Origin of the sequence: Bacillus sp. B1-b2, from assembly GCF_009183415.1 — a bacterium.
In the GTDB taxonomy this organism is placed as follows: Bacteria; Bacillota; Bacilli; order Bacillales; family Cytobacillaceae; genus Niallia.
The window spans coordinates 1-54,305 of the sequence record NZ_WEHU01000028.1 but is presented as its reverse complement, the minus strand read 5'-3'; the positions used below and the strand labels follow the sequence as shown (position 1 = coordinate 54,305).

The window sequence follows — 54,305 nt, the reverse complement described above, 5'->3', positions numbered from 1 at the left end:
AGATCCCTGAAAGATGATCAGGTTGATAGGTCAGAGGTGGAAGCGCGGTGACGTGTGGAGCTGACTGATACTAATAGATCGAGGACTTAACTAAAATGATTACTCGGTTCTTTCTTCTTCTAAACATAATCTAGTTTTGAGGGAACAAACTCTCAAAAAATTAAATAGTCTGGTGGCGATAGCGAGAAGGTCACACCCGTTCCCATACCGAACACGGAAGTTAAGCTTCTCAGCGCCAATGGTAGTTGGAGGTTCTCCTCCTGTGAGAGTAGGACGTCGCCAGGCAAAGTTAATTTTATATTTATCGTCGCGGGGTGGAGCAGTCTGGTAGCTCGTCGGGCTCATAACCCGAAGGTCGCAGGTTCAAATCCTGTCCCCGCAATCAATAGTAAGAAGAAAATCCTTAGGAAAAAACCTAAGGATTTTTTTATTGTCAGTTTTTCTTTATAGAAATATAGAAAAACATCTGAGTATGCTTTAGACTATCCCATTAATTGAGTATAATAATAAATAGAATAGAACAATAAAAGTAGGAGTATTTTATGAAGAACTTTGAATGCTTAGTAGATAGTGCAGACAAAACAATGGAGTTTGCTGAAAAACTTGCTAGTTACTTAAAGCCAGGTGATGTCATTACACTAGAAGGGGATTTAGGAGCTGGCAAAACAACTTTTACAAAAGGACTAGCAAAAGGATTAGGGATAACTAGAACAGTTAATAGCCCCACTTTTACTATTATAAAGGAATATCAGGGTAACCTACCGCTATATCATATGGATGTATATCGGTTAAAAGATGCATATGAAGATCTCGGATTTGATGAATATTTTGAAGGAGAAGGTATTACGGTAGTTGAATGGGCTCATTTAATTGGAGAACAATTACCTAATGAATATCTACAAATTAATTTGTATTATAATCAGGATTCAGGAAGAAAAATTACGTTTCTTCCTAAAGGCGATAGAGCAATGCAAATATGTAAGGAGTTATTTGAATGAAGATTTTAGCAATAGATACATCAAACTTTGTACTAGGGATTGCTATTCTAGATGACGGAAAAGTAGTGGGAGAGTATATTACAAATTTAAAGAAGAACCATTCCATTCGAGCAATGCCAGCTGTAGAGCAGTTAATGAATGAGTGCAATATTACTCCTAAGGAACTCTCTAAGATTATTGTTGCTAAGGGACCAGGTTCTTATACAGGTGTTCGTATTGGTGTTACCATTGCAAAAACACTTGCATGGACACTTAAGATACCTTTAGTTGGTGTATCAAGTCTTGAGGTGCTTGCAGCATCCGTTGGTCGTTATTTTAATGGTTATGTTTCTCCATTATTTGATGCAAGAAGAGGGCAGATATATACAGGATTATATCAATTTTCTCCTTCTCATCATGAGATAGTGAAAGAAGATCAGTTGATTATGAATAATGATTGGGTTCAACAGCTTGAATATTTAAACCAGCCTATTCTATTCGTAGGTAATGATTTGCCAATTCATGAAGAATTGCTGAAAGATGCATTAGGGGAATTAGCTGTTTTCGCAGATGCAGTGGATTTCAATCCAAGACCATCGGTATTAGCTAAATTGGGAGTGGATAGAGAAGGAGAAGATATTCATCACTTTACTCCTAATTATATTCGCATGGTAGAAGCAGAGGCGAATTGGCTTGAAGCGAATAAAAATGCAAAGAAGGAAGAAAAGTGATAATGGAAGCATTTCAGTTACGATTGATGACCATTGAAGATATTGAAGATGTATACAAAATTGAAACAGTATCCTTTTCAACACCATGGAGTAAAGAAGCTTTCTATAATGAGCTGACTCAGAACCGTTTTGCTAAGTACATAGTCATTCAGTACAACGAAGAGCTAGTAGGCTATTGTGGAGTTTGGATTGTAGTAGATGAAGCACATATCACCAATATAGCAATTCTACCTGAATATAGAGGATTGAAATTGGGAGAGACTTTATTAAGAAAAATCATGGAGGAAGCAAAGACATTAGGTGCTAAATCCATGACTCTAGAAGTTCGTATGTCTAATATAGTAGCACAAAATCTATATCGAAAATTAGGCTTTCAAAATGGAGCCATTAGAAAGAAATATTATACCGATAATCAAGAAGATGCTTTAGTAATGTGGGTGAAAATATGATAAATAATGACGTAATAATCTTAGGAATAGAGACAAGCTGTGATGAAACAGCGGTTTCTATTGTAAAGAATGGTAAAGAAATATTATCTAATATTGTTGCTTCTCAAATTGAAAGTCATAAAAGATTTGGTGGAGTAGTTCCTGAAATAGCTTCAAGGCACCATGTAGAACAAATTACGCTTGTTATAGAGGAAGCATTGAATCAAGCAGAAGTCACCTATGAGGACATAGATGGGATAGCTGTAACAGAAGGACCTGGACTTGTAGGTGCATTACTCATAGGTGTTGAAGCGGCAAAGTCTCTTAGTTTTGCTACTGGTATTCCTCTTGTAGGAGTGCATCATATTGCTGGTCATATCTATGCAAACCAACTTGTGGATAACTTAGAATTTCCTCTTCTTTCATTAGTTGTATCAGGTGGGCATACGGAGTTAGTGTACATGAAAGAGCATGGTCATTTCGAAGTAATAGGAGAAACAAGGGATGATGCGGCTGGAGAAGCCTATGACAAGGTGGCAAGAACGCTTAAGCTTCCTTATCCTGGAGGTCCACATATTGATCGTCTAGCACAGACAGGAGATTCAAAGGCAGTGAAGTTGCCGAGAGCTTGGATTGATGGAACCTATGATTTTAGTTTTAGTGGATTAAAATCCGCAGTTATTAACACTGTGCATAACGCAGAGCAGCGAGGAGAAATTATTAAACCAGAAGACTTGGCTGCAAGTTTTCAAGCAAGTGTAGTGGATGTCTTAGTAACAAAAACGCTAGAGGCTGCTAGAGAGTACAAAGTTAAGCATGTAGTACTAGCAGGTGGAGTTGCAGCGAATAAAGGGTTAAGAGCAGCATTAGAAGAACAATTTAAAGATAATCCTATCAAATTGACTATTCCACCATTAGCTCTTTGTACAGATAATGCTGCAATGATTGCTAGTGCTGGTACGATTTTTTTTGAAAAAGGACAAAGAGCACCTTTAAAAATGAACGGTAATCCAGGATTAGATATCACTATCCACAATCATAGGAACTAAGTCTAAATTCCTAAAACGAAAATTTCCTTATCTTGTGTATAAATATGTTGAACTATACACAGGTTGTGGATAATGTTGATAGTTTTTTGTATTTCTGTGGATATTGTGTATAAATATGTGGAAAGCTTATATAATAGCTATTAACATGTGGATAATAATGTGGAAAAAAAGTACTGGGAAAAATCAACCCAGTACTTTTTACTTATCGGATAATTCGGTCCATTCATCCATAAGTATATCTATTTGTTCTTTGCCATTTTCTAGTTCTTTATTAAGTTGAATAACTTTCTCGTGATTTTGGAAGATTTCCGGATCACATAAAGCTGTTTCTATCTCTTCCACTTGCTCTTCTAACTGTTCAATTGTTTTTTCAATCTCTTCAATTCTTCTTATACGTTGTCTTTCAAGTTTTTTCGCTTCTTTATCCATTTGATAGGATGTTTTTTCTCCTGTATCTATTGGATTTTGGGAAGAAATAAAAGCTGTTGCCTCTAAAGCTTGTAGCTCTTCTTGTTCTAATTTTTTCTCCACATAGTAATCATAGTCACCTAAATACTCTGTTGAACCATTACCATCTAATTCAATAACTTTTGTTGCGATTCGATTTATGAAATAGCGGTCATGGGAAACAAATAGAATGGTACCTGGATAATCAATAAGTGCATTTTCTAGTACTTCTTTTGAATCTAAATCTAAGTGGTTTGTTGGCTCATCTAATATAAGAACATATAAGAACATTAGGCTTTTCCATCATTAATTTGGAGAGTGCTAAGCGAGCCTTTTCTCCTCCACTAAGAGAGTTAACTATTTTTAAAACATCGTCTCCAGAAAATAAGAAGTTGCCTAAGACAGTTCGAATATCTTTTTCTGGTGTTAGTGCGAAGTCATCCCATAGTTCGTTAATGACCTTTTTATTTGAATTTAATTCGGCTTGTTCCTGATCATAGTAGCCAATCATAACATTAGAGCCAAATTGTATAGAACCAGCGTGCTGCGGTAGTTTATCTATTATGGTCTTTAATAGTGTAGACTTACCAACTCCATTAGGACCAACTAGGGCAATTGCATCTCCTCTGTTCATGGAAAAAGTGATATTTTTGGAAACAGTTTGGTCTTTATACCCTATAGAGAGATCGCGAACCTTCATGACGTCATTACCTGTTTGCTTTATGATATCAAAGCCAAAGGAAGCCGATTTCTCATTACCATCTGGTCGATCTAACCTATCTAGTTTTTCCAACGTTTTACGTCTACTTTGAGCTCTTTTCGTTGTAGAAGCTCTTGCTAGGTTCTTCTCAATAAATGTTTCCAGTTTGGCAATTTCGTCTTGTTGCTTTTCATATTGCTTCATATCTCTTTCATAATTTGCTGCTTTTTCATCAAGATAAGCACTATAATTACCAGTAAATCTTAGAATATGGTTCCTTGAAATTTCATAAACCTGAGTAACGACTTTATCGAGAAAATAACGGTCATGGGATACAATAAGAACAGCACCTTTATAGCCCTGTAAATATTGTTCTAGCCAGGAAAGTGTCTCAATGTCTAGATGGTTAGTAGGCTCGTCCAAGATTAGAATATCAGGAGTTGTGAGTAAGAGCTTTGCTAAAGCTAGTCTAGTTTTTTGTCCACCGCTTAATGTGGATATCTTGGTACTATAGTCGAAATCGTGAAAGTTTAATCCGTGAAGAACAGAACGTATATCAGCTTCAAACTGATAGCCACCATTTTCTTTAAAGTTATATTGTAGCTGATCATATTCTTTTAAAATTTTATCAAATCGATCAGGGTTTTCTATCACGGCTGGTTTCGACATCTGACTTTCTAATTCTCTTAGTGTTGCTTCCTGGTCTTGTAGGTCTTTAAATACAGTTAACATTTCATCCCAGATAGAAAGACTTGATTCTAATCCAGTATTTTGAGCTAAATAACCAATCTCAACATTTTTCGGTTTAATAATTTCACCAGAATCAAAGGATAGATGACCAGCAATCATTTTTAATAGTGTAGATTTACCTGCACCGTTTCTACCAACTAAGGCGATGCGATCTCGTGTTTGTACTTCTAATTTTATATTTGATAAGATAAGTTCAGCTCCGAAGTACTTGGAAAGCTGGTTTACTTGTAATAGTATCATGATATAATTCACCTCTAGGTTTTCTAACCTAAGTGTAACTCATATAAGCAATATCCTGCAATAAAGGAGCCGAAGAGCTACTTTCTATATGTAAATTAAACTCCATGTGGATAAGTGGAAAAACAGAGGAAAATAATGATAATAAATACACAATATCGAAAAAATAGTGTATCATTTTGCATAGAGGTGTTATTATGGGGGATTTTACACACTTTAATAAGGAAGGCCGAGCGAAAATGGTTGATATAAGCGAAAAAAGTGAAACCGCTCGCATTGCAATTGCTACTTCAAGTATTAAAGTAAGTAAAGAGATATATGAGAAAATCACAAACCAAACAATGAAAAAAGGGGATGTATTAGCAGTCTCACAAGTAGCAGGCATTATGGCTGCGAAAAAAACAGCAGATATTATCCCAATGTGTCATCCTATTATGTTAAAGGGTGTTGACATATCCTTTACGTGGGAGTTATTAAAGGAGAGTTATCACTTATTTATTTCTGCAACCGTGAAAACAGTAGGAAGTACTGGAGTGGAAATGGAGGCATTAACAGCTGCTTCCGTGACGGCATTAACGGTTTATGATATGTGCAAAAGCATGGATAAAGGAATGGTAATCGGTCCTACTTTTTTAGAAGAGAAATCTGGTGGGAAAAGTGGCGATTACAAAAGAATAGATCAGTAGGGGAACAAATCCTAATTACAAAGGTAGGTAGGGGATAAGTATGCATAACGAGGTAATGAAAATACCGCAGGCAACAGCAAAGCGGTTACCATTATATTATCGATTTTTAAAAAATCTGCATTCATCAGGCAAACAAAGAGTCTCATCAGCAGAGCTAAGTGAAGCGGTTAAAGTAGATTCAGCAACCATTAGAAGAGATTTCTCATACTTTGGTGCTTTAGGAAAGAAAGGGTATGGCTATAATGTCAATTATTTACTGTCCTTTTTCCGTAAAACATTAGATCAAGATGAATTAACTAAAGTAGCTCTTATTGGGGTAGGGAATCTAGGGGTAGCTTTCCTAAAATACAATTTCTTAAAGAATAATAATACAAAGATTGAAGTTGGCTTTGATATTGTAGAGGATAAGATTGGAACAATGGTAAATGATGTTCCTATATTCCACATGGATGAGCTAGAGAAAGTGATTAAAGAAAATGGAATTGAAGTGGCAATATTAACGGTTCCAGCTAATACTGCACAACCAATTACCGATCGTTTAGTAGAGAGTAATATTAAGGGAATACTGAACTTCACTCCAGCACGTTTAACGGTTCCACAAGGAGTGAGAGTACATCATATTGATTTAGCAGTAGAATTGCAATCTCTTGTTTATTTCCTAAAGCATTATGCAGAAACAGAAGAAACAGAAGAAACAGAAGAAGATTAAGAAAAAAATGCGTGTATAAGAGTGTAGCGCTTGGCTAAGTTCTTATACACGCATTTTTTCTTTTATTTTGTTTTTTTACTTTCTGCTTGTTTCTTTTTTAAGAAAAAGTGAAAAGCAATTAATTTAACCCCAGACCCAATATCAAAGGTAGCAAGGATAACGAGTAAGTATGTATAGAAGCCCCATTCTTGATTGCGACTTAGATCTTCTATAGCAAAGTAAGTAAAAAGCGCTCCGAAAAGAATGTAAAGCGTTCCGGAGAATAAAGCGGATCTTCTCATTTAAAAAGGCCTCCAATAAATTGTGTTACTCCCGAGTATTCTTCTTGCCACTTTATTATCTTGTCATAATTCAACTGAATAATGACGACTAGTGTATTCATGGATACATGAGCAAAAATAGGCACGAGAATTCTCTTGGTTCTTACATATAGGAATGAAAAGGTAAAGCCCATACTTGCATATAGCAATATGTGTGCAAAGTCAAAATGTGCTACAGCAAAGATAAGAGAACTAATTAATGCAGATAAAAAGTACCCGAATCTTTCATAAAGTGAGCCGAATATAACTTTCCGAAAGACTAGTTCTTCTAATATTGGTCCAACAATGCTAACCACTATAATAACAAAAGGAGCGGCATCAATAATGGTCATTATTTGTTCTGTGTTTTCAGAGCCTGCTTCTATCCCAATAAGTTGTTCAATCATGCCTGCGATGCTTTGAGCAAATAAGGATAGAAATACCCCTCCAATAGCCCAACCAATGGCACTAGGAATACTAGATACATCTTTTCGCATAGGATTTTGCATTTCTTTTCGTAATATGAAAAGACAGATGATTAATGTTACGATAAAGCTAAATATCAACCAAGACACACCTGCGTTAAATTGTACTTCTCTTTCTGTAGCATCATAGCCGATTATGCTAGCTATAAAGAGAAACAGCGGAGTTCCCACATAGGTGGAAAGTTGCATGGCAATATAAGAAATTAAGATAATCCAATATTCTTTTTTCAAAGTATAATAGCTCCTTTAAATATGATGATGAGATGAAGATGGAACAAATTGTGATGGTAGTTTGTTCTTATTATATTTGTAGATAATGACAATCATACTTTCTATTCTACTAATAAGTATAGGAATGTTTCAAATAGTACCACTTATGAAAGAGTAATTTCTCCAAACATGTTGATTTCTCCTTATAAGAAGTCTAAATGCTTAGGAGTTTAGTTAACAACATATGTAATTTTTTTAAAAATCTAATTTACTCTTAGAAATAATAGGAATAATTGAGAGAGCTAGGTATATACTGTTTAAGGGTTGTGAGCGTGTCTCTATTTTTTTTTGGAATTCGAAGGCTTGTCTCTTGCAAAATGGAAAAAGATTCATTAATATAATAATTGTGTTAGCACTCGTAGATGATGAGTGCTAATAAGAAACTATTTTGTATATATATTTGAGGAGGGTGTTTCACTTGTTAAAGCCATTAGGAGATCGTATTATTATTGAGCTTGTTGAAACAGAAGAAAAAACTGCAAGTGGTATCGTATTACCAGACTCAGCTAAAGAAAAGCCTCAAGAAGGTAAAGTATTAGCTGTAGGAACTGGTCGCGTACTAGATAATGGTGAGCGTGTTGCTCTTGAAGTATCTGTAGATGACCTTATCATCTTCTCAAAATACTCTGGCACTGAAGTTAAATATGAAGGCAAAGAGTACTTAATTCTTCGCGAAAGCGACATCTTAGCTATCGTTGGCTAATTACATTTTAACATAATACTTAATGAATAAAAAAATACATGAACTTAAATTACTAGAGGAGGTTTTTCAAAATGGCTAAAGATATTAAATTTAGTGAAGAAGCTCGCCGTGCAATGCTACGTGGGGTAGATGCACTAGCAGACGCTGTTAAAGTAACACTTGGACCTAAAGGACGTAACGTGGTTCTTGAGAAAAAATTCGGTTCACCATTAATTACAAATGACGGTGTAACAATTGCTAAAGAAATCGAATTAGAAGATGCTTTCGAAAACATGGGTGCAAAACTAGTTGCTGAAGTAGCTAGCAAAACAAACGATGTTGCTGGAGACGGTACAACAACTGCAACTGTTTTAGCTCAAGCTATGATTCGTGAAGGTCTTAAAAACGTAACTGCAGGTGCAAACCCAATGGGTATCCGTAAAGGGATGGACAAAGCTATTGCAACTGCTATTCAAGAATTAAAAGCAATCTCCAAACCAATCGAAGGTAAAGCTTCTATTGCACAAGTTGCTGCAATCTCAAGTGCTGACGAAGAAGTTGGACAATTAATTGCAGAAGCTATGGAACGTGTTGGTAACGACGGTGTTATCACAATCGAAGAATCTAAAGGCTTCACAACTGAATTAGACGTAGTAGAAGGTATGCAATTCGATCGCGGATATGTATCTCCTTACATGGTTACTGATTCAGATAAAATGGAAGCAGTTCTTGATAATCCATACATCTTAATTACAGATAAAAAGATTTCTAACATTCAAGAAATCCTACCTGTATTAGAGCAAGTTGTACAACAAGGTAAACCATTATTAATTGTTGCAGAAGACGTAGAAGGCGAAGCTAATGCTACATTAGTATTAAACAAACTTCGCGGTACTTTCACTGCAGTAGCTGTTAAAGCTCCTGGATTCGGTGATCGTCGTAAAGCAATGCTAGAAGATATCGCTGTTTTAACTGGTGGTCAAGTAATCACAGAAGATCTTGGCTTAGAGCTTAAAACAACAACTATCGATTCTCTAGGACGCGCAGCAAAAGTAGTAATCACAAAAGAAACTACTACTATTGTTGAAGGTGCTGGTGCTACTGAAGACATCCAAGCTCGCGTAAATCAAATCCGTGTTCAATTAGAAGAAACTACTTCTGAATTCGATCGCGAAAAATTACAAGAACGCCTTGCAAAACTTTCTGGTGGTGTAGCAGTAGTTAAAGTTGGTGCTGCAACAGAAACAGAATTAAAAGAACGCAAATTACGTATCGAAGACGCTTTAAACTCTACTCGTGCTGCTGTAGAAGAAGGTATCGTAGCAGGTGGTGGTACAGCACTTCTAAACGTATACAATAAAATTGCTGCTATCCAAGCAGAAGGCGACGAAGCAACTGGTGTGAACATCGTTCTACGTGCTATCGAAGAACCAGTTCGTCAAATCGCATTCAACGCAGGTCTAGAAGGATCTGTAATCGTTGAGAAATTGAAAAATGAACCAGTAGGAACAGGCTTCAACGCTGCTAACGGCGAATGGGTAAACATGATCGAAGCTGGTATCGTTGACCCAACTAAAGTTACACGTTCTGCATTACAAAACGCAGGATCTGTAGCTGCTATGTTCTTAACTACAGAAGCAGTAGTTGCTGATAAACCAGAACCAGCTGGTGCAGGTGCTGGAATGCCTGATATGGGCGGTATGGGTGGAATGGGCGGCATGATGTAATAAGTGCCTCCAACCCTTGATATGACTGGGTTTGTAAGTAAGATGAGAGTGGAATGCTAACATTTTGCTAACATTGAGGATATTAATCGAGGCTTCTCATAAGTTCACTGAACTTTTGAGAGGCTTCTTTTTTCATTTCTTGGGTAACGTGAAGGTACACATTTTTCGTGATTTGATCATCAGTATGACCAAGCCTGTCCATGATTTGTTCGAGTGAGACACCAGCTTCGGCTAGTAGCGACGTATGTGTGTGTCTTAAACTGTGCGGAGTCAAATCTTCATTTAGGCCAGCTATTTTAAGTAGCCTTTTCATTCGGTCTCGCACATTTTTAATCACGATGGGATAACCAAATTGTCGTTCCATTTTGGCAAATATGAAATCTTTGTTGTAGTAATTTGCTCCAAGTCGCTTAATCACTTGGCTTTGAACGTTTTTATGTTTCGTCAATGTATCTATCACCTCTTCATCCACAATGATTCTTCTTCGTGACTTCCTTGTCTTGGGTGTCACAAGCTGATACTCTAAGGCATTATTCTTCGGATTATAATACGTCTTGGTAATGCTAATCGTATGATTAATGAAATCTATATCTTTCCACTTGAGAGCAACCAGTTCGCCAACCCGAATTCCGGTGTAGGCTAAAATTAAATACGACAAATAGTCATGCTCCAGACCGTAATTCTTGGCTGTTTTTAAAAACAGGGCAAGTTCTTCTTTTTCAAGGTACTTTGGAACTTCCTCTTCCTCCAACTGTTCAATCGTTTTCTTATCCTTTTTAACATAAGCAAACTCAGTAGGATCCTTCTTAATCAGCTCCAACTCAAGTGCCTTTCGAAAAATCATTCTTCCTGTTCGATTAATCCCTTCCCTTGTACTATCCGAATATCCTTGATCTTTTAAATCATTTAACGCATCTTGATACATTTTTCTGGTAATGTCCTTTAATTTTAGCTGAGAGAAATAGGGCAAAAGCTTGCCGATCTCATGTTCTCGCACTCGAATGGTTCCGGGTTTTACATCTTTTGATTCGCTGTAAACAGGAAGCCACTCTCTTGCAAATATGCTAAAAGTTTTATCTGTTTCCTCTAAATATGTCCCTTGGTTAAGTTCGTGAATTAGAGTGGCAGCAGCTTCTTCGGCTTCCTGTTTAGTAATAAAGCCGCTTTTTACCTTTTGTTTTCTCTTCCCAGTGATTGGGTCCAAACCTATATCAATGGTGAAAGCCCACTTTGAACCACAAGCACATTTTTTCTTATCGCAAGTACAGTTTCGCCGGTAGAAATGTCCTTTCATCGAATAACCTCTCTTTCCATTTCTTACTGTTACAAGTGTCCATTATGTCCTATTAGAAAGTAAATAATTCGTTATGTAATAAACAGGTTGAAACGAAATTTTATCATTTTCTATAAATTCCCGGTATAATTATTGTGAGATTATTCCAGTATGACCAGTTAAAGAATAAGAAAATAGGTTAGAGGTTAATTTGTTGTTTTAATTAGAATAATTATATAAATTTTGGGTAGTTCTGAATAGAAGGGGAGATGGTTTATGGTAATGGAAAAAAACGATGTTGTTAAATATGTAAAAGAAAACGAAACTGCTACACTAGAAAGGGTTAGTCAAATACTAGATAAGGAAACCAACTTACAAAGTTTTAATGGAATTATTGGTGGAAAGAATGCAACATACGAAGTCGATCCATTAGAATATGATACACCTGAAAGCTATATAGAAGCATGGATGCTAAGTCATCAACAAAGGTACAACGACGAAAAACACTTCTCCTATTCAAAGTCTTCACACAGAGTATATAATTTGTTGCAAGATAGCTTTGTTAAGAATTTTATTGAAAATTACTTAGCAAGAACATATTTTAAGAAACATGAAAAATAAATGAGATGATTTTTAATAGTATTTGGGGACTCCAGTTGCCCCATTGTGTTCAACAATAATTGGCCTGATTTTTACTCTATATGTACCAGAATTAAAACTAATCCGACAAAACAAGAAAATTGTCGGATGAATTTGGGAATGTGAAAAGTCTATGTAGCTTGAAAGCAAGTATATGCTTTCAAGGTTTTCTTTTTCTAATGCTTCGCACCAAATTACTAAATTTGTTAGAGGCATTCTTTCTTCTATGGCTTGTTATATGGAGATACACTTTTTTTGTTATTTCATCATCTTCATGGCCTAAGCGATCCATAATTTCATCTAATTCCACTCCTGCCTGAGCAAGAAGCGATGTGTGGGTATGGCGTAATGAATGTGGAGTAAGTTTTGAATTTAATCCACTATGTTTTAGTAATCGTTTCATTCTATTTACGACAAATTTAGTTAATATTGGGTAACCGGGAAGGTGATTTAAATTTGTAAAAATAAATCCCCTGAGAGACCGTACCATGTTTCTAAGAACAATTCTTTTGAGAATGGTGGAGCATCCGATGCAGTAAAAACAACTTCAACCTCATATTCATAAAACTTCTTTACGATATAAATATATTCGTAGACATTTCTAGCAAGACGGTCTCTTTCATACACAACCACTCGTGAAATCATTCCATTTTCAATAATTTTTAACATACGTCCAAGGGCAGGTCTGTTTTCCATTGAAAGTTTTGTTGCAGAAACATCATAATCAGTAAATTCTAATGTGTTTTCTTTTGGAGTATCACGTAGGTATTCTGCGTTTGTTTCGCTTTGTAGCTTGAGGTCTTGTCCGCCAGAACTAGTACGCTTGTACTCTGCCGTTTTTTTCTTTACTAAGCTTCTCTTGATATTTCTTTGCATATGGTACTTCCTTTCAGTTATTCTTGAACTCATCCAGAGAATCCTTTAGGAACAAACTGATTAGTGGAGGATCGACTGGCAACGAATCAATTACCAGTTTTTCAAGCAATCGATATAGGATGACAGCCGACTCCTTCGGTAATTCCTCTGAATAAGTAATACTCGTAATCTTAGGTTTATGCATAGTTATCCCTCCTGTTCAATTGTCTCCATTATGAACAGGAAGAAATCTTTTTATTCTTTCTTATCAGTAGAGTTGGATTCACTCATGACAAATGGTAACTCTAGCTGTAAAGCAATTGCCTTATTTGAAGAAGTTGAATTCAAACTCCGTGGAATAATAACTGGCCGTGTGGTACTTCCCGGTAAATTAAGATCCTGAAATATTTTGTGCATCACGAATCCTCCTTTGAAGTTTAAGGAAACCAGATATAATTTCCTTTGAAACTCCTTTTTTTTCACATTCATCATAAATTTTGAAAATATCTAATTTAAAAGATGTATTTTCCTTAGTTTCTTGTTTTTTTGTCATAGGTTTCTTCCTTTTTATTATTTTGACTAAAAAGCCGCAGGACTGGTTATCTCAAGAGTAGATAACAGCATGAAACCTGCGGCGTTCGCTTGTTATAGTTCCTGTATTTAGTTGAATAGAATTAACCGGTTATTCGGAAATCATTGTATCTTATGATTTGAACCATTTTAATAGTAAATCGTAATTTTATAAGAATTTTTTGTTGGTAAAGAAAAAGGAGAAGCTACTCAATTGGTAATCTCCCTTTTTGATATTGATAATAAAGATATCGATAACAATTTTTGAAATAGTTTATAATAAATAATTTATTCAATTGTAGGTATATAAAAAACTTTAGTTTGTACGTTTTCAAGAGCCAATACAATTTTAATTATCGGTAACTTTTGGTAAAATATATATAATAGGTGTCGGATTTTGGAGAAGATTAGCACATTTTAGATAAAGAAATGATATTTTTGAGGAACCCAAAAAGGGCTAATAGGATAATTAAATTGCTACACAAATATGGGGGCATCAGCAAGATGTAAGATGTTAAAGAAATTAGGTGGTTTACTTTTAAAATGATTGTTAGTGTAGTAGGAAATCTTAGAATTATTTATAAACCACATAATTTGAAGAAATTAGGAGGTGAATTGTATCAATACTATAAGAGTTGAAATGTTTCCAGCGAAAAATGGAGATAGTTTCTTAATTAGTTTCTTAGGTCAATCCACAAGAAATATTTTAATTGACTTAGCATATCCACATACATATAGAAATTATGTTAAACCTAAACTTCAAGAATTACACTCGAACGGAGAATCGATTGACCTAGTTATTTTTACACATATTGATCAAGATCATATTCAAGGTGGAATTACTTTTTTTAGGGAGAATGGGGATAGTAAATCTCCTAAGATTATTAGTGTTAAAGAAGTTTGGCATAATAGTTACCGCCATCTTTCAATTGGAAATGAGAACATCACTTTAGAAGAAAATGATGTTGAAAAAATAAAAAAACGTGTAGTATATGTTGACGACAGCGAAGAAAAAAGTTCAATAAAAATAAGTGGAAAACAAGGGACACGATTAGGAGCATTGCTAGAGATGAACCAATACCCTTGGAACACATCTTTTAATAGTAAAGCCATTTCCTTTTCCAATATATCTAAAAATATTGCAGAAGATGTAAAAATTTATGTTTTATCACCTACAGAAGTACAATTAGAGTCATTAAAAAGGGTATGGTACAAGGAACTACGTCGAATGTTTCCTACTCTACCATTAACAGTCGATACGGTATTTGATGATGCTGTAGAGTTTATTTCCCAGAATCGTGAGTCAACGGGAGTTGCTAATAAGACAGAAAAGGTTTCTTCGACAACTAATATTGTTAAATTAGTAGAAAAGCCATTTCAAGAGGATCAAGATGAAATTAATGCAAGTTCAATCACTATAATCATAGAGTATTATGGTAAAAAAATACTTTTTTTAGGCGACGCCCCTCCAACTCTAGTAGAAGAACAGCTAAGGAAAGTATATGGAGAAAATCAATTTCCAATATACTTCGATTTAATAAAGGTTTCACATCACGGTAGTGAAAATAATACAAACAATTCATTAATGAAACTTATTGATTCTAATAGATATCTAATCTCTACAAATGGAAAGATCCATGGTCATCCTAATGAAGCTACTATTGCTAGGATTGTAGTTAGGGATTCCAAAGATTTAAAAAGAGAATTATACATGTCTTATCCAACAGAGACATCCAAACTTTTTGATAAGAAGGAATGGAAAGAGAAATATAATTATGAGATACACACAGCTACAATGGGAGAAATTACTGTAATTGAATTTTAAAGTAGTAGTTAAAGTGGGGAAATATTGAAATGAGACCAGAGTTTAAACAAGCTGTAGCACAATTAGAATGTGGATCAGATAGTATCGGGACAGCTTTCTTAGTAGCAGAACAAAGGGCTATAACTGCTCGTCATACAATAGATGACTATTGGGAAAGTGGTGAAAAAATCAGTCTTATTTTCTTTTTTCAAGGTAATCGTAAAACAGTAGAAGCCAAAGTTATTTACCCTGAGAAACCATATGTTGGATTAGATATAGCCATCCTTGAGATTTTGGAGCCAGTGGCAGAGATAAATCCATTAATAATCTCTACATCTGAAGTCATACCAGAAACTAACTGGTCGGCGTATGGGTATTCGACTACAAAACGTGATACGGGAGAACTCTTTTCTGGAATAGTCAAGCAAACTAATATACCGAATGTGGAGGATGGAAAATATGACCTAGACCTTTCTTGTGTCCATCCACAAATTATTGACATTAACTATAAGACAAAAGGTGCTTCTGGTTCCCCAATTTTAATAAATGATAAAGTAGTTGGAGTGATTAGTGACAAGATTTATGGCGGTTCTATGGGTGGGGTAAGTCTCTATAGTTGTTTAGAAATATTAAAAAAGGAATTAGGGTCTATTGTAGAAGAAAATGACACTAACAATAGAATGATCTTGGATCAAACTGGAAAAGGCTATCCTGTATATGGGCCAGTTAGTTCTTCAGGCTTTGCACAAACGGCTACTTTAACAACACTAGAAATTAAATTAAGGCAAGCTAGAGAAACAATAATCCAACTTGTAAAAGATTTTCCAAAAGATTCACACTCCGTTTTATATCAGAGGTTAGATGAAGTAGTTATGGGGCTTACCAATCTAGGTCCTAGTGACCTTGATAATTACTTAAAGCAATACAGATTCCCCTTCCAAATTGATTCTGGTGATTATGCAGGACTGGAACAACTTATTGAGATACTTACTTTAATAAAGTGTAAGTTCCCAGATATGGAGTTTGTGTATAATGATCAAACTGCAAACCTCAGTGTAGATATCGATCAAGATTATTATAATTTTTTGGTTTATGCAGTAAGAAGACATACGAAAATGCCTGAGATTTTGTTAGAAATAGTTCGTACTAGGTTGAAAACCCCAACTGGAAAAAAGGCAGTTCAAAGAGGAGAGGTCATTTTACCTTACCCAATAATAATGGATAACTGTAGTGGGCATAAAAAAGTAAACCTTTGTAAAAATTGTCAATCGGAATTTTCTTTTGAAAACATAATAAAAAGTTATTGCGCCTCGGACGATGAAGGATACTTTTCTGGGATAGAAAAAAACAATCTAGGTTTGTTACAAGAGATAAAAGTTCTCTGTGCAAGTTGCCTGCGTGATTTACATAATGAAGTAGACAATTTGGATGGCTTACTACAACGAATAGAGGAAATGATAGTATGATTAGTGATTTATATTCATTATTTGAGAACTATGGAAAGCTCCAAAAATTTACTCAACTTGAATTTGCTTATATAGATAGAGTATATGCATCTCCAGAACAAATTTTTGGAATTGCAAGTTTTGAAACAGAGGAACAATTATTAGATAACTGGGAAAAATCGGCTGATGAATTGGCAGTAAAAATTCAAGGGCGATTAAATGGGGATTTAAGAGATTTAAAGTGGGATATTTACTTGATTTTATTTGTTCAGCAATATGATATTTTAACTATTAATCGTAAAGTTATTGAAAATGATCGCCAGTACTTCAAGAAAATAATTCTAACTATGAAAGACCATCCCTTCTCTCAAAAACTACCTTTAACGTTAGAAATCCAGTTAGAAGATGAACTTATTGTTTTTAACGACTTCCACTTCTTACAGGAATTAAAAAATCATCTGGAAACAGATGTAATTGAAAGAATTGGAAGTGGTTTTTTTGAGGGGGACTATACTGCGGAAGATACATTAAAAAAAATAGTATCGCCTTATGTAGATAGAGGTGAAAAAAATGAAAATTAAATCTCTAACCTTAGAAGCATTCAGGGGCTTTCTTGATAAAGTAACATTTAATTTTCAAGACGCAGATGTTTTATTGCTATACGGACCTAATGGACATGGTAAGACTTCAATATTTGATTCAATTGAATGGGTATTAACTGGAGAAATTCATAGGTTTAGTGTACCTACAGATGAAAGAAAACGTACTCGCTTTATTCGAAATCTTAATGCAGATGTTGACCAGACGACGTATGTAACTCTTGTGTTACAAATATCATCAAGTAGAATAGCTGAAGTAACAAGAGTTTGTACAGTTAAACAAGCTGATACCACGGACTATGGGAAATCTACGCTAAAGATTTCAATAAAAAACCCTAGTGGATTTCAGAAAGAAATAAATGGTGATGAAGCCGAAATGGTCCTGCAGAATTGGTTAGTAAAGGAAGCGTGGAGGGATAATATTGAAGATACTTCTCGAATTATTGCTTTAACACATATATTGGGCCAAGAAAAGCTAAATGAGTTCGTTAGAGGAATGAAAGATGGAGACAGGTATAATTCTCTTTCAGTTTTGTTTGGAACAGAGCATTTCTTAAAATATAAAGACTCGTTTAAAAAAATATCAGATTTATTAAAAATTCAAATTCAACAAAGAGAAGGGCAATTACAGGAAGTTCAGCATTCAATTAATAGTATCGAAGAAAGTATTAGTAAACTCAATAAGAAGATATTACTTAATGATAATATTTCTTTAAAAGAAGTCTTATCCCCATATTTGGGATACTTTAATAATATAAAACAAGCATATGAGCAAGAACAATGGCAAGAAGTAAAGAAAATTTGTGTTCAAAACCAAGAAATGTTGAAGAAGGAACGCTACAAATTAGAGAATACAACATATCAATTCAAAGAAGCTAAAGGACTACTTGATGGATGGAGAGAAGGAAAGAAATTTTTAAATGAACTCCCTGCTAAAAGGAAAACATTGAATCAACTTATAATGTATAAAGAGAAATTAGACAATGTTGAAAATCTTCTTGAACATCTGCCTAGGTTTATTGAAAGTTCTGAAAATAGAGTGAGAATGACAAAAGAGGTTCAAGAATCAAAGTTAGCGGCTGAGGAATATATACGCGCAGCAACTGAATTGGAGGATTTCGTAAAGGAAATAAGACAAATTTTACAAAATATTTTAGAGCAAAAGGAGTTCTCGCAACTTCCTAAAATATCTCCATTATCTAATACAGAAGAAAAAATCAGAAATGAAATCTTAAGTTATATATATAATTTGAAGAGTACTAACCAAATTTTAAATAACTTAGAGATAAGTATAGAAATGAATTCAAGGAATCTTAAAGTATTGGATGTATCTATTAAAGACCTTCAAGGGATTGATACTAAATACCAAATCTTCCTAAATGCATTAAATGAATATATTTCTGTGCAGACGGATATAGATTATTGTCCAGCTTGTGGAACCAAAGGTATATCCGAATTAGTTCTGAAAAATCGAATTGCAAAAGAACAAGAGAAGATGAACGAAACTCTTCCGGAGTTAGAGAAACAATTTTTAGAGACTAAAAATCAATTAGATTCACAGGATAAAGAGCTACAGCGATTAAGGGAACAACAAAATAAAGAAGAAAAAGAAATAAAAAAATTGTTAGTTTCTCTTGAAAAAAAGGCTATGGATAACAGAGAGCTTTCAAATAAAAAGAAGAGTTATGAACAGCAACTTTATAATGAGATGCAAATAATGGAGAAATTTTTAACGAACTTTCAATTAGATGCAAAAAAACTAAATATAGATACTGATCAGTTTAACTTAAAAGAGAGGTTAATTAGTTTAAAAGAACAGTTACAATCTCATCTATCTTCACTATCTGTAGAAGATCGTGAAAATTTACTAAATAAAGTGAAAATTTTTGATAGAAAAGAGCAACAAACTGAGGAAGATATAAATAGGTTCATTAATAAATTGTCATTATTAGAGTCAAATTCAACAAAGATTGACAAGTTTGGTGAAGAGGAAGTTCTCATCTTTTTAGAAGATGTCTCTAAGAAACATGCTATAGCACTCTCTAGCCTAGAGCAAAAGGAAGAAATATCATTAAAAGTTCTAAATGCATTAGAACATGCTAACGATGAATTACAATTAGTTGAGTTTCAAGCAAATTTGGAAAAACAACGAGAGTACTTTGAAACAATCACGAAGGAAAAGAACGATATAAATAGTGATTATAAGGCAGTCCAAAGTGTTATTGATAATGTAAAAAATGCTTTAGATGGGCTTAATAATAAGATGATGGATCAATTGTTTGATACGGTTGGGGGAATTTTCTCTCATATAAACTCCCATCCAATGTATAGTAAAGTGAAATTTTCAAAAGAACATAGGAACAGGGCATATAGGCTGCTTATATATGTATTAACCGGACAAGTGGACGCTGAGGTACCTGCTAATGCGTCATATATCTTTAGTTCTGCTCAAATAAATACTATAGCATTATCATTTTTTATTTCTATGTCTTTACATCAAAACTGGTCACCATTACAGCTAATGGGAATGGATGACCCCATTCAAAGTATGGACGAAATAAATACATTAGCATTTATTGATTTAGTCCGGCTATTTATAGAAAAGCATAATAAGCAAATCATTATTTCTACACATGATCATACTTTCTACAAGATGATGTTGCGTAAATTTCGCTTTCAAAATGTAGCAGTTATTGAGTATGAGGGATACAGTCAAAATGGCCCATCTATAAGAAGGTATGCAAATGATGGTACGGAGTTAATTCAGTATTATCAGAAAAAGAATATTGAAGAATTAACACAAGAACTAATTAAAGTAGATCATGTTTTATAGTCGAGAAAATCCAAGTAATTCAGTTCTGAAGTGATATTAACGGTTTTTATCCCAACCACCAGTATCTTCAGAAAACTGCTGGATTTTCTTCTTTTGCTTACAAAATAAGACACCTTTTAAAAATAAGGTGTCTTATCTTTGACTTACAGATTGAACTAACAAGTTTAAGTTATGTAATTTAGGATAGATACATACTTTTACTCAGATATCTTGATAAGTACTTTCTCCCGCATCCTTTTTATTTCATTGCCAAACCTGCGGACTAAAGTAAGTTATACTCGTTTAGCTCTTGATTTATACCTAAAACAGACTACTGGTTTAACAGGAGGAAAGTATCTTATAGTTTTGATTAAGTCGTGGTCTGGACGTTGAGTTAAAGAGATTTATGGTTTTATAGACAATGTACAGTAGTAATGTGGAATGGTATTTTGCATCGTTTCGAGTTGTTTCAATAAGATCGGATTAAGGTATGCATAATTTACAGAATTGCTATTTTGGTAATTTATGATTTGAATCAATAATTTAGTTAAAAAAGGGGCCAAGTATAATGAATTATCTAGCTTATAACTATTATATAGATCTACTTGAGAATTTTAAAAGTGCAACAGAGAATAGTGAACCTTACACATTTGTTATGTTTCTAGATAACATATGTAGAGAACCTGTATTATTCTCAGCCTTATCAAATCTTATAATAAATGACTTAGAGGATGAAAACAATTTAAAGGAATATTCAACTGAACTATCTGAAAACTTCAAACACTTCATAGAGCCTTATTTTGAAGCATTTAATGAAGTAGGTAAACCATTAAAAGTTGAACACCTTAAAGAAGCACAAGGTAATGATTTATTACTACATGCAGAAAAAATGGATGGGATTTTTAGTGATTCTGATATGCGGAACATCCAAAATGAAATAAAAGATTTAATAAACAAGAAAATAGATAGTAGTATTGCTAGTAAAAAGCTAAATAAAAAGAAAGAGTTACATATGTTAAGATTTTCCCAACCCGTTAATAATGAACAATATTTAATTAACTGGAATGATATTATTCAAGAGATAAAAGGGGATTTAAGGAATTACCAACAGGTTATTTGGAAAGGTCAAAAGGAGCATTTTAGAGGGAAATTATTTGGAATAATAAAGGAACTACTAAAAACAGGTGGATTTAAAGAATCGAGAAAATTAATAACTAAGTACCGTGATGAAATAGAAAATGTAGTTGAAAGCCATAATTTATCTAAAGATACTATTAATATAGTAAACTTTTTAAAAATATCTCTTAATACTCAATGGACACTCTCCTTAGTACTTAATAGATATAAGGAAAAAGTTCATAATTTTGATAAACCGAGATTAAGAAAAATAATTTTGGAAAAAAAGTTACTAGAAGAACCACTTCAATACGATTTAGCAGAATTTTTATTTAATCAAGGCTTTAATCCGATAATTGAGCAACGAATTGGGGTTTCTGGAGAAGGCGCTGAACGTCTAGATCTATTTATAGAGCATAATGGTAAGCATATTGTTGAAGTTAAACTATTTAATGGAGATAGACAACAGTTAATTAAAGGGTTAAAACAAATACATTCTTATACTACCAAGCATAGTGATAATGTAGGTTATTTAGTAATTTTTAATTATGATGAAAGTAAAAAAGTGGATCTTCCGCCTATTAGTAATATCCATGGGAGAACACTTTACACTACTATTGTTGATTTTACTAAAATTAGTGCAAGTGGGGAGTCTAGGTCAATAGTGGAAGTGGGCCACGAGGAAATTAGTACATTATTTGCTGAGAAGGTAGAATAGTTATTTTATTGTCACTTCCATATTGTCAGATTAATATCTTCCTTTTGACTTAATTTTTGGCTAATGCAAAACTAACCATTTAAATCAGTGCGGTGAACCTAACTTAGTAAAAAGGTTAACCCTCTACAATCTGGTGCTTTTATATATTGGGAATCCGTCTGTTTATGTATAGAATTAGATGTCGGATCTTTATTATGACAGATGAATTTTTGCTCTTCAATGCAACCTTAATAATTAGTTTGAGATGAACAGTCTGTGGCAAACAAAGTTTTATTCAAGTATAAGATATTCTGTATAAGGCTATTGTGGTTAATTTTAAAAAAGGTATTAATTTTCTATTGGACTCCACTTTAAAATGTGAAGGGTATCGATAGTAGGAGGTAAATGATGAATATTGGGAGAAACGAGAAATGCCCTTGTGGTTCTGGAAAGAAATTTAAAAATTGCTGCATAGATGATCCTAAGTTTACTGCAACAAAAGTAAATAACGGTATCCCAAGAAAATATATGAGTGAGTTTGCTCTTCACACTTTTTCCTCAAAAGTAACTATATGTTACCCTAAGCTGTTAGAAACTGTTGATGTATCAAATGCTTCTTATCATATATATATGATAAATAAAATTAAGAGACTAAGTTTTATAGAAAATAGCTTAAAAGTAACCGATACTTATGTAGAAGTTCAAGTAAAACACGGAGTAACTCTAACTGATAAAGTTGAAACTATAAAAATACCTCTACATGAGAATATGGTGGATTATGAATTAGAAAGTGACAAAATTTTATTTATGAAAGATGGCTGTGGAGGAGGAGTTAAATTTGATATTCTTTGGATATATACAGCTTTTTCTACTGAAAATCTGGAATGCGAGATATTATATGTTGGACAAGCTTACGGGAAAATAGGGAATAGAGATGCTTTAAAAAGATTAAAATCTCATGAAACACTTCAGAAAGTAATGGCTGATATTTTATATGAGGATATAAATTACGAAATTGCGATTACTCTTTGGGAGTTTACACCGCGTTTGCTGACATCGATGGATGGAAGGAAAGGTTTTCAGGTGACAGATAAAGAAGATAAAGAACATTTCTTGAAGGTGTTATCAGCACCGCCATTATATTTAGATAGTCAAATAATTAATGTTACAGAGGGAGCATTAATTAATTATTTTAAACCTAAGTATAATGAAAAGTTTAAAAACAATTTCCCAGATATCGGCCATAAAGGATACAAGTTTTACTATGACTATGATTACAATGCTATTACAGTTGAATTAGATCCATCTTGTGTGAATATAGAAATTTATTCTGACTGTACAGGCTATAGTCAATTTTCACCTATAGAGTATTTATTAAATTCCGAAGAAGAAAGAAAGTCTATGTTTGTTTTATAGCTAAAATCTAGAATAATTATATACTTCGTTCAGTAATGATTAGAGTTAACCTTTGAAAAGCGTTCTTAATTAAGAGATTGTTCATTAGAAGAAAATGTAGTCTTCTGGGAGCTTTTGTTTATGAATTGTAAAGTAGGTAGCCACGTAGAAATTAAAAATTAAATTAGTATTAGCAGTTTAAACGCTATTAAAAAAAGTGCAAAAATAGCTATTATCGTACTCTTTTTTCAATCTAATTTGTATCAACTGCTAATGCTAAACTTTATCAAGTGAGGACTATCGTAAATAGGGGATTTGTTTCTCTTACTTTGCTCACAAAATAAGACACCTTTTGAAAAAAGGTGTCTTATTTTTGACATACAAATTCTACTAACAATATTTATTTATCCAATTTAGGTTGGACAAATACTTTTACTCAGAAATTTTTATAAGTACTTCCTCCCGCATTCTTTTTATTTCATTGCCAAATCTACGTACCAAGGATGAATATGCTTTTTTAGCATCATGATCCTTACCTGTTCGATCAATGTAATTTAGGATAAGCTCTTCATAGTTTTCACTGTTCTTGGATTTAGTTAGGCAATCATACTCCTGCTTGTATCGAAGCAATACCTTGTGTATGAATTTAATTCGTTGCTGTTCCTTGAGAGGATTAATTAGTTCATATATATCATTAGAATGGTGAATCTCCCGAAGTAGCAGTTCATATTCTACGGCTTCATCTTCATTTAAGTATATATATGGGATGTTATAATATTTTTTCTCAGCAACAATATCCTCATATCTTTCGGCAGTGATACCTGTTATTTTCTTCATAAGATATTGAACGTCTTCAAACTGCCTCTTTAATTTGTCATTTATACGTTTTGCTAACGCAATCTCATGAAAAACGGTAAAATAGCGTTAAAGATATTACAACACCGAATATTAAAAACCTTAATTTACTGCGCCTTTTGCACCTCTTGTTAACTATATTACACACTCTCAGCTTACGGGCGAAATGATGTAATATTGCATTTCAAATGTTAAAATGATTATTAATTAACAAATATAGGTAAACACCACTACATCAATAAATATCTGCCATCACCATCCAAGCCACGTGGAGTGCGTCTCGCAGTTGATTCTAAAATAAGATGAGGGGGCTGAAAAAGACGGGACAAAGTGCCTGTAGACTGTACCCTATAGAGGGAGCAAAGTTGAAAGGAGAGAACTCTTATGAATAAAGGAATCCAGAATGAACAGGAAATAGAAGAAGTTACTGAAGATAAGAATGGAATTATGACTTGGATGAAAGCACATAAAAAGCAGCTTGCTCTCATTGGAATAAGCATCCCTACACTTATTGCTATCGTGCTTGGATTGAAGAATAAAGATGCTATAAAAGAATTATTTGATAATTTGAAAGATGAGATAGAAAAAGCAAATCTTTATAGTAGTAAATGGTTTGAGAATGCAACAGATGCAGAACTTGATACAGCACGAGAAAAAGTAAGACTAGACTATTGCTCATCAGGTGATGATTTTAAAGCGGCTTGTAGCCTACAGAACTTACTTGGAAGATTCGATAAAGAGATGAGTAAAAGAGCATGGGGCAATGAAACTCCACATGCACCAAGTATTCATCGTGAACACGGATGGTATTTACCTAACGATGACTAAAAAGAGCAGGACCACCTAAATAATTGTAAGAAGTCCTGCTTTGCTTTATCCTTCAATATCTGCATCAACACCAGATTTGAATTCCAAATTTAAGTAGTCTTCGAAAATGGTGATTTTTTGTATCATTCTTGAGGAGAGGATTTCATCAAATTCAGTATGCAGCGCCGGCTGCTGATTGATGAAATCGTGCATCTCCGTGTTACGTATGATTTGAAATTTGCCAACTGACATCAGTTGGTAGAACTCCGGCCACTACGAAGAAGGGTGAATGCCGCAAGAAGAGTAGTATATGGTGTCGATATGTTCCCGAGAACCATAAAATCATTAAATGTTCCCGCTTACTGATGGTGCAGAAATTGCCATGGATATGTTTCCGAGAACAGGCAGATTGAAAACATCAATGTCGTCCTCTCAACCCATATTGAGCAGTCAACAACATCCAAAACGTTGATTTACCGCATTTTTCTCACTCAATGTTAACAATATTACACTCTAGCAACCTACGGGCGGCATGAAGTGATCTTTTCTCTTACAGACTTGATATATAAGGGTTTTTGAGAAAGATGACAGTAAATGCTAAATTTTTGCTTATAGTGGGGATTTTAAAGGAAGCTTTTTACGAGATTAAACTTATGGGAAGCTTCTTTTATGGATTTCAAGTGGTCCAGACAGATGGCTTGGAAAGTTGTTAATAGTTGGGGTAAGCCGAAAGGTCAACTCCATTTTGTCAAGATGAATTACATTATTATAGTGGCATCTTCTATGCTAAATTGTTCCGTCGCTAGTTTTATTATTGTTTTTACAACTCTATCCAATTTAAAGGGTTTATAGTAATATTTTAATGGGTAATAAATACTATAATAAAATATTGGCAAACTACTTGAAAAAGTAGGACGCAAAACTAGAGGGGCTAAAACTATTTCAGAAATGCCAGCCAGTTGCTTCAAACTTAAAGCGACCTTTTTCTCAAGTCGTTTATTTTTTTATAACGCATATTAATGAAAAGAGGGTATATGTATGGTTGTCGCAGCTATAAAGAATAAATTTAATAATGGAGAAGTTTCTATCTATCAATCTGGGGATGTATTTAATATTCCTAATAAATCTATTGTCGGAACAAAAAGCTTTTATATTACTAATCTAGGGAGAGTTTTTGCACATGACACAGGAGGAATATTTGGTGAGGAACAAAGTAAGAGTTATACAGGAAATATAGATCTTTCGTTTAATGATTATGGTATTACTTTATCGAATGAAGTGGGTGGAGAATTTTCTTTTAATGTATTATTAACTGACCAAGAATTTATTAATGTTTATGAAAAACTTTCTCATAATAATCTAGTATGTAAGAATAATATGAATGCTAATAGTATTTGTAAATATAGAGTAGGAAAGGCAATAAATGGAGAACATATTACTTTCACCGACTATATTAAAATAGAAAATAATAAACTGAAATTTTCAAAAGACAATTATATAAATGAGATTCCATTCTACCGTATAAAAAGCGTTAAGGATAAGGACAAATTTATTGAAATAAGTGGTTCTTTTTCGGTAAGGAACTCGACTATATATGAATTAAGGGTATATACTTTTGACGAAAAAGTTAAAAAAGAGATACTAAATAAGATGCAAAATTACAATCAGAATATTTTTAATATAGTTGGAGATGTTTCTGAAATCTTTACTACTAGTGTAACAGCTAATATTCATGATAAATTTATTGCAGATAAGAGTATTGCAATTTGTTTTGACTCTAATAATATTTATTTTATAGATGAATTTGAAAAGAAGTGCTTAGTTACACTTAAATTGTCTAAGACAAATGCATATTACAGTAATATTGAAAATAAAATTGTGTTTGAATCTGAAAATAATTTATATCAGATAAATATTTATAATGGTAGTAGCCTAAAAGAATATTTAATAAGAAACATAATTAAAACCAATAAAAAATTGATATGTAGATTTGGGAGATTAAGTGGTGTTTTAAATGGAGAATCTTTTAAAGGTGAAGAAGTAGGCATCTTATCAGACGGTTCGAAAATAATATTTATTTCAAGAAGTAACTTAAAAGTTCTGAACACGATAGATATGGAGAAATTAGAAGTTCAAATAGATAATAATAATGTTTTCATTATATTTAAGAATCAGATAGCTTTATTAAAAGTATTTGTACAAAGTCACATACATGAATTCTTCACGAAGCAATCCGATAGTTCGTATATATTTGGGTACACTTCAAAGGATGAACCATTCTTCATTAAGCAGGATGAGGACAAAATATTATTATCGCAGAGTCCTTCTACGATACATTTCAAATATTACAATGAAGAAATTACTGATATATCTATAACAAAGTATGGAGATAAGGAATCAATCTTTTCAGAGTTACAAATTTCAACAATTGATAATAAGAAGAATTTAATTATTAATGTCCCAAATACAATCATAAAAGATTTAATTTATAAAACCTACTATTATTCGAAAAATAAGTCATTGGAACAGGTACCAGCAGAGCAGTTGTATTTGAGTTATAGTCGTCAAGTTAATGATTATATACTGTTTCATTATTTTGGTCAGATTTTTGCAATGTATCATGGTTTTAAAGAAATACAGAAAAACGAAAAGAATATTGATTTAAAAAATGAGAAAATAATAAATTATTTATATTATTCTATACAAGCACTAAAAAAACATTTTGATACGGTTTCAATATACCTCCCTTCTACGTTGGCAAATGAAGATGCAAACATTTTAAGAGATCAGTCTGCACAAATACCTTATAAGAATTTACAACGTAACTTAATGAGCTTAACTAGCCAAATTAACCGTTCATTAAATGAAATTGAAAATTCAATAGCATCAGTATCTTTTGTTCTTATTTCGAGGGAAGATTATACAAAAGTAATAGAGCAAAGAACAAAAGATGGCTATTCATTAGCAGTTGGTATGGGAGTATTAGGAGTTATGGCTACAACTCTAACTGGTGGTCTTGCTGCACCTTTCTTCCTCAGTGGAATTTTGACTGGTATTAATACTAGGTTTTCAGATTCTTATGCAAAAGAACAAGAGAAGATTAGGGAAAACAATGAAAAAAATAGAATTAGTTTTAGTGTTGATAAGATGACTGATTCTCTGGAACATCTTACTCAAACACTATTACCATACTATATTAATGAGACAAATAACTCAGTATATCAAACATTCCAGCAACTATATCAAATATATAAACCACAACTTGAATCTAAAGAAGTTCAAAAGGAATTGTTTAATAAAATTACACAGTATTACACATACAAGCAACTACCTGTCGATAATTCGGTTACTATTAAGAAAAGAGACTTAATTGAACTAACACATCAAACAGTTAATTTAAGTAATCAATATCTAGACAGCTTTCAAAAGGAGGTAACGGGAAATGTTCCAAAATCCCTTGAGACAACAGCAACAATCAAATGACCCATTTGAAAATATGGGGAAAGTTGAGGAAAATCAGCTAAGTGGTGTATCTGAAAATAATCCATTTACCAACCATTCTAATATTGTAGATGTAAATAATATAGTTGGTACACATAATGTTAATCCACATTATGTACAAGGTTATACAAAAAGTGATGGTACTCAAGTTGATGGTTATTGGAGAGATGGAGATAGCGATACTCACCATGACCTAACAGCTAGTGAAGGTGGAGGTTATGAGAGAACTAATCCTGATGGGGATCTCACAAATAATTTAGGATTTGATTTTTAATAAAGCTTAAAAGGCTATGCTTAAAAAGTATTTCCTATTGTCCATAACAAAAAACAAAGCATATTAATAAAAGAATTATACGAAATATGATTTAACTTAAATCGAATCTAAATAAGGTATAAGGAAATAATAATGAATAAAAAAGATATATGGAACCAATTACCGAGAGAAGCTAGATTGAAAGCAGCTGGTAAAATGGGAGAGCTTGCTGGCAAGGGTGTTGGATTAGCAATAGATGTTACACTGAAAATTAAGGGATTAGATAAAAACAAAGATAATGAAAAATCAAAAAGGTGATAGCAAAAAGAAGGAAAGAGAATCACTTTCCTTCTTTATATTTTACTAGTAGTAAAATTGGTTATACACCAATATATAAGATACTTGATTAAACTGTTCGTTATGCGAGTACCAACATTTTCTAATGTTATTTCATGAAAAACGGTAAAAATCCTTGCCTTACTGCACTTTTTGACCTGTAGTTGAAGATATATATTAAATGTGTAAAAAATAGTTCAAAGACAATACAAGAGTGCGGAGATTTTATCGCACTCTTGTTTGATTTACAGTAATGGTGTATATCTACCTATTCTATGGCTGACGATATTAAAACCTCTTCTCTCTTTCGCTTTATCTCATTTCCAAAGATTCGGACTAAAGCTAAATAGGCACTTTTTGCATTACTGTTCTTAATAATCCTTTCAATAAATTTATCATATACATCCTCGTCATCTGAATTTTTGATATCTCTATATTCTCTCAAGAATCTACCTAATACTTTGTTGATGAAAACTATTCGCTCACCCTCTTTAGATGAATCAATCAGTTCATAAATATCTGTAGACTTTTGAATGTCTTGAATGAGGATGTTATATTCAATCTTTTCTTGCTCATTTAAATAAATATAAGGTAGTTGATAATACTTCTTTTTAGCAAGTAGCTCTTCATATTGCTCAGAAGAAATGCATGTTACTTCAAGAATTTCATCCTTAGATAGACCATGTTTGATAAGATTTCCAACCGTCCTTTGTAGTGGAGAATCTGTGTATCCTTTTCCTCTATAGCACTAATTAATTCTCCTATAAGATTATTTTGTTGTTTGATATGTTGTTTCATTTCATTGAAGATGTGCCTTAATTTACTGTCATTGTGAGAAATTGAATCCACTATTTAATACCTCCTTTACCTTTTTCAAAGATCGTTTTTTAGTTTGGGTCATTACTATAGGATGAACTTAAAGGCTGCAATCACTAAATTGCTAACATTTTGCTAACGCAATCCAGTGAAAAACGGTAAATTCCCGTTAAAGATGTTACAACTCAAATTCAGCAAAACATTGGTATATCGCACTTTTTGCACAAAACATTAAAGATATTACACACTCTAAGCTTACGGGCGGCATGATGTAATCTGCCGCTTCACCCCTTGATAGTTAAGGGTTTTACGTTAGGTGAAAGTGAAACGTTAATATTGAGGACATAAAAGGAAGCTTTTCATGAGTCGAGTAAACTTGTGGAAGGCTTTCTTTTTATTTTCTTGTATAACTTTTATTGAAAGTGAAACCATCGAATTTCGAGTTAGAAAGACTTATAAAAAGATAGAGATTACTTACCCCATTGCTGATCTCAGTTTGAATAAAAAAACCCCGAAAACCATAAGTCCCAAAATAAACGCTTCTTGATTGTCAGTTCTTACACTTTCTTTCTTTTTAATTAATATTTCCAGTATTCTTCAGTAGTCAACTTATTAAAATACGGCTGACGTCGTAGAAGATAATAAGCCTTAATTAGGTGTACCCAGTAAATTCCATTTGGTATGATTACTTTAGTAAACTTAATAAATAATTAAGGTCATGCTTTATAAGAAACTAGTCTAAGAAAAAGTTGTTTAAAGAATATGCTGAAAATATTCCTCTGAAGAAATGAAAAAAGATTGCTAGAGACAAGGACAGAATAAATATCATCGATCCAGGAAGGAGAAAAAATAATGTTTTTGAAAATAGTCAAAAATGATTTTCTCAGAAACAAAATTGTAACGATGACAGTATTTGTATTTATCACGATGGCAGTTATTTTGGCAGCTAGTGCCATTAATAACATAGCCAATTTGATTCAGGGGATGTCCAATTTTCAAAAAAGTGCGGTGCCAGCTGACATTACGGTGATGCATGCTGGAGAATATGACCAAGCAGAAATCGACCAATTCACAGAACAATACCGGGACCATATTGCTATTCAGGAGACAATGGTTCTTCAGAATATCGAGGGAAGCAATATTCATTTTGGTCAGAATCAAACGATGGCTGGCACCATACAGGATATTTCATTTGTTGTACAGAATAAGAATTTTGATTTTATATTGAATTTGGATAATGAAAAGCTGGATGTAAAGGAAGGGTTCATAGCTGTTCCCATTTATTTTATGGAACAAAGGGACTTAAAAATAGGTGATACGGTTACAGTTATAAACGGCAGGTATGAGAAGGAGTTTATCATTTCAGATTATGCAAGAGATTTTGAGATGAACTCTTCCCTTACTTCTTCGAAACGGTTTGTAATAAACCAGGATGACTTTGATGAAATGCTTAAAATGCAGGCTAGTGAACTAGAATATTTGATTGAATTCAAGCTGAATGAAAATGGGGATTCTGCTACTGTTCAGACTGCCTATAACGAAGCAGGTCTTCCGGCAAACGGTCCTATATTAGAAGGTAAGATATTTATGATATTTAATGCCTTGTCAGATATGGTGGTTGTGATTGTTATTTTATTTATAAGTATTCTGCTTATTGTGATTGCTTCGCTCTGTATCAGACTTACATTTCTGGCAACGATTGATGAAGATATTAGAGAAATCGGTGTTATGAAAGCGATGGGGGTATCCAGAAAAGATGTAAAAAAGGTCTATCTAAACAAATATAGAGCTATCTCAGTAGCTGCCGGTATTATGGGTTACCTCCTGTCCTTTGCAACGGTTAGCCTGTTAAACGGTAATATGAGTCTATATATATCTTCTGATTTATCAGGAAGCTTAAAGTATATATTATCGCTTATAGCTCCATTACTTGTATATTTCATGATTGTGATGTACTGCAAGCAAGTACTGAAAAGAATCGATAAGATTTCTGCGGTGGAAGCTTTGCGTTCAGCTATCATGGAGCATGGAAAGAACCAAAAATACCATTTCCCGCTCCTAAAGAACAAATTCCTGAGCACTAATATTTACATGGGTATAGGGGATGTATGGAAACGATTCAAATTATACAGGTTACTGTTAGTTATTTTTATCATATGTACGTTTATTGTTATACTCCCTGTAAATATGTATAACACTATAAATTCTTCTGAATTTTCCACGTATATGGGAATAGGAAAACAAGACATGAGAATCGATCTTCGTAGAACCGATAGTATAACAGAAGATTTTATAAAACTGCAGGAAGAGTTGAAAAATGATCAGGATATAGAAAAGTTTGCATCTTACATCACAAGTTCCTACCAGGTCAAAAGCTCAGAAGGTACTTGGAACAATATTAATATTGAAGTCGGTGATTTTTCTATATTTCCATTAAAATTTCTAGAAGGCAGAGCTCCAGAGAGGGAAGGTGAAATATCGCTTTCACTAGCCAATGCTGGAAAAGACGGATTAAATAAGAAAGTAGGAGATGAAGTAACTGTCAGGGTAGGCGGGGAAGAACAGACTGTAACAGTTGCAGGTATTTATCAAGATATTACAAATGGAGGTAAAACAGCAAAGGCACATAAAAGTCTTGGAGTAAATGAAGAAGCTGTTCTTTGGTATATTGTGAGTATGGATTTGGCGGAAGGTGTTAACAAACGCTTGAAAATGGATTACTACCAGACTGCTTATAGCTCGGCTCAGGTGAATGATATCAAGGAATATACGCAGCAGACGCTTGGAAATATCATAGAACAGTTAGGAATCGTAGTGATAGGCGGAATCTCAATCGCTATTATCATAGCTATATTAATCACGGCATTATTCCTTCGAATGTTATTATCAAAAGATATGTCTCAAATTGCCATCATGCGAAGTGTGGGAGTAACTTTAAAGCAAATTAGTCATCAATATATGGCAGGAACTTTAATGGTACTGATATTGGGAATCTTACTTGGAATTCTGTTTGCAAATTTTTTAGGGGAATATCTTGTAAGTATGGCTATGTCTACTATGGGAGCGGCAAAAATTGAATTTGTTCATATTATTTGGCAGACCTGGCTGCTTTGTCCATTAGCACTTATTATAGCCGTTGGCTGGACGATATTTATGTCTTGTAAGGTAGCCGTAAAAGATGATCTATCTGTCATTTTAAGAAGGTGATAGTACAAAAATTGTTTCTCATGCTAATACCCTATAGACATCAACTATTTTTCTAAAGCGTAATCTAGAATTTTCTTAGGAAATAGACTTTGATATTAATATCTGACATGGGAGGAATATAGGTGACCAATATAATAGAAGCAAGAAGTATGAGCAAAAAAGTAGAATTAGGAAAAGGTAATGAGCTTCATATCTTAAATAATATAAATTTGGAAGTGGAAGAAGGGGAATTCGTATCGGTCATGGGGCCATCAGGAAGCGGGAAATCAACACTACTTTATAATATAAGTGGTATGGATAGAATTACTTCTGGTAGTGTAAAGTTTAAAGGCTATGAAATTGGTAGTCTAAAAGAAGAAGAATTAGCGAAGATTCGACTGAAAAGAATGGGGTTTATCTTTCAGGATATTTATCTATTAAAGAATCTGTCCTTGATTGACAATATTATGTTTCCTGCACTTATATCAACAGAAGCAGATAAAAAGGTAGTAAATAATAAAGCAAAAAAACTAATGAAAATGACAGGGATTGAGAAACTTGCGAATTATAATATCACTCAAGGATCTGGTGGACAACTGCAAAGAGTAGGAATCTGCAGAGCATTGATAAATGATCCAGATATCATATTTGGAGACGAACCGACTGGAGCACTAGATTCCAAATCGACAGAAGAGATTATGTCAATCCTTGCAAAGATTAATAAATATGGTACAACGGTAATGCTCGTTACTCATGATGTAAAGGTAGCAGCAAAAACGGAAAGAATACTGTTTATGGTAGATGGAAATATTCTTTCACAGAAGAAAATGCGTAAATATGATGCACAGCGAGATGATATGAAGGAAAGAGAAGAAAGCATTATGAAATGGTTAGTGGAAAATGGGTTATAGATTTTAATGTCATCTGCCTAAAGCTTATAGGAGGGATTTATGAGGTATGTTCTAAAGAACAAGATAATAACAATGACTTTTTAGGGAAAACACGTAAATTCTTTGCTAATTCACCCCTATAAAAAATGGTAAATCCTTGTTAAAGGTTATAGACAAGAATACACGAAATAGTTATTTACCGTACTTTTTGCACTTCTCGTTATTAATATTAAAAACTTAAAATTTACAGGCAGCATGAGTAAAAAGCACCATCCAAAAATTGAAATGACTGGTTTTTGTAGTAGTAAGATGAGAGTAGTTTGCTAACATGGAAGATTATGACGGAGGCTTCTCATAAGTTCACTTGAACTTTTGTGCGGCTTCCTTTTTTATTTCTTTGAAAAATGGAGTATAGAATGTCTTATTGCAGACAGTGCGCTCATATGGACTGATGAGAAAATGTGAACATTAGAGAATTTAAAGGGTTCTTTTGTAAAAGGAAATAAGTGCTTCGTTAGCTAGAGAATGTGTGTGATTTCCAGCTAATTTTCGTAATAAGTCTCTTCCCGTCTACATAAAAAATATGAAATTTAAACAGTATCTATATATTCAATTAACAAACTTCTTTTAAAATAAAATTTGTTTGTTAAAAATACAAGAGAGAAGGGGAAATAAAAAGGGATGAAATTCATAAGAAAAATATCGATAATACTATTACTTGCAGCACTAACTATGAATTCTTTTGAGCTTTCTGTTCTGGCTAATAGTCAATATTCTGGACAGGAGAGTTCAAAACCTTCAAAGCCACAAGGGATTACTGGAGAAATAAATACAAATCCTCCTCAAGTGGACCAGCCTTTACCAGCAGTGGATTTTGGAGCAAATGCTAATGATTCAACTTTAAAGAATATTGCTGGTACTAATCCTTTTATAAAAATTTTAGACGGTTTTGATCAAGTCTGGTCTATGAACCAACCGGCTTGGAGAGACGGAACAGCGTTAACTATTCCAAATTTAAATGGTAAAGTTGCTAATTATGGGGACGGGCCTACCGTTTATTTTGATGGATATAAAAATGATGCAACAAAGATAGTAGCGGATATGAAGACATACGCAAACGAAGAAATTAGAAATCCACAGACTTGGACAGCTAATATTAAGTATGTAGAGGACGTTACTAAAAATAGAACAGATGAAGAAGCGCTAGCAGCTTATTATGATGATCAACGAGATAAGATATATAGTATGATGGATGCTTATGGACCATTAGCAAATACTTATGTAAATATCGTTAATCCAACCACAAGTGTTATCAGATCAAAAGAGGACATGAATGTAGTATTAGAAGAAGCGACTGCTGAGGATCAGAGCCAAGGAATGGGGCAATGGCAAGGATCCCAACTATCAGATGCATTAGATTTAGTTGATTTAGTTAGATTTAGAAGTCCTGCTTCTTCAAATCCTTCTAAGTACTTTTTCTCATCTCCAAGACCTTTTAGAATGAATTCAAATGGAGAAGTTAAAGAAGTAGTGGATGAGAATGGTTTACCAGTATGGGCCACACTCGGTAGTGGTGAAAGTGCAGCAGTAGATTTACCTTCAGGCGGTAAAAAAGAAACAGGTGAAAGACATTACCAACAATACGAAACAAATGTGGAAGTAATTCCTGCATTAGAGTATGTTAAAAGAACAGCAGAAGACGGAAGAGGTAAAGACGGAGCATTTCCAAGTGGGCATACAAGTGCAGCATATTTATCAACATTCGGATTTGCATACGCAACACCTGAAAGATTTTCAGAGTTTTTAACTAGAGCAGCTCAAATGGGAGAAAATAGAATAGTGACTGGCATGCACTCGCCACTTGATGTTATAGGAGCAAGAATACAATCAACTGCAATGACTGCCTTCGCATACAATCTTACAGAAAACCAAGAGGTATTAGATAAGGCTTATAAAAATGCAGGAGAAGTATTCGGTGAATTAGCTGCATCAAATGGAATGAGCTTGTACGAATATGCACATACGGTAACAGAGGATTATACGTTTGAAAGTGCATACGATGAACAAAAATGGGAAAATCATGAAGCAAACAAAGCATTCTACAGGGAAAAACTTACATACGGATTACCTCAAACTGGCATAAAAGGTTTAGACCCAGTAGTACCTAAAGGTGCTGAAGTTTTATTGGAAACTCGTCAACCATATTTGACTGAAGAACAACGTAGAGAAGTATTGTATACCACAGAAATTGAATCAGGCTACCCTGTAATAGACGAATCAAATGGTTGGGGAAGAATTGATTTGGTAACAGCATCTGATGGATATGGTGCGTTTTTAAGCAATGTAACAGTTGATATGGATGCTTCAAAAGGAAGATTTAATGCTCATGATTGGTGGAGAAATGATATAACTGGCAGTGGTATGCTTACTAAGCAAGGGACAGGTACACTTACATTGACAGGAAGTAATAGTTATTCAGGAGGTACATTACTACAAGGTGGAACATTAGAAGCTACTTCTGCGACTGCTTTTGGTGAAGGAGACCTTTATATAGAAAATGGTACAGTTTTAGTTAATGTTAAAGAACCTATGAATATAAACGGTAATTTAACAATGGAAGCTGGAAGTCTTGATGTGGCAATGGATAATGACCAAGCACAATTAAATGTAGATGGACAGTTATACCTTGATGGTGGGGATCTGAATTTAGATTTCACTAATTATAAAATAGACAAGGCTGCAGATATTACTTTATTTACAGCTGACAGTGTGGAAGGTAAATTCGATAATATAACTGCAGATGGTTACGATGTAACAGTAACTTATAACAATGATAGCGTTGTTGCGCATATTAAAGAAATTGGTACTACTGAACCAGTTACACCGACACCAGACGAACAGGATACTTCTGAACCAGTTACGCCGAAACCAGAAGAACAAGATACTACTGAACCGGTTACACCGAAACCAGAAGACAATGAAAAACCTGTCAACGTGGAAGGTCCAAAGGATACAGAGAATTCTACTGATTCAAAAGGTAGCAATGAATCAAAAACTACCAACGGGGCAGACGGACATAAACTACCGGAAACTGCCACTATGAACTATCAGTACTTATTAGTAGGGTTTTTACTCTTCTTAAGTGGTATGTTCTTCTTCTACACAAGAAAAAGAAAAGCATAAATTTATTTGGTAGATAAATATTGAAAACAAAGAAAAAACCAAACCATTTCTTAATGATTTGGTTTTTTCTTTGTTTTATACCCCATAGTATTCTTCACTGTAGCATTATCAATTACCCCCACCCTTGACGCCCCAACAATCCCCCTATAAAATGTACAGAAAAAAGTGACCGTTGCAACGGTCACTTTCCAGCGAATTGTTTTTTTAATTGTGTGATAATATGAAATCAAGGAGGCAAGGAGATGAGTTCTAAAAGCAATCATGAACAAGATCTGTTACTGTTTCTTTCTAAAAATCAAGGATATGTTACATCGAAGGATCTCCTTGAGGTATTAAATGTTTCTCAAAAAACTGTCTATCGTTTAATAAATAAAATTAACAACGAATACGAGGATGGCCCTTTAATCATATCTGAGAGAGGGAGAGGATATAAGCTAGATTACGAGAGATTTATTAATTCCCAAAAAAGTAACTATAAAGATAAAGAAATGCAATTTTCTCCTAGCGAAAGACGTAAACGAATTATGGAAGAATTGTTGTTAGCTTCACCAAAACCATTAAATGTTTATCATTTATTTAGTCATTATTATGTAGGCGAATCTGTTACTTTTAATGACGAGCAGATAATGAGTGAAGAGCTTAAAAAATACAATTTGGTTTTAGAGAGAAAAAATCGAACATTGGCCATACTTGGGGAAGAAGTTAATATTCGAAAAGCTATTAAAGACATCATTGAAATCTTTAATATTATCGATATTGATGATTTAAAAAGGAATCCAAAGCTGAACTTCAATCAGTATGATGTTTTATTTATATTGGATCAATTAAGAAAGATTGAAGAAGATTTAAATATAACCATTCCTTACCCATATAATGTAAACATTTTCTCGCATTTATATATACTTCTTAGTCGATCAAGGAAAGTTCCTACTAGGAAGTTTACTGATGAAATTTCTAAAGAAGAAATGGAGAACATGGAGCGAGATATTTTGTATCCGGTTGCTAAAATGATTGTCCGTAATATCGAGAAATATTTGAACAATCCTTTGCCAGATATGGAGATTTACTTTCTATATCAGTATTTAGTGTCATCGCGAATGCAGGGATCTCATGCTATTACTTCCACTTTTTCATCAGAAGTGATTTCAGTAACGAGAGCATATATTGAGGGAATGAGTACTAGCTTAGGAATGGATATAGATGGTCAGTCTATATTTATAGATTTAGCCAACCATATTAAACCAATGCTGAATCGATTAGAGCACAAAATTCGGGTTAAAAATAGTTTGCTAAGTCAAATTAAGGTAACGTATGAGGAAGTATTTTTAGGTGTAATGAATGTATCTAAATTGGTGAGCCAGGAGTTTAACTTACCAGCCATCAATGATGATGAGAATGGGTTTATCACCCTTTATTTTGCGAAAGCTATTGAAACTGGCCAACATCAACGCCCAATAAAAACATTAATCATGTGTACAACAGGAATTGGGACTTCAGAACTTTTAAAAGCAAAAGTTTCCAAGAAATTTCCTGAGATAGAAATTGTTGATGTAGTGGCATCACGTAATACACAAATGTTAAAAGAGAAATACGCAGATGCTGAGTTAATTCTAAGTACTGTTCATATTAAGGAAGAAGTACCAATTCCTTATTTATTAGTAAGTGCAATGTTTACAATTGATGATCAGAAGAGACTTCAGGGAAAGATTGAGGAAGTTTACCATGGATGTTAATTCAATCTATCAAGTTTATTTTGACTGTGAGTTAAAAACAAAAGACGAGGTACACTCTTTTATTTCCGAAGTTGTAAGTCAAGATAATCCATTACAAAAAGAGGAAGTAATCAAGCAATTAAATGAACGAGAAAAAATAGGTAGCACATTAATCGCAGAACATGTGATGTTGCCGCATATTGAAAGTGATCAGTTAGAAAAGAGTCAAGTTCTATTTATCCGTTTAGCAAATCCAATTGAAGCATGGGATTCCAAGACAAAGGATATTCGGTTACTGATTGTTATTTTATTAAAGAAAAATGAAAGCGTTCAAATAAAGAAAGAAATAGCCTTATTCACCAGAACTCTAGCTGATGATGAGTATATTAATCGTTTGTTAAATAGTAATGAAAAAGAAGAATTTATAAAAGAAATTATTAAAAATTAGGAGGAATAATCATGAAAATCGTAGGAGTTGCAGCTTGTACAGTAGGGATTGCACATACTTATATTGCACAGGAAAAATTAGAGAATGCTGGAAAGAAAGCAGGTCATGAAATTCATATTGAAACACAAGGAACAATTGGAACAGAAAATGAATTAAGCCAACAACAGATTGCTGAAGCAGACATCGTTATTTTAGCTACAGATGTGAAAATTGCAGGAAGAGAACGTTTCGATGGAAAGAGAATTATCCAAGTGACAACAGAAATTGCAGTTAAATCACCAAATAAATTAATTGAAAAAGCAGCAGAGGTTGTAAGTCAACAGAAATAATGGAAAGAGGAGAGGTAATGATGGAAGTAAAAAATATTGTAGATCTAAACACAATCAAAACAAATATGAGTGTTAAGAGTAAGGAAGAAGCTATTCAAGAGTTAGCTCAGGTTTTGCTTGAAAACGAATACATTAAAGATATTGAAGAGTTTACAAAAGATATCTATGCTAGAGAAGCAATAGGACAAACTGGAATCGGAAATTATATTGCCATTCCTCATGGTAAAAGTGATTCTGTAGAAAAAATAGGAGTAGCTATCGGAATTACTCAAGAAGAAATTGCTTGGGAAACACTTGATGGGAAGGGCGTAAAAGGAATCATTCTCTTTGCTGTTGGAAATGATGATGGAGCACAAAGTCATCTGAAGCTATTATCATTATTTGCTAGAAAATTAGGAAATGATGAAGTAATTGAGAAGATGCTTCAATCTAAAAACGCTGAAGATGTGAAGGAAGCTCTATGTAGCTAATCAATAGTAGTAGATTGATAGAATTTGAGGTCTTTAAATAAAAGGAGAGTTCATTATGAGTGGATTAAAAAAATTAAATCTCAAAGGCCATTTATTAACAGCGATATCATATTTGATTCCAATTGTCTGTGGAGCAGGTTTCCTAATCGCAATTGGTATGGCATTTGGAGGTACTAGTCAAGGTACATTAGTACAAGGAGAGTTTTCCATCTGGGATGCTTTAGCAACAATGGGTGGAGCAGGTTTAGGTTTACTACCAGTAGTTATCGCAACAGGAATATCTTACTCCATTGCAGGCAAACCAGGTATTGCTCCAGGTTTTGTTATCGGTTTAACAGCTAATGCTATTGGCGCTGGATTTATTGGTGGGATTTTAGGAGGATTTTTATCAGGTTATCTTGCTATTGCAAGTATTAAATATTTTAAAGTTCCAAAATGGGCTAAAGGATTAATGCCAACTTTAATTGTTCCATTCTTCACTTCTATTATTGGTGGAATAATCATGGTTTATGTTATCGGTATCCCAGTTGCTGCTTTTACATCCCTATTAACAGATGCATTAAATGGTTTAGGAACTTCTTCTCTATTAGTATTCGGTGGAATTGTTGGTTTACTGAGTGGAGTCGACTTTGGTGGTCCAATTAACAAAACGGTATTTGCTTTCGTATTAACCATGCAAGCAGAAGGAATTAATGGACCTATTACAGCTTTACAATTAGTAAATACAGCAACTCCAATTGGGTTTGGATTAGCTTACTTTATTGCAAAAATCTTCAAGAAAAATATTTATACACAATCAGAAGTAGAAACATTAAAATCAGCCGTTCCAATGGGAGTGGTTAATATCGTAGAAGGTGTTATCCCGATAGTAATGAATGATATCGTTCGCACAGTAACAGCAGTAGCTATCGGTGGTGCAGCAGGTGGAGCCGTAACAATGGTATTAGGAGCAGATGCAACCGTCCCATTCGGTGGAGTGTTCATGCTACCAACTATGTCAAACCCATGGGCTGGAGTCGCAGCTATCGTGGTAAACGTTGTCGTAACTGGCTTAGCCCTAGCGTTAATTAAGAAAAACGTAAAAGAAGATGAGATAAAAGAAGTAGAAGAAGAAGATATTGATATGGACGATATTCAAATTATTTAAGTAAATATCTTTTTAAAAAGTAGTAAATGTAAACGTATTAATACTTTAGCGTTATTGGTTGGGGAGCAAAAGTATAGTTTAATGAAATTTATTACTAGTATTATGTTGCAGAAATTGAATATTTTGCTGGTTGATTGGAGCGAAAGGGGTGAGATTCCTACGGGATTAGGGAGACAGATGAGACCCTGCAGGCCAAAGGCAGATCGCAGCTCATCGCTCGCCCCCGTGGAAAGCAAACCCCTGTAGAGCAAATCAACCACCTTAATTATAAGAGAAACTGTCATTTTACACATGTTGATTATCATTTTAAAACCAACTTTTCGCATAAGTTTAGACAGATTATAAGTCAACCCCTACAACTATCTCTAAAGTAAATATTAGTCTTACGGAGGTAAAAAAATCATGAAAAAAGTAGAATTCTCACCATCACTAATGACAATGGACTTAGATAAGTTTAAAGAACAAATCACTTTCCTAAACAACCATGTAGGCTCATACCATATCGATATTATGGACGGACATTATGTTCCCAATATTACATTATCACCATGGTTTATCCAAGAAGTACGAAAAATAAGCGACTTACCTATGTCAGCACATCTTATGGTAACAAATCCAAGTTTCTGGGTTCAACAATTAGTAGATTTAAAGTGCGAATGGATCTGCATGCATGCAGAAGTACTAGACGGTTTAGCTTTCCGTTTAATTGATCAAATTCAAGATGCTGGATTAAAAGCAGGAGTTGTATTAAATCCAGAAACACCTATTGAAACTATTTTCCCATACATAGAATTAGTAGATAAAATCACCATCATGACAGTAGATCCGGGATTTGCTGGACAACGTTTTATCGAAAGTACATTAGATAAGATTGTAGCATTAAGAGAATTACGAGAAGAAAAAGGATATAAATATGTTATTGAAATGGATGGCTCATCTAGTCGAAAAACATTCCAAAGAATTGATGCAGCTGGTCCAGATATTTATATCATAGGACGTAGCGGTCTATTTGGATTAAATGAGGATATCGAAAAATCATGGGAAATCATGACTAAAGATTATGAGGACATGACTGGGAAAGTAGTAATGTCTTAAGACAAAGAATAGGGGATGGGGCAACACCCACCTCTTTCTTTCATGTCCAAAAAGAAACCTATGTTGATGAAATGATATGTGAATGAAATCACAAAAAAAGGAGTGTAGTAGATTGACAACATTACAAACAAAACAAACTATTGATCAATTAGCTATTAATACAATAAGAATGTTATCCATTGATTCCATTGAAAAAGCAAACTCAGGCCACCCAGGAATTACAATGGGAGCTGCTCCAATGGCTTATACATTGTGGGCAAAGGAAATGAATATAAATCCGACAAACCCAGACTGGATAAACCGTGATCGATTTATCTTATCTGCTGGTCATGGATCAGCCCTACTATATAGTATGCTTCATGTATTTGGATATGGCTTAACAATTGATGATCTAAAAAATTTCCGTCAATGGGGAAGTAAAACACCTGGACATCCTGAATTTGGACATACTGCAGGTGTAGATGCTACAACTGGCCCACTTGGTCAAGGTATAGCAATGGCTGTTGGTATGGCAATGGCGGAACGTCATCTTGCTGAAACGTATAACAAAGAATCATACAATGTGATTGACCATTATACATACAGCCTATGTGGTGATGGTGATTTAATGGAAGGTGTCTCTGCTGAAGCAGCTTCACTAGCAGGTCACTTAAAATTAGGTCGTTTAGTTGTATTATACGATTCTAATGATATTTCACTAGATGGTGATCTAAATCTATCTTTCTCTGAAAGTGTAGAGAATCGCTTCCAAGCATATGGCTGGCAAGTACTACGTGTAGAAGATGGTAATGATCTAGAAGCTATACAAAAGGCGATTCAAGAAGCAAAGGCAGAATCAGAACGCCCTACATTAATTGAAGTGAAAACAACTATTGGCTTTGGTTCTCCTAATAAATCAGGCTCTTCAGCAAGTCATGGTTCACCTCTTGGAGAAGCAGAAGTGAAATTAACAAGAGCGGCTTATCAATGGGAAGCAGAAGAACCATTCTTTGTACCAGAAGAAGTAGAAAAGCATTTTGCAAGTATCGTAGAAAAAGGAGAAGCTACAGAACAAGCTTGGAATGAACTATTTGGTCAATACAAAGTAGAATATCCCGAACTTGCTGCTCAATTTGAGTGTGCTGTAAAAGGGGATCTTCCTGTAAATTGGCAAGAAGCACTACCTTTGTTTGAATCAGACTCAAAAATGGCAACAAGAGAATCTTCAGGAAAAGTACTAAATGCAGCAGCGAGTGTAATCCCTCAAATGATTGGAGGATCTGCTGACCTTGCAGGGTCTAATAAGACATTGATTGCATCAGAAAAGAACTTTGCGATTGATGGTTATGCAGCACGCAATATTTGGTTTGGTGTTCGTGAATTTGCGATGGGTGCAGCATTAAATGGAATGGCTCTTCATGGGGGTGTGAAAGTATTTGGAGCAACCTTCTTTGTTTTCTCTGATTACTTACGTCCTGCCATTCGTTTAGCAGCATTAATGAAAGTACCGGTTATTTATGTGTTTACACACGACAGTATTGCGGTTGGGGAAGATGGACCAACTCATCAGCCAATAGAGCACTTAGCAGCATTACGAGCAATGCCTGGTGTATCAGTCATTAGACCAGCAGAAGCAAAGGAAACAGCTGCAGCATGGCGTCTAGCACTCGAAAGTCAAGATCATCCTACTGCGTTAGTATTAACACGTCAAGATCTTCCAACACTTGATGTGGAACAAGAACAAGTATATGAAAGTGTGAAGAAGGGTGCTTATGTCGTGTCACAAGCTAAAGCTGAGGTATCAGGTCTTTTACTTGCAACTGGTTCAGAAGTAGCGCTTGCTCTCGAAGCACAACAAATTCTAGAAACAGAAGGTATATATGTGTCTGTAGTTAGTATGCCAAGCTGGGATCTTTTCGAAAAACAATCAGTTGAATACAAGGAAAGTGTGATTCCTAGTCATATAACAGCACGTGTTGGAATTGAATTAGGCTCTACATTTGGTTGGAGAGAATATGTAGGAAATACTGGAAAAACAATTACGCTTGATCATTTTGGAGCATCTTCTCCAGCTGATATATTACTTAAAGAATATGGATTTACAGTGGAAAATGTTGTAGCGACATTTAAAAGCATCACTAAGTAAAGTGGAATTTTCCTTATAGAAAACAAGATACCAATAATAGGAGGGTAATATGAAATTTTTCATTGATACTGCAAATATAGAAGATATTAAAAAAGCATATAAGGTTGGTATTTTAGCTGGTGTTACAACAAATCCTTCTTTAGTAGCTAAAGAAGGGGTGAAATTTGAAGATCGGATTGAAGATATCTGTCAAGCAGTTCCACGGGTAGAATCTGTATCAGCAGAAGTAACTCCAGATGCACTTACAGCAGAAGACATGATTGCTCAAGCGGAAGAATTAATTAAGATTAATGGTGGAGATGAAAAAATTACCATTAAACTTCCTATGACATTAGCAGGTTTAGAAGCTTGCCGCTATCTTGCAGATAAAGGTGTTAAAACAAATGTAACCCTTATGTTTACTGTCAACCAAGCGCTTTTAGCTGCACGAGCTGGGGCTACATATGTTTCCCCATTTTTAGGAAGATTGGATGACATTTCTGAGGATGGTGTACAATTAGTAGCCAAGATTGCTGAACTATTCCGAATTCATAACTTAGACTCACAAATTATTGCAGCATCTGTTCGACATCCCGATCATGTAACTCGTGTGGCTTTGGCTGGTGCCCACATTGCAACAGTTCCTTATAGTGTTATTGAGCAGCTTTCTAAACATCCACTAACCGATCAAGGCTTGGAAAAATTCACAGCAGATTGGGGAAAAGTTACTAATAAATAAGAACGCTATTTGATATGAATGGTATATTGATACGCATCTCATTTGGTATTCACTTCATAAAGAGAAAAAGTAGATTCTAAAATTAAATAGTCCCCTATAAAAGTAGATTGGAAAAAAGTCTATCTAGGGCACTGTTTTTATATGAAAAAAATACAGCTAAACATACAGGTTTTAATCAAAGCTTCTTATAAGTTCAGAGAACTTATAAGAAGCTTTTTTATATTTTGTTAAGAAACTATAATAATAGATATAGATAATGAATATGCAGTTAACGGTTGACGAATAGGAGAAGATAATAGTGTCAAAGATAAAAAAATTAACCTGGTCAGAGGCAAAAAAACGATGTCATTTGAACGAAATGGATGTACAAATGGCTAAGGAATTGGGGATGACACCCAAGAGTTTAGTTAAAAATATTCCTGCATCTAATCAGACGTGGAAAGTTCCTGTGAAAATATGGATTCGTGATCTATATGAGGAGAAGTTTGATAGAGTCCTTACAGTTAAGCCTATTCATTGTAATGAAGCAAAAAGAAAAATTGGTACACAAGAAAAAGAGACTGTTTCTGATTATTGGATTGGAGAGGAGGATTTACCCTTTTGAAGATACACGGGATGTTCTTTTAAAAATGAAGGATGTGGTATATTCGATTATTAAAAAGATTGGTAAATAAATACACATGAAAGAAGGCTATCATATGTTCTTTAAACATTTGAAAGTCTTTTTTCATTAGCTCTATGTTTGGATATCCAAAAGATAAAAATGTGGTTTATTTTCTTCTCCTCTGTATCAAAGTTTTACTAAAAAGGAATAATATGCATAGTTAGTTTATAGGAGGATTATGATGAAAACCACTGAACATTCCTTGTCTTTCTTTTCCTTAGGTGGAATAAATGAAATTGGAAAAAACATGTATGTGATTCAATATGAGGATGAGATTTTTGTTATTGATTGTGGCGGGAAATTTCCTGATGAAAGCTTACTAGGTATTGATTTGATTATTCCTGATTTTACTTATTTGGAAGAGAATCAGCATAAAATTAAGGCCTTAATTGTTACACATGGCCATGAAGACCATATAGGTGGTATTCCCTATTTCCTAAGGAAATTAAATATCCCCATTTATGCTACACGTTTTACTCTAGGTTTAATCGAACTAAAAATCAACGAACATAGGCTGAGAGGAGATTCAAACCTAATAACCATAGATTCCAATTCAAAACTGGAATTTGATAAGGTTCAAATATCCTTTTTTAAAGTAAGCCATAGCATCCCTGACTGTCTTGGAATTGTTTGTCATACTCCAGAAGGAAATATTGTCCATACCGGTGATTTCAAATTTGATTTAACACCGGCAAATAACCAATATGCCGATATACATAAGATGGCGGAGATTGGTAAGGATGGTGTCTTAGCTTTAATTTCAGAGAGTACCAATGCAGAGCGTAAAGGGCTGACTCCATCTGAAAAAATGGTAGGTTCTCACATGGACGAAGCCTTTATAAAAGCTAGAGGGAAAATTTTCGTATCGACATTCGCATCAAATGTTAACAGAGTTCAACAAGTTGTGGAGTCCGCTATGAAAACGAACCGGAAATTAGCATTGCTTGGCCGTAGCATGGTGAACATTGTTGATGTTGCCATTGAACGTGGATATCTTCATGTTCCAGAAGGTATGTTAATTGATGCCAGCGAAGTGGATAAACTCCCAGTAGAACAGGTTGCTATTCTTTGCACTGGTAGTCAAGGAGAACCAATGGCAGCATTATCACGACTAGCAAGTGGAAACTACCGAGATGTTGCCATTTATCCTGGAGATACAGTTATATTAGCCGCTTCCCCAATTCCAGGCAACGAAAAAGGTGTTTCTAAAATTATAGACAATCTATTTCAATTAGGAGCTAAAGTGATTTATGGTTCTGGGAGCACAACTGGTATGCATGTTTCTGGACATGGCTATCAGGAAGACTTGAAACTTATGCTAACCTTAATGAAGCCAACCTATTTCATCCCAATACATGGTGAATATCGTATGCTCCACCAACACCGATTATTAGCAGAGTCAGTAGGGGTGGAAATAGAAAATACATTTATTATTAAGAATGGGGAAGTTATTGATTTTGAAAATGGAGCTGCCTATCAAACTCGAACGGTTCAAGCAGGTGATACGTATGTAGATGGAATGGGTGTTGGAGATGTTGGAGATATTGTGTTGCGTGATCGGAAGCAGCTATCTGAGGATGGAATGCTTGTTATTGTCATTACACTTAGTAAGGGGGACAGGAAGATTATTTCTGGACCAGATACCATCACCCGAGGATTTGTCTACGCACGTGACGCAGATGAACTTCTAAAGGAAGTAAACCGTTTGGTGAAAAAGACTATTAGCAACTTGCAATCAGAGAATATCAGGCAATGGAATGTAATGAAGCAAAGTATTAAGAAATCAGTTGGGCAGTATCTTTTTACCCAGACCAAGAGAAAGCCAATGATTCTTCCTATTATTATCGAAATTTAGAAAGGAAGCCCTTTAAAAGCTATTCAGTCAATGAAAATCTGTGTATAAATGTATGTAATACCACTTCCTGTGGGGAAGTGGCTTTTTCTATGTTGTTTCACTTTTAATCACTTTTTTTAATTACAAAAAACAACCTGCTAATGTTTCAAGTACTATAATTAACTTGGATAAAATAGCACTATGAAAGTAAAGCGCTTTGGGGGGACATCTCATGATTATCACACTTACTATGCTTCTATTGGGGATATTACTAGGGTTTATTGGGGCGGGTGGATCCGGCTTTATTATTGCTCTTTTAACAGTTGTTTTTGGAGTACCAATTCATACTGCATTAGGTACTTCTCTTGGTGCCATGGTTTTTACAAGCTTATCTGGAGCTTACAGTCATTATCGACAAGGAAATATAGAGGTGAAGGAAGGAATAATGGTAGGAGTCTTTGGTGCCATTATGTCCTTTGTTGGTTCTAAGATTGCAGTCTGGATTCCAGTTCAATCACTCCACTTTTTCACATCGGGAATGCTTTTTCTATCTGCTATTATGCTATTGATTCGGCTTTTCTTAGTAAGAAGGTTAAAAGAAAAAGCTAAATCAGAATTTAATTCCACGAATAGCTTTTTATTTAAGGCAGCTTTTGTTGGTATAATCACAGGTGTTTTATCAGGTACGTTTGGTATCGGGTCAGCACCCTTTATTCAGCTTGGGTTAATGGTTGTGCTGGGACTTTCTGTACAAAAATCAGTTGGTACTACCATGCTGGTTATTCTTCCGATAGCAATGGCTGGGGGGATAGGATATTACTTCGAAGGCTATTTTGATGTTGTGCTTCTGGTGCAGATACTAGTTGGAACAATGATTGGTTCCTATATCGGGGCTAAATTTACTAACAAGGTTCCATTGCCAATACTAAAAAGTGCTATGGTGCTCACTCCTATCATTGCAGGTGCCATTTTACTTATTTAATATATAGAGACTGCGTAAACCTCTCCATTACGAGCTAGGCGATCTTTTGCTTTCTTTTCATAACCTTTATAAATACTATAATAATAAAATCTCGGAGGATACCATGAAAAAAGGCAAATTCAGTCTACAAGCCATCATTATTATATTCGTTTGCATTGTCGTTGCAGCATCTCTTGGCATAACGGACTTACTAATAAGTAAGCGAATTACCTCCTCTGTAGAAGAAACACAGAGAGAGAAGGCATTGAATGTTGCAAGATCAATGGCTCTTATTCCAGAGGTAATAGAAGTTCTTGAAGGACAAGCTGACAATAGAGAGGAAATACAAACTCTTGCCAATCAAATAAAAGAGAAAACGCATGTGAATTTTGTAGTTGTACTGGATATGGATGGTATCCGACTTTCTCATCCAGAGCCTAATAAAGTGGGAAAGCACTTTAGTGGTGGGGATGAAGGTCCTGTTTTTAAAGGAAAGGAGTATGTTTCCATATCAAAAGGAACTCTAGGGAAATCCATGCGAGCATTTACTCCTATCTTGGATACAGAGGGTAAACAAATTGGTGCGGTAGCTGTAGGAATTTCTTTGGATACCGTCACAAAAGCTGTCCATGAGGGTCGGATGGGAATCATGATGGGGACGTTAATTGGAGTACTAATAGGAGTGATTGGTGCTGTTATTTTAGCTAAATACTTCAAAAAAATTCTTCTAGGACTGGAGCCATCTGCCATTGCGAAACTGTTGGAAGAGCGTAGTTCCATGCTTCAATCTGTGCGGGAGGGAATCATTGCTATTGACCAGGAAGGGAAAATCACGCTTGTTAACAAGGCTGCCACTAAGCTTTTTGTAAAAGCTGGATTCGATGATCAAGCTATTGGGAAAAGTATTGAGGATTATTTGCCAGAGACTCGGTTAACAAGGATTATAAAATCAGGGGAGATGGATTTGGACGAAGAACAAAATATGCATGGTGTGACTATTTTAGTAAATCGTGTACCTGTAGTGGTAGACAATCAGGTAGTAGGAGCTATTGCAACATTCCGTGATAAAACAGAGGTACAGCAAATGGCTGAACAGCTGACAGGCGTGCGAAATTATGCAGATGCTCTTCGTGCCCAATCACATGAATTTATGAATAAACTGCATGTTATTTTAGGTTTAGTTCGTACAGAGCAATATGAGACACTTGCTAATTATATAAGTGAAACAGTTAATCATAGAGAGACAGAAGTAAGCTTTGTTACGAAGAAAATTCAAGATCCTGTACTTGCAGGATTTCTGATTGGGAAGCTAAGCTTTGCTAGAGAATCTGGAGTGGTACTGTCCTTTGATTGTGAAAATAAAATTCCCAAGCCAAAAGATCCAGAAATTACACATGAATTAATTACTATTATTGGAAATCTCTTTGATAATGCCATTGAAGCAATGGCAGATAGTCATAGTAAGAAGATCCATCTAACATTAGATTATGCAGAGGATATACTAACAATAGAAGTGAAAGATACAGGTATGGGTATGACTAATTCTCTTCAAAATAAGGTTTTAGATAAGGGATTCTCTACGAAAGGGAATAATCGAGGTTTTGGATTGTATTTACTGACACAGGCAACTGAAAGGCTGGAGGGTGATCTACTTATCTCATCAAAGCCTGGAAAAGGAACTACTTTTGCCGTATACATACCTTATAAAGCAGAGGGTGAAGAATGATGATAAATGTAATGATAGTAGAAGATGACCCGATGGTTGCAGAAATTAATAAACGGTATCTTGATCAAATCAATGGGTTTCATCTGGCGGCAACGGCTACTTCTGTAGATGAAGCGATTATATTACTAGAAAAGGAGGAGATACAGCTTATTCTTTTAGATGTTTTTATGCCTGGAAAGATCGGGCTTGAACTACTAGCTTATCTTCGGAAGAAGGAACTAGAAACAGATGTTATTATCATTTCAGCAGCTTCGGACCTTGAACGTATTAAAAGAGCATTAAGGTATGGGGTGGTTGACTATTTAATTAAGCCTTTTGAATTTGAACGATTTCATACGGCACTAACTACCTATTTTGAGCAAGCTAGAATTATTGATAAGCAGTCTTCTGTTAGTCAACAAGAGTTAGACTCCTTTCTTTTGCATAGAGAGGAATCGGTTCTTGTAGAAGAATTGCCAAAGGGATTAACGAAGGATACTTTAAAGCAAGTATGGGATGCGATTCAGAAATTAAAGAGGGATCCTTTTTCAACAGATGACCTTGCAAATGTGATAGGAATCTCTAGAGTTTCTGCTAGAAAGTATCTTAATTTCTTAAAGGATATTGGAATTCTGGAAGTGAAGGTTATCTATGGAACAATTGGAAGGCCAGTCTATCAGCATGAATATAACCCTTTGAAGGAACATCTAATAAAAAACTTTCTGTAAGTAGTATTTATACTGCTTACTTTTTTTATTTACAAAAATAATTATTAAACTTTCATAAACTGTGAAAACGTTTTACTCGGGAGTATGATGAACATGTAACAAAGAGGGTGCTTGCAACACAACGAAATGGATGCGTTGTAAGAGGATAAAACGTTTTTAGGAGGATGAACAATGCATATTCCAATTAAGAAGACGCTTGATAAAATACCAGGCGGCATGATGGTTGTTCCATTATTTTTAGGGGTATTAACGAACACATTTTTCCCACAATTTTTAGAGATTGGCCATTTTACAACGGCATTATTCAGTAAAGAAGCTTCATCTACTATTTTGGCATTATTTATGTTTTTAATTGGTTCTCAGATTAATTTTAAATTAGCACCAAAGGCTGTGAAAAAAGGTGCAATATTACTAACAGGGAAATTTATTGTAGGTGCTGCTATAGGTATCACGGTAGCGTTGATTTTCGGTCCTGCGGGAGTACTAGGGTTATCACCACTAGCGATTCTTGCTGCGTTATTAAATGCAAATGGAGGATTATATGCTTCCCTTGCTTCATCATATGGAGATGAAACAGATGTAGGAGCATATGCATTATTTTCTTTAAAAGATGGTCCATTTTTCACATTGGTGGCATTAGGTGCATCTGGTCTTGCAGCAATCCCTTTTCATGCACTTGTTGGGGTATTAATTCCAATCTTAATCGGGATGATTTTAGGAAATATTGATCCAGATATGAGAAAATTCCTTGGAAGCAGTAAATTATTATTAATTCCATTCTTCTCGTTTCCATTAGGTGCAGGAATGAATCTCAATACGATTGTAGACGCGGGAGGTCCTGGTCTTTTACTTGGCTTAATTGCTTCTTTCACAGGAATTGGAGCTTACTTATTATTAAAACTATTCAAAGAAAACCCAATTGTAGGTTTAGCAACAGGATCTACAGCTGGTAATGCTGTAGCTACTCCAGCTGTTGTTGCAGCTGCAGATCCAACTCTAGCAGCGATAGCACCAGCAGCTACAGCACAGGTTGCAGCAGCTTGCGTAGTTTCTGCCATAGTTTGTCCGCTCATTGTCAGCTATGTTGTGAAAAGGTCTGAAAAGAAAAAGGCAAAAAATTCTATTGCAAGAGCAGCGTGATAAAAAGTAAAGTATATATATTAACATGATCGAATCTATAAGTTTTAGTATTCTAATTAAAAAGGAAAGAAGGAACTACCACTATGAGTCTATCTGAGAATGTAATCATTACTACATTAAAAGGAAATGAGATTCTCACTAATCCCTTTATAAATAAAGGAGTAGCATTTACGAAAGAAGAAAGGGAAGATCTAGGATTAGATGGACTGTTACCTCCTCAAGTACTTACTCTTGATGAGCAGGTAGACAGGGTTTATGAGCAATATTCTATGCAGACTACTAATCTCTTTAAAAACAGTTTGTTGTATGATTTGTATAATCGAAATGTTGTTCTTTTCTATCGTCTATTAAAAGAGCATCTAGCAGAAATGCTTCCAATCATCTATACACCAACTGTTGGTGATGCTATCCAGTCCTATTCTCATAGTTATCGTCGTCCAGGTGGCTTATATCTTTCTATTGATAATTCAGAAGGTGTGGAGAAAGCATTTCGTAATCTTGGAAAAGCTAGAAATGATATTGACTTAATTGTTGTTACGGACTCAGAAAGTATTCTTGGTATTGGGGATCAAGGGGTAGGCGGTATTAACATTGCGATTGGTAAATTAGCAGTTTATACTGCAGCAGCTGGGATTGATCCAAGTCGTGTTCTGGCAGTTGTATTGGATGTTGGTACAAACAATCAATCATTAATTGATGATCCCATCTATATTGGAAATAAATTTGCTCGTGTTCGTGGTGAGCGTTATGATCGTTTCGTAGATTTATTTATCCATACTGCAAGAAAGTATTTCCCAGAAGTACTTCTTCATTGGGAAGATCTTGGTAATGTAAATGCACGTAATATTCTAGATAAATATGGTGATAGTATTCTAACCTTTAATGATGATATTCAAGGAACAGGTGCTGTTACACTTGCTGCTGTTATGTCTGCAATGAAAGTAACCGGAACATCACTAAAGGATCAACGTATTGTTGTCTTTGGACCAGGAGCTGCTGGTATCGGGAATGCAGATCAAATGGTTGATACAATGGTTCTAGAAGGGTTAAGCAGAGAAGAAGCATATGAACGTTTCTGGACTATAGATTATCGTGGATTATTAACAGACGAAACTCCAGATGTTCTAAAATTCCAAACGCCTTATGTAAGAAATTCAGAGGAAGTAAAGAATTGGGACACAGATGAGAACGGTCTAATCACATTACTAGAAGTAGTTCGCAAGGTGAAACCAACTATCCTGATTGGTACTTCTGGTCAGGCTGGTGCTTTTACAGAAGAAATTATCAAGGAAATGGCTAAGCATGTGGAACGCCCAGTCATTATGCCAATGTCTAATCCTACTATGCTTGCGGAAGCTGTACCAGAAAATCTAATAAAATGGACAGATGGCAAGGCCCTAATTGCAACAGGAAGTCCGTTTGCCAATGTAGAATACAAGGGAGTTTCCTATGAGATTGGTCAGTCTAATAATGCATTTGTATTCCCAGGTCTAGGTCTTGGAGCAATTGTTGCAAAATCTCAGATTATCTCAAAAGGAATGTTTGCAGCAGCTGCTAATGCAGTTGCAGAGATGTGTGACAGTAACCAAATTGGTTCATCCTTACTTCCTTCTATTGAAAAATTACATGATGTCTCCATTCATGTTGCGGTTGAAGTAGCAAAAGCAGCTCTTGCAGAAGGCATAGCAAGAGCGAATATAACAGATATTCCAAAAGCAGTGGTAGATGCGGTATGGCAGCCTGAATATAAAGAAATAAAGAGTGTTGGAATTTGGGCAACTGTTTAAGCTTTAATAAGTAGTATAAAATCTATACTCCTAGTAAGTAGTTTTGACTATTACTAGGAAGTATAGGTTTTTTTATGAAAATAGATTACAGTATTTCTTAAAATTATAGACTCAACTTTCGCAGAGTGAAATCGGCAAATAAGACTTGATATAGCTTGGAAGGCCAGAGATCCACTGCTCAAGTTGACTTAGTATCAACTTTTTGATTTTCTTATTCGTCTGTTTTAGTGCGT

Annotated in this window: 48 protein-coding genes, 1 tRNA gene, 2 rRNA genes, 1 pseudogene and 1 riboswitch; of the genes and pseudogenes, 40 read left to right on the top strand and 12 right to left on the bottom strand. The window is 34.5% G+C overall.

Annotated features, from left to right (window positions below):
• The 7 genes from F9279_RS20330 to tsaD all read left to right on the top strand — a co-directional run.
• Positions 1-94: ribosomal RNA gene (locus F9279_RS20330) — 23S ribosomal RNA — on the top strand; the annotation flags it as partial.
• 74 nt (positions 95-168) lie between these two features.
• Positions 169-285, top strand: a 5S ribosomal RNA gene (gene rrf / locus F9279_RS20325).
• Between the two features lie 23 nt (positions 286-308).
• Positions 309-382 (top strand) — tRNA-Met (locus F9279_RS20320).
• A 160-nt stretch (positions 383-542) separates the two neighbouring features.
• A complete protein-coding gene (gene tsaE, locus F9279_RS20315; protein ID WP_152116054.1) occupies positions 543-998 on the top strand; it encodes a tRNA (adenosine(37)-N6)-threonylcarbamoyltransferase complex ATPase subunit type 1 TsaE in 456 nt (151 codons plus the stop codon).
• Complete coding sequence (gene tsaB / locus F9279_RS20310) at positions 995-1,708, top strand: tRNA (adenosine(37)-N6)-threonylcarbamoyltransferase complex dimerization subunit type 1 TsaB (RefSeq protein WP_152116053.1); 714 nt, start codon at positions 995-997, stop codon at positions 1,706-1,708. The genes tsaE and tsaB overlap by 4 nt, the downstream gene beginning before the upstream one ends.
• Before the next feature lie 2 nt (positions 1,709-1,710).
• A complete protein-coding gene (gene rimI, locus F9279_RS20305; protein WP_152116052.1) occupies positions 1,711-2,157 on the top strand; it encodes a ribosomal protein S18-alanine N-acetyltransferase in 447 nt (148 codons plus the stop codon).
• On the top strand, positions 2,154-3,185 hold the full coding sequence (gene tsaD, locus F9279_RS20300) for a tRNA (adenosine(37)-N6)-threonylcarbamoyltransferase complex transferase subunit TsaD (RefSeq protein WP_193224648.1): 1,032 nt from the start codon (positions 2,154-2,156) through the stop codon (positions 3,183-3,185). Before rimI ends, tsaD begins: the two co-directional genes overlap by 4 nt.
• 198 nt (positions 3,186-3,383) lie before the next feature.
• On the opposite strand, the pseudogene F9279_RS20295 reads toward tsaD, so the two are convergent.
• A pseudogene (locus tag F9279_RS20295) lies at positions 3,384-5,322 on the bottom strand (ABC-F family ATP-binding cassette domain-containing protein).
• A gap of 194 nt (positions 5,323-5,516) precedes the next feature.
• Here F9279_RS20295 and moaC point away from each other — a divergent pair.
• Together moaC and F9279_RS20285 are read left to right on the top strand one after the other, a co-directional pair.
• A complete protein-coding gene (moaC, locus tag F9279_RS20290; RefSeq protein WP_152116051.1) occupies positions 5,517-6,005 on the top strand; it encodes a cyclic pyranopterin monophosphate synthase MoaC in 489 nt (162 codons plus the stop codon).
• Between the two features lie 40 nt (positions 6,006-6,045).
• The gene (locus F9279_RS20285) at positions 6,046-6,714 is read left to right on the top strand and encodes a redox-sensing transcriptional repressor Rex (protein ID WP_152116050.1); all 669 of its coding nucleotides are present in this window, start codon (positions 6,046-6,048) and stop codon (positions 6,712-6,714) included.
• 62 nt (positions 6,715-6,776) lie between these two features.
• Here the strand turns inward: F9279_RS20285 and F9279_RS20280 are convergent, their stop codons facing one another.
• The gene (locus tag F9279_RS20280; protein WP_152116049.1) at positions 6,777-6,995 is read right to left on the bottom strand and encodes a YdiK family protein; all 219 of its coding nucleotides are present in this window, start codon (positions 6,993-6,995) and stop codon (positions 6,777-6,779) included.
• Positions 6,992-7,729, bottom strand: coding sequence for a CPBP family intramembrane glutamic endopeptidase (locus F9279_RS20275; RefSeq protein WP_152116048.1), 738 nt, complete (start codon positions 7,727-7,729; stop codon positions 6,992-6,994). Before F9279_RS20275 ends, F9279_RS20280 begins: the two co-directional genes overlap by 4 nt.
• Before the next feature lie 457 nt (positions 7,730-8,186).
• On the opposite strand from F9279_RS20275, the gene groES reads away from it, so the two are divergent.
• Both groES and groL read left to right on the top strand, forming a co-directional pair.
• Positions 8,187-8,471: a co-chaperone GroES gene (gene groES, locus F9279_RS20270; RefSeq protein ID WP_152116063.1), complete on the top strand. Its 285-nt coding sequence runs from the start codon at positions 8,187-8,189 to the stop codon at positions 8,469-8,471.
• Positions 8,472-8,542: 71 nt separating this feature from the next.
• A complete protein-coding gene (groL, locus tag F9279_RS20265) occupies positions 8,543-10,177 on the top strand; it encodes a chaperonin GroEL (RefSeq protein WP_152116047.1) in 1,635 nt (544 codons plus the stop codon).
• Between the two features lie 82 nt (positions 10,178-10,259).
• Here groL and F9279_RS20260 read toward each other — a convergent pair whose 3' ends face one another.
• The gene (locus F9279_RS20260; protein ID WP_152116046.1) at positions 10,260-11,471 is read right to left on the bottom strand and encodes a site-specific integrase; all 1,212 of its coding nucleotides are present in this window, start codon (positions 11,469-11,471) and stop codon (positions 10,260-10,262) included.
• Between the two features lie 261 nt (positions 11,472-11,732).
• Here F9279_RS20260 and F9279_RS20255 point away from each other — a divergent pair, with 261 nt between their 5' ends.
• Positions 11,733-12,071: a topoisomerase gene (locus tag F9279_RS20255; RefSeq protein WP_226793763.1), complete on the top strand. Its 339-nt coding sequence runs from the start codon at positions 11,733-11,735 to the stop codon at positions 12,069-12,071.
• Positions 12,072-12,249: 178 nt separating this feature from the next.
• On the opposite strand, the gene F9279_RS20250 is transcribed toward F9279_RS20255, so the two are convergent.
• From F9279_RS20250 to F9279_RS25330, 5 genes are read right to left on the bottom strand one after another with little or no spacing between them, the layout of a single operon-like run.
• Positions 12,250-12,579, bottom strand: a complete 330-nt coding sequence (locus F9279_RS20250) for a tyrosine-type recombinase/integrase (protein WP_152116044.1) — start codon at positions 12,577-12,579, stop codon at positions 12,250-12,252.
• Positions 12,540-12,965, bottom strand: coding sequence for a recombinase family protein (locus tag F9279_RS20245; RefSeq protein WP_193224647.1), 426 nt, complete (start codon positions 12,963-12,965; stop codon positions 12,540-12,542). Before F9279_RS20245 ends, F9279_RS20250 begins: the two co-directional genes overlap by 40 nt.
• 13 nt (positions 12,966-12,978) lie before the next feature.
• A complete protein-coding gene (locus F9279_RS25340; protein ID WP_193224646.1) occupies positions 12,979-13,149 on the bottom strand; it encodes a hypothetical protein in 171 nt (56 codons plus the stop codon).
• Positions 13,150-13,199: 50 nt separating this feature from the next.
• Complete coding sequence (locus F9279_RS25335) at positions 13,200-13,361, bottom strand: hypothetical protein (protein WP_193224645.1); 162 nt, start codon at positions 13,359-13,361, stop codon at positions 13,200-13,202.
• Positions 13,336-13,497: a hypothetical protein gene (locus F9279_RS25330; RefSeq protein WP_193224644.1), complete on the bottom strand. Its 162-nt coding sequence runs from the start codon at positions 13,495-13,497 to the stop codon at positions 13,336-13,338. Before F9279_RS25330 ends, F9279_RS25335 begins: the two co-directional genes overlap by 26 nt.
• Before the next feature lie 657 nt (positions 13,498-14,154).
• Here F9279_RS25330 and F9279_RS20240 point away from each other — a divergent pair.
• The 6 genes from F9279_RS20240 to F9279_RS20215 all read left to right on the top strand — a co-directional run bounded on the left by F9279_RS20240 (position 14,155) and on the right by F9279_RS20215 (position 23,403).
• Positions 14,155-15,339, top strand: coding sequence for an MBL fold metallo-hydrolase (locus tag F9279_RS20240; RefSeq protein ID WP_226793760.1), 1,185 nt, complete (start codon positions 14,155-14,157; stop codon positions 15,337-15,339).
• Positions 15,340-15,368: 29 nt separating this feature from the next.
• Positions 15,369-16,784, top strand: coding sequence for an ABC-three component system protein (locus F9279_RS20235; RefSeq protein ID WP_152116042.1), 1,416 nt, complete (start codon positions 15,369-15,371; stop codon positions 16,782-16,784).
• Positions 16,781-17,344 carry an ABC-three component system middle component 1 gene (locus F9279_RS20230; RefSeq protein ID WP_152116041.1) on the top strand — a complete coding sequence of 188 codons (564 nt, stop codon included), beginning with the start codon at positions 16,781-16,783 and terminating at the stop codon, positions 17,342-17,344. Before F9279_RS20235 ends, F9279_RS20230 begins: the two co-directional genes overlap by 4 nt.
• A complete protein-coding gene (locus F9279_RS20225; RefSeq protein WP_152116040.1) occupies positions 17,334-20,195 on the top strand; it encodes an AAA family ATPase in 2,862 nt (953 codons plus the stop codon). The genes F9279_RS20230 and F9279_RS20225 overlap by 11 nt, the downstream gene beginning before the upstream one ends.
• A 547-nt stretch (positions 20,196-20,742) precedes the next feature.
• Positions 20,743-22,008, top strand: a complete 1,266-nt coding sequence (locus F9279_RS20220) for a hypothetical protein (protein WP_152116039.1) — start codon at positions 20,743-20,745, stop codon at positions 22,006-22,008.
• 387 nt (positions 22,009-22,395) lie between these two features.
• Positions 22,396-23,403 carry a YecA family protein gene (locus F9279_RS20215; protein ID WP_152116061.1) on the top strand — a complete coding sequence of 336 codons (1,008 nt, stop codon included), beginning with the start codon at positions 22,396-22,398 and terminating at the stop codon, positions 23,401-23,403.
• A gap of 411 nt (positions 23,404-23,814) precedes the next feature.
• Here F9279_RS20215 and F9279_RS20210 read toward each other — a convergent pair whose 3' ends face one another.
• Positions 23,815-24,219 (bottom strand): hypothetical protein, encoded by a 405-nt coding sequence (locus tag F9279_RS20210; protein WP_152116038.1) that lies wholly within the window; start codon positions 24,217-24,219, stop codon positions 23,815-23,817.
• Positions 24,220-24,621: 402 nt separating this feature from the next.
• On the opposite strand from F9279_RS20210, the gene F9279_RS25780 reads away from it, so the two are divergent.
• Positions 24,622-25,065 (top strand): hypothetical protein, encoded by a 444-nt coding sequence (locus F9279_RS25780; protein WP_226793757.1) that lies wholly within the window; start codon positions 24,622-24,624, stop codon positions 25,063-25,065.
• 45 nt (positions 25,066-25,110) lie between these two features.
• On the opposite strand, the gene F9279_RS20200 is transcribed toward F9279_RS25780, so the two are convergent.
• On the bottom strand, positions 25,111-25,296 hold the full coding sequence (locus tag F9279_RS20200; RefSeq protein WP_152116037.1) for a hypothetical protein: 186 nt from the start codon (positions 25,294-25,296) through the stop codon (positions 25,111-25,113).
• A 629-nt stretch (positions 25,297-25,925) separates the two neighbouring features.
• A riboswitch (cyclic di-GMP riboswitch) is annotated at positions 25,926-26,011 on the top strand.
• Positions 26,012-26,082: 71 nt separating this feature from the next.
• Here F9279_RS20200 and F9279_RS20195 point away from each other — a divergent pair.
• From F9279_RS20195 to F9279_RS25320, 3 genes are all read left to right on the top strand, one after another.
• Complete coding sequence (locus F9279_RS20195) at positions 26,083-28,527, top strand: hypothetical protein (protein WP_152116036.1); 2,445 nt, start codon at positions 26,083-26,085, stop codon at positions 28,525-28,527.
• Entirely contained in the window at positions 28,487-28,819 is a 333-nt protein-coding gene (locus F9279_RS20190) for a hypothetical protein (RefSeq protein WP_226793754.1), read from the top strand. The genes F9279_RS20195 and F9279_RS20190 overlap by 41 nt, the downstream gene beginning before the upstream one ends.
• Positions 28,820-28,951: 132 nt before the next feature.
• Positions 28,952-29,116: a hypothetical protein gene (locus F9279_RS25320; RefSeq protein ID WP_193224642.1), complete on the top strand. Its 165-nt coding sequence runs from the start codon at positions 28,952-28,954 to the stop codon at positions 29,114-29,116.
• 286 nt (positions 29,117-29,402) lie between these two features.
• On the opposite strand, the gene F9279_RS25315 is transcribed toward F9279_RS25320, so the two are convergent.
• Positions 29,403-29,579, bottom strand: coding sequence for a hypothetical protein (locus tag F9279_RS25315; RefSeq protein WP_193224641.1), 177 nt, complete (start codon positions 29,577-29,579; stop codon positions 29,403-29,405).
• Positions 29,580-30,802: 1,223 nt separating this feature from the next.
• On the opposite strand from F9279_RS25315, the gene F9279_RS20185 reads away from it, so the two are divergent.
• From F9279_RS20185 to F9279_RS20100, 18 genes are all read left to right on the top strand, one after another.
• Positions 30,803-33,157, top strand: a complete 2,355-nt coding sequence (locus tag F9279_RS20185; RefSeq protein ID WP_152116035.1) for an FtsX-like permease family protein — start codon at positions 30,803-30,805, stop codon at positions 33,155-33,157.
• 122 nt (positions 33,158-33,279) lie between these two features.
• Positions 33,280-34,047, top strand: coding sequence for an ABC transporter ATP-binding protein (locus F9279_RS20180; RefSeq protein WP_413463232.1), 768 nt, complete (start codon positions 33,280-33,282; stop codon positions 34,045-34,047).
• 660 nt (positions 34,048-34,707) lie between these two features.
• Entirely contained in the window at positions 34,708-37,209 is a 2,502-nt protein-coding gene (locus tag F9279_RS20175; RefSeq protein WP_152116058.1) for a phosphatase PAP2 family protein, read from the top strand.
• A gap of 242 nt (positions 37,210-37,451) precedes the next feature.
• A complete protein-coding gene (locus F9279_RS20170; protein WP_152116034.1) occupies positions 37,452-38,942 on the top strand; it encodes a BglG family transcription antiterminator in 1,491 nt (496 codons plus the stop codon).
• Positions 38,932-39,369, top strand: coding sequence for a PTS sugar transporter subunit IIA (locus tag F9279_RS20165; RefSeq protein WP_152116033.1), 438 nt, complete (start codon positions 38,932-38,934; stop codon positions 39,367-39,369). Before F9279_RS20170 ends, F9279_RS20165 begins: the two co-directional genes overlap by 11 nt.
• Positions 39,370-39,380: 11 nt before the next feature.
• The gene (locus F9279_RS20160) at positions 39,381-39,698 is read left to right on the top strand and encodes a PTS fructose transporter subunit IIB (RefSeq protein WP_152116032.1); all 318 of its coding nucleotides are present in this window, start codon (positions 39,381-39,383) and stop codon (positions 39,696-39,698) included.
• A 20-nt stretch (positions 39,699-39,718) separates the two neighbouring features.
• Positions 39,719-40,168 carry a PTS sugar transporter subunit IIA gene (locus F9279_RS20155; protein ID WP_152116057.1) on the top strand — a complete coding sequence of 150 codons (450 nt, stop codon included), beginning with the start codon at positions 39,719-39,721 and terminating at the stop codon, positions 40,166-40,168.
• Between the two features lie 55 nt (positions 40,169-40,223).
• A complete protein-coding gene (locus tag F9279_RS20150; protein WP_152116031.1) occupies positions 40,224-41,315 on the top strand; it encodes a PTS fructose transporter subunit IIC in 1,092 nt (363 codons plus the stop codon).
• 402 nt (positions 41,316-41,717) lie between these two features.
• A complete protein-coding gene (alsE, locus tag F9279_RS20145; protein WP_152116030.1) occupies positions 41,718-42,410 on the top strand; it encodes a D-allulose 6-phosphate 3-epimerase in 693 nt (230 codons plus the stop codon).
• Positions 42,411-42,522: 112 nt separating this feature from the next.
• Positions 42,523-44,535, top strand: a complete 2,013-nt coding sequence (gene tkt / locus F9279_RS20140) for a transketolase (RefSeq protein WP_226793751.1) — start codon at positions 42,523-42,525, stop codon at positions 44,533-44,535.
• A gap of 49 nt (positions 44,536-44,584) precedes the next feature.
• Entirely contained in the window at positions 44,585-45,253 is a 669-nt protein-coding gene (fsa, locus tag F9279_RS20135; RefSeq protein ID WP_152116028.1) for a fructose-6-phosphate aldolase, read from the top strand.
• A 298-nt stretch (positions 45,254-45,551) separates the two neighbouring features.
• The gene (locus F9279_RS20130) at positions 45,552-45,857 is read left to right on the top strand and encodes a hypothetical protein (protein ID WP_152116027.1); all 306 of its coding nucleotides are present in this window, start codon (positions 45,552-45,554) and stop codon (positions 45,855-45,857) included.
• Positions 45,858-46,098: 241 nt separating this feature from the next.
• On the top strand, positions 46,099-47,772 hold the full coding sequence (locus F9279_RS20125; RefSeq protein ID WP_152116056.1) for a ribonuclease J: 1,674 nt from the start codon (positions 46,099-46,101) through the stop codon (positions 47,770-47,772).
• A gap of 211 nt (positions 47,773-47,983) precedes the next feature.
• The gene (locus F9279_RS20120) at positions 47,984-48,733 is read left to right on the top strand and encodes a sulfite exporter TauE/SafE family protein (RefSeq protein ID WP_152116026.1); all 750 of its coding nucleotides are present in this window, start codon (positions 47,984-47,986) and stop codon (positions 48,731-48,733) included.
• Between the two features lie 103 nt (positions 48,734-48,836).
• Positions 48,837-50,438 carry a DcuS/MalK family sensor histidine kinase gene (gene dcuS, locus F9279_RS20115; protein ID WP_152116025.1) on the top strand — a complete coding sequence of 534 codons (1,602 nt, stop codon included), beginning with the start codon at positions 48,837-48,839 and terminating at the stop codon, positions 50,436-50,438.
• Positions 50,438-51,145, top strand: a complete 708-nt coding sequence (locus tag F9279_RS20110; protein ID WP_152116055.1) for a response regulator — start codon at positions 50,438-50,440, stop codon at positions 51,143-51,145. The genes dcuS and F9279_RS20110 overlap by 1 nt, the downstream gene beginning before the upstream one ends.
• A gap of 171 nt (positions 51,146-51,316) precedes the next feature.
• Entirely contained in the window at positions 51,317-52,285 is a 969-nt protein-coding gene (locus F9279_RS20105) for a 2-keto-3-deoxygluconate permease (protein ID WP_152116024.1), read from the top strand.
• Between the two features lie 83 nt (positions 52,286-52,368).
• Complete coding sequence (locus F9279_RS20100; RefSeq protein WP_152116023.1) at positions 52,369-54,072, top strand: NAD-dependent malic enzyme; 1,704 nt, start codon at positions 52,369-52,371, stop codon at positions 54,070-54,072.
• The last annotated feature ends 233 nt before the right edge of the window (positions 54,073-54,305 follow it).

What these genes read in the sequence shown, in the direction of transcription:
- F9279_RS20200 (WP_152116037.1), bottom strand. Translation starts at nt 25,296, where the DNA reads ATGTCAGTTGGCAAATTTCAAATCATACGTAACACGGAGATGCACGAT.
- F9279_RS20165 (WP_152116033.1), top strand. Translation starts at nt 38,932, where the DNA reads ATGGATGTTAATTCAATCTATCAAGTTTATTTTGACTGTGAGTTAAAA.
- moaC (WP_152116051.1), top strand. Translation starts at nt 5,517, where the DNA reads ATGGGGGATTTTACACACTTTAATAAGGAAGGCCGAGCGAAAATGGTT.
- dcuS (WP_152116025.1), top strand. Translation starts at nt 48,837, where the DNA reads ATGAAAAAAGGCAAATTCAGTCTACAAGCCATCATTATTATATTCGTT.
- F9279_RS20185 (WP_152116035.1), top strand. Translation starts at nt 30,803, where the DNA reads ATGTTTTTGAAAATAGTCAAAAATGATTTTCTCAGAAACAAAATTGTA.
- F9279_RS20225 (WP_152116040.1), top strand. Translation starts at nt 17,334, where the DNA reads ATGAAAATTAAATCTCTAACCTTAGAAGCATTCAGGGGCTTTCTTGAT.
- fsa (WP_152116028.1), top strand. Translation starts at nt 44,585, where the DNA reads ATGAAATTTTTCATTGATACTGCAAATATAGAAGATATTAAAAAAGCA.
- rimI (WP_152116052.1), top strand. Translation starts at nt 1,711, where the DNA reads ATGGAAGCATTTCAGTTACGATTGATGACCATTGAAGATATTGAAGAT.
- F9279_RS25340 (WP_193224646.1), bottom strand. Translation starts at nt 13,149, where the DNA reads ATGCATAAACCTAAGATTACGAGTATTACTTATTCAGAGGAATTACCG.
- F9279_RS20175 (WP_152116058.1), top strand. Translation starts at nt 34,708, where the DNA reads ATGAAATTCATAAGAAAAATATCGATAATACTATTACTTGCAGCACTA.
- F9279_RS20170 (WP_152116034.1), top strand. Translation starts at nt 37,452, where the DNA reads ATGAGTTCTAAAAGCAATCATGAACAAGATCTGTTACTGTTTCTTTCT.
- F9279_RS20160 (WP_152116032.1), top strand. Translation starts at nt 39,381, where the DNA reads ATGAAAATCGTAGGAGTTGCAGCTTGTACAGTAGGGATTGCACATACT.
- F9279_RS20285 (WP_152116050.1), top strand. Translation starts at nt 6,046, where the DNA reads ATGCATAACGAGGTAATGAAAATACCGCAGGCAACAGCAAAGCGGTTA.
- F9279_RS20220 (WP_152116039.1), top strand. Translation starts at nt 20,743, where the DNA reads ATGAATTATCTAGCTTATAACTATTATATAGATCTACTTGAGAATTTT.
- F9279_RS20210 (WP_152116038.1), bottom strand. Translation starts at nt 24,219, where the DNA reads ATGAAGAAAATAACAGGTATCACTGCCGAAAGATATGAGGATATTGTT.
- F9279_RS20195 (WP_152116036.1), top strand. Translation starts at nt 26,083, where the DNA reads ATGGTTGTCGCAGCTATAAAGAATAAATTTAATAATGGAGAAGTTTCT.
- alsE (WP_152116030.1), top strand. Translation starts at nt 41,718, where the DNA reads ATGAAAAAAGTAGAATTCTCACCATCACTAATGACAATGGACTTAGAT.
- F9279_RS25330 (WP_193224644.1), bottom strand. Translation starts at nt 13,497, where the DNA reads ATGACAAAAAAACAAGAAACTAAGGAAAATACATCTTTTAAATTAGAT.
- F9279_RS25335 (WP_193224645.1), bottom strand. Translation starts at nt 13,361, where the DNA reads ATGCACAAAATATTTCAGGATCTTAATTTACCGGGAAGTACCACACGG.
- tsaD (WP_193224648.1), top strand. Translation starts at nt 2,154, where the DNA reads ATGATAAATAATGACGTAATAATCTTAGGAATAGAGACAAGCTGTGAT.
- F9279_RS20125 (WP_152116056.1), top strand. Translation starts at nt 46,099, where the DNA reads ATGAAAACCACTGAACATTCCTTGTCTTTCTTTTCCTTAGGTGGAATA.
- F9279_RS20230 (WP_152116041.1), top strand. Translation starts at nt 16,781, where the DNA reads ATGATTAGTGATTTATATTCATTATTTGAGAACTATGGAAAGCTCCAA.
- F9279_RS25320 (WP_193224642.1), top strand. Translation starts at nt 28,952, where the DNA reads ATGAATAAAAAAGATATATGGAACCAATTACCGAGAGAAGCTAGATTG.
- F9279_RS20150 (WP_152116031.1), top strand. Translation starts at nt 40,224, where the DNA reads ATGAGTGGATTAAAAAAATTAAATCTCAAAGGCCATTTATTAACAGCG.
- F9279_RS20250 (WP_152116044.1), bottom strand. Translation starts at nt 12,579, where the DNA reads ATGGTACGGTCTCTCAGGGGATTTATTTTTACAAATTTAAATCACCTT.
- F9279_RS20120 (WP_152116026.1), top strand. Translation starts at nt 47,984, where the DNA reads ATGATTATCACACTTACTATGCTTCTATTGGGGATATTACTAGGGTTT.
- F9279_RS20100 (WP_152116023.1), top strand. Translation starts at nt 52,369, where the DNA reads ATGAGTCTATCTGAGAATGTAATCATTACTACATTAAAAGGAAATGAG.
- F9279_RS20215 (WP_152116061.1), top strand. Translation starts at nt 22,396, where the DNA reads ATGAATATTGGGAGAAACGAGAAATGCCCTTGTGGTTCTGGAAAGAAA.
- F9279_RS20255 (WP_226793763.1), top strand. Translation starts at nt 11,733, where the DNA reads ATGGAAAAAAACGATGTTGTTAAATATGTAAAAGAAAACGAAACTGCT.
- F9279_RS20240 (WP_226793760.1), top strand. Translation starts at nt 14,155, where the DNA reads ATGTTTCCAGCGAAAAATGGAGATAGTTTCTTAATTAGTTTCTTAGGT.
- F9279_RS20280 (WP_152116049.1), bottom strand. Translation starts at nt 6,995, where the DNA reads ATGAGAAGATCCGCTTTATTCTCCGGAACGCTTTACATTCTTTTCGGA.
- F9279_RS25780 (WP_226793757.1), top strand. Translation starts at nt 24,622, where the DNA reads ATGAATAAAGGAATCCAGAATGAACAGGAAATAGAAGAAGTTACTGAA.
- F9279_RS20245 (WP_193224647.1), bottom strand. Translation starts at nt 12,965, where the DNA reads ATGCAAAGAAATATCAAGAGAAGCTTAGTAAAGAAAAAAACGGCAGAG.
- F9279_RS20155 (WP_152116057.1), top strand. Translation starts at nt 39,719, where the DNA reads ATGGAAGTAAAAAATATTGTAGATCTAAACACAATCAAAACAAATATG.
- F9279_RS20235 (WP_152116042.1), top strand. Translation starts at nt 15,369, where the DNA reads ATGAGACCAGAGTTTAAACAAGCTGTAGCACAATTAGAATGTGGATCA.
- F9279_RS20105 (WP_152116024.1), top strand. Translation starts at nt 51,317, where the DNA reads ATGCATATTCCAATTAAGAAGACGCTTGATAAAATACCAGGCGGCATG.
- F9279_RS20110 (WP_152116055.1), top strand. Translation starts at nt 50,438, where the DNA reads ATGATAAATGTAATGATAGTAGAAGATGACCCGATGGTTGCAGAAATT.
- F9279_RS20260 (WP_152116046.1), bottom strand. Translation starts at nt 11,471, where the DNA reads ATGAAAGGACATTTCTACCGGCGAAACTGTACTTGCGATAAGAAAAAA.
- F9279_RS20190 (WP_226793754.1), top strand. Translation starts at nt 28,487, where the DNA reads ATGTTCCAAAATCCCTTGAGACAACAGCAACAATCAAATGACCCATTT.
- groL (WP_152116047.1), top strand. Translation starts at nt 8,543, where the DNA reads ATGGCTAAAGATATTAAATTTAGTGAAGAAGCTCGCCGTGCAATGCTA.
- tsaE (WP_152116054.1), top strand. Translation starts at nt 543, where the DNA reads ATGAAGAACTTTGAATGCTTAGTAGATAGTGCAGACAAAACAATGGAG.
- tsaB (WP_152116053.1), top strand. Translation starts at nt 995, where the DNA reads ATGAAGATTTTAGCAATAGATACATCAAACTTTGTACTAGGGATTGCT.